Source organism: Variovorax sp. OK212, from assembly GCF_900112425.1.
Taxonomy (GTDB): Bacteria; Pseudomonadota; Gammaproteobacteria; order Burkholderiales; family Burkholderiaceae_C; genus Variovorax.
On sequence record NZ_FOLP01000009.1, the window covers coordinates 1 to 55,078 of the forward strand.

General features: G+C 67.6%; 57 protein-coding genes and 2 pseudogenes (1 of these 59 cut by a window edge). 33 read left to right on the top strand and 26 right to left on the bottom strand.

The annotated features are described in order from the left end of the window. Window positions 1–122, bottom strand: a pseudogene (locus tag BM004_RS40760) (IS3 family transposase); the annotation flags it as partial. 228 nt (window positions 123–350) lie between these two features. Between BM004_RS40760 and BM004_RS23830 the strand changes: the two are divergent. From BM004_RS23830 to BM004_RS23860, 7 genes are all read left to right on the top strand, one after another. Further along, complete coding sequence (locus BM004_RS23830; RefSeq protein ID WP_143072481.1) at window positions 351–728, top strand: hypothetical protein; 378 nt, start codon at window positions 351–353, stop codon at window positions 726–728. Window positions 729–810: 82 nt separating this feature from the next. Next, window positions 811–1,161, top strand: coding sequence for a hypothetical protein (locus tag BM004_RS23835; protein ID WP_143072482.1), 351 nt, complete (start codon window positions 811–813; stop codon window positions 1,159–1,161). 73 nt (window positions 1,162–1,234) lie between these two features. After that, a complete protein-coding gene (locus BM004_RS23840; RefSeq protein WP_143072483.1) occupies window positions 1,235–1,534 on the top strand; it encodes a hypothetical protein in 300 nt (99 codons plus the stop codon). A gap of 161 nt (window positions 1,535–1,695) precedes the next feature. Beyond that, the gene (locus BM004_RS23845) at window positions 1,696–1,953 is read left to right on the top strand and encodes a hypothetical protein (protein ID WP_093217444.1); all 258 of its coding nucleotides are present in this window, start codon (window positions 1,696–1,698) and stop codon (window positions 1,951–1,953) included. 97 nt (window positions 1,954–2,050) lie between these two features. Beyond that, entirely contained in the window at window positions 2,051–2,344 is a 294-nt protein-coding gene (locus tag BM004_RS23850; RefSeq protein ID WP_093217448.1) for a DUF3658 domain-containing protein, read from the top strand. Window positions 2,345–2,399: 55 nt separating this feature from the next. Beyond that, window positions 2,400–2,783 (top strand): hypothetical protein, encoded by a 384-nt coding sequence (locus BM004_RS23855; protein ID WP_093217450.1) that lies wholly within the window; start codon window positions 2,400–2,402, stop codon window positions 2,781–2,783. 43 nt (window positions 2,784–2,826) lie between these two features. After that, a complete protein-coding gene (locus BM004_RS23860; RefSeq protein ID WP_093217453.1) occupies window positions 2,827–3,228 on the top strand; it encodes a hypothetical protein in 402 nt (133 codons plus the stop codon). A gap of 71 nt (window positions 3,229–3,299) precedes the next feature. Here the strand turns inward: BM004_RS23860 and BM004_RS40765 are convergent, their stop codons facing one another. Then, on the bottom strand, window positions 3,300–3,761 hold the full coding sequence (locus BM004_RS40765) for a hypothetical protein (RefSeq protein ID WP_143072484.1): 462 nt from the start codon (window positions 3,759–3,761) through the stop codon (window positions 3,300–3,302). 233 nt (window positions 3,762–3,994) lie between these two features. On the opposite strand from BM004_RS40765, the gene BM004_RS23865 reads away from it, so the two are divergent. From BM004_RS23865 to BM004_RS23900, 9 genes and pseudogenes are all read left to right on the top strand, one after another. Beyond that, window positions 3,995–4,387: a hypothetical protein gene (locus BM004_RS23865; RefSeq protein ID WP_256220024.1), complete on the top strand. Its 393-nt coding sequence runs from the start codon at window positions 3,995–3,997 to the stop codon at window positions 4,385–4,387. Window positions 4,388–4,520: 133 nt separating this feature from the next. Then, window positions 4,521–4,742: a DUF1040 family protein gene (locus tag BM004_RS23870; RefSeq protein ID WP_143072485.1), complete on the top strand. Its 222-nt coding sequence runs from the start codon at window positions 4,521–4,523 to the stop codon at window positions 4,740–4,742. Between the two features lie 260 nt (window positions 4,743–5,002). Continuing rightward, window positions 5,003–5,356 carry a hypothetical protein gene (locus tag BM004_RS40770; protein ID WP_143072486.1) on the top strand — a complete coding sequence of 118 codons (354 nt, stop codon included), beginning with the start codon at window positions 5,003–5,005 and terminating at the stop codon, window positions 5,354–5,356. Window positions 5,357–5,506: 150 nt separating this feature from the next. After that, window positions 5,507–6,169: a tRNA-uridine aminocarboxypropyltransferase gene (locus BM004_RS23875; protein WP_093217459.1), complete on the top strand. Its 663-nt coding sequence runs from the start codon at window positions 5,507–5,509 to the stop codon at window positions 6,167–6,169. 148 nt (window positions 6,170–6,317) lie between these two features. Continuing rightward, window positions 6,318–6,793: pseudogene (locus BM004_RS23880) on the top strand (MFS transporter); the annotation flags it as partial. A 306-nt stretch (window positions 6,794–7,099) separates the two neighbouring features. Beyond that, window positions 7,100–8,611, top strand: coding sequence for a DUF4331 domain-containing protein (locus tag BM004_RS23885; RefSeq protein WP_093130988.1), 1,512 nt, complete (start codon window positions 7,100–7,102; stop codon window positions 8,609–8,611). Window positions 8,612–8,625: 14 nt separating this feature from the next. Next, window positions 8,626–8,904, top strand: a complete 279-nt coding sequence (locus tag BM004_RS23890; RefSeq protein ID WP_093217750.1) for a hypothetical protein — start codon at window positions 8,626–8,628, stop codon at window positions 8,902–8,904. A gap of 4 nt (window positions 8,905–8,908) precedes the next feature. Continuing rightward, window positions 8,909–10,099 carry a tetratricopeptide repeat protein gene (locus BM004_RS23895; RefSeq protein ID WP_093217462.1) on the top strand — a complete coding sequence of 397 codons (1,191 nt, stop codon included), beginning with the start codon at window positions 8,909–8,911 and terminating at the stop codon, window positions 10,097–10,099. Continuing rightward, window positions 10,074–11,249: a HupE/UreJ family protein gene (locus tag BM004_RS23900; RefSeq protein ID WP_093217465.1), complete on the top strand. Its 1,176-nt coding sequence runs from the start codon at window positions 10,074–10,076 to the stop codon at window positions 11,247–11,249. Before BM004_RS23895 ends, BM004_RS23900 begins: the two co-directional genes overlap by 26 nt. A 123-nt stretch (window positions 11,250–11,372) precedes the next feature. Here BM004_RS23900 and arr read toward each other — a convergent pair whose 3' ends face one another. Both arr and BM004_RS23910 read right to left on the bottom strand, forming a co-directional pair. Then, entirely contained in the window at window positions 11,373–11,768 is a 396-nt protein-coding gene (gene arr, locus BM004_RS23905) for an NAD(+)--rifampin ADP-ribosyltransferase (protein WP_093217467.1), read from the bottom strand. Between the two features lie 185 nt (window positions 11,769–11,953). Then, window positions 11,954–12,862 carry a LysR family transcriptional regulator gene (locus tag BM004_RS23910; protein ID WP_093130978.1) on the bottom strand — a complete coding sequence of 303 codons (909 nt, stop codon included), beginning with the start codon at window positions 12,860–12,862 and terminating at the stop codon, window positions 11,954–11,956. A 120-nt stretch (window positions 12,863–12,982) separates the two neighbouring features. Between BM004_RS23910 and BM004_RS23915 the strand changes: the two genes are divergently transcribed. Both BM004_RS23915 and BM004_RS23920 read left to right on the top strand, forming a co-directional pair. Next, a complete protein-coding gene (locus BM004_RS23915; protein WP_093217470.1) occupies window positions 12,983–13,936 on the top strand; it encodes an alpha/beta fold hydrolase in 954 nt (317 codons plus the stop codon). 114 nt (window positions 13,937–14,050) lie between these two features. Continuing rightward, complete coding sequence (locus BM004_RS23920) at window positions 14,051–14,842, top strand: SDR family NAD(P)-dependent oxidoreductase (protein ID WP_093130975.1); 792 nt, start codon at window positions 14,051–14,053, stop codon at window positions 14,840–14,842. Between the two features lie 122 nt (window positions 14,843–14,964). Here the strand turns inward: BM004_RS23920 and BM004_RS23925 are convergent, their stop codons facing one another. From BM004_RS23925 to BM004_RS23955, 7 genes are all read right to left on the bottom strand, one after another. Then, entirely contained in the window at window positions 14,965–15,285 is a 321-nt protein-coding gene (locus BM004_RS23925; RefSeq protein ID WP_218152720.1) for a hypothetical protein, read from the bottom strand. A 201-nt stretch (window positions 15,286–15,486) separates the two neighbouring features. Next, on the bottom strand, window positions 15,487–16,263 hold the full coding sequence (locus BM004_RS23930) for a DeoR/GlpR family DNA-binding transcription regulator (RefSeq protein WP_093130974.1): 777 nt from the start codon (window positions 16,261–16,263) through the stop codon (window positions 15,487–15,489). A 156-nt stretch (window positions 16,264–16,419) separates the two neighbouring features. Then, window positions 16,420–18,606, bottom strand: a complete 2,187-nt coding sequence (locus BM004_RS23935) for a phosphocholine-specific phospholipase C (protein ID WP_093130972.1) — start codon at window positions 18,604–18,606, stop codon at window positions 16,420–16,422. Between the two features lie 26 nt (window positions 18,607–18,632). Beyond that, complete coding sequence (locus tag BM004_RS23940; RefSeq protein WP_093130970.1) at window positions 18,633–18,845, bottom strand: hypothetical protein; 213 nt, start codon at window positions 18,843–18,845, stop codon at window positions 18,633–18,635. 49 nt (window positions 18,846–18,894) lie between these two features. Continuing rightward, on the bottom strand, window positions 18,895–20,982 hold the full coding sequence (locus BM004_RS23945) for a LamG-like jellyroll fold domain-containing protein (protein WP_256220025.1): 2,088 nt from the start codon (window positions 20,980–20,982) through the stop codon (window positions 18,895–18,897). A gap of 231 nt (window positions 20,983–21,213) precedes the next feature. Continuing rightward, window positions 21,214–21,747, bottom strand: coding sequence for an SRPBCC family protein (locus BM004_RS23950; protein WP_093217753.1), 534 nt, complete (start codon window positions 21,745–21,747; stop codon window positions 21,214–21,216). A gap of 50 nt (window positions 21,748–21,797) precedes the next feature. After that, the gene (locus BM004_RS23955; RefSeq protein ID WP_093130967.1) at window positions 21,798–22,145 is read right to left on the bottom strand and encodes an ArsR/SmtB family transcription factor; all 348 of its coding nucleotides are present in this window, start codon (window positions 22,143–22,145) and stop codon (window positions 21,798–21,800) included. Window positions 22,146–22,319: 174 nt separating this feature from the next. Between BM004_RS23955 and bla the strand changes: the two genes are divergently transcribed. After that, window positions 22,320–23,213 carry a class A beta-lactamase gene (gene bla, locus BM004_RS23960; RefSeq protein WP_093217473.1) on the top strand — a complete coding sequence of 298 codons (894 nt, stop codon included), beginning with the start codon at window positions 22,320–22,322 and terminating at the stop codon, window positions 23,211–23,213. Here bla and BM004_RS23965 read toward each other — a convergent pair. Further along, window positions 23,179–24,237, bottom strand: coding sequence for an AraC family transcriptional regulator (locus BM004_RS23965; RefSeq protein WP_093217475.1), 1,059 nt, complete (start codon window positions 24,235–24,237; stop codon window positions 23,179–23,181). The genes bla and BM004_RS23965 overlap by 35 nt on opposite strands. Before the next feature lie 102 nt (window positions 24,238–24,339). On the opposite strand from BM004_RS23965, the gene BM004_RS23970 reads away from it, so the two are divergent. Beyond that, window positions 24,340–25,368: an SDR family oxidoreductase gene (locus BM004_RS23970; protein WP_093217478.1), complete on the top strand. Its 1,029-nt coding sequence runs from the start codon at window positions 24,340–24,342 to the stop codon at window positions 25,366–25,368. Window positions 25,369–25,383: 15 nt separating this feature from the next. Here BM004_RS23970 and BM004_RS23975 read toward each other — a convergent pair whose 3' ends face one another. From BM004_RS23975 to deoC, 8 genes are all read right to left on the bottom strand, one after another. After that, the gene (locus BM004_RS23975; RefSeq protein ID WP_093217481.1) at window positions 25,384–26,436 is read right to left on the bottom strand and encodes an ABC transporter permease; all 1,053 of its coding nucleotides are present in this window, start codon (window positions 26,434–26,436) and stop codon (window positions 25,384–25,386) included. Next, window positions 26,433–28,028, bottom strand: coding sequence for a sugar ABC transporter ATP-binding protein (locus tag BM004_RS23980; protein ID WP_093217483.1), 1,596 nt, complete (start codon window positions 28,026–28,028; stop codon window positions 26,433–26,435). Before BM004_RS23980 ends, BM004_RS23975 begins: the two co-directional genes overlap by 4 nt. Window positions 28,029–28,049: 21 nt before the next feature. Then, entirely contained in the window at window positions 28,050–29,054 is a 1,005-nt protein-coding gene (locus BM004_RS23985) for a substrate-binding domain-containing protein (protein ID WP_093130958.1), read from the bottom strand. A gap of 10 nt (window positions 29,055–29,064) precedes the next feature. Continuing rightward, on the bottom strand, window positions 29,065–30,117 hold the full coding sequence (locus BM004_RS23990) for an ABC transporter permease (protein WP_093217487.1): 1,053 nt from the start codon (window positions 30,115–30,117) through the stop codon (window positions 29,065–29,067). Between the two features lie 11 nt (window positions 30,118–30,128). Continuing rightward, window positions 30,129–31,082, bottom strand: a complete 954-nt coding sequence (locus BM004_RS23995; protein WP_093217490.1) for a ribokinase — start codon at window positions 31,080–31,082, stop codon at window positions 30,129–30,131. A gap of 4 nt (window positions 31,083–31,086) precedes the next feature. Continuing rightward, a complete protein-coding gene (locus BM004_RS24000; RefSeq protein WP_093130952.1) occupies window positions 31,087–31,539 on the bottom strand; it encodes an RbsD/FucU family protein in 453 nt (150 codons plus the stop codon). 134 nt (window positions 31,540–31,673) lie between these two features. After that, window positions 31,674–34,115, bottom strand: a complete 2,442-nt coding sequence (locus tag BM004_RS24005) for an aldehyde dehydrogenase family protein (RefSeq protein WP_093217493.1) — start codon at window positions 34,113–34,115, stop codon at window positions 31,674–31,676. A gap of 4 nt (window positions 34,116–34,119) precedes the next feature. Further along, window positions 34,120–35,202 (bottom strand): deoxyribose-phosphate aldolase, encoded by a 1,083-nt coding sequence (deoC, locus tag BM004_RS24010; protein ID WP_093217495.1) that lies wholly within the window; start codon window positions 35,200–35,202, stop codon window positions 34,120–34,122. Window positions 35,203–35,460: 258 nt separating this feature from the next. On the opposite strand from deoC, the gene BM004_RS24015 reads away from it, so the two are divergent. Next, the gene (locus tag BM004_RS24015) at window positions 35,461–36,249 is read left to right on the top strand and encodes a DeoR/GlpR family DNA-binding transcription regulator (protein ID WP_093130946.1); all 789 of its coding nucleotides are present in this window, start codon (window positions 35,461–35,463) and stop codon (window positions 36,247–36,249) included. A gap of 25 nt (window positions 36,250–36,274) precedes the next feature. Here BM004_RS24015 and BM004_RS24020 read toward each other — a convergent pair whose 3' ends face one another. Together BM004_RS24020 and BM004_RS24025 are read right to left on the bottom strand one after the other, a co-directional pair. Next, window positions 36,275–36,673 carry a VOC family protein gene (locus BM004_RS24020; protein ID WP_093217498.1) on the bottom strand — a complete coding sequence of 133 codons (399 nt, stop codon included), beginning with the start codon at window positions 36,671–36,673 and terminating at the stop codon, window positions 36,275–36,277. A 17-nt stretch (window positions 36,674–36,690) separates the two neighbouring features. Then, window positions 36,691–37,434, bottom strand: coding sequence for an SDR family NAD(P)-dependent oxidoreductase (locus BM004_RS24025; protein WP_093217501.1), 744 nt, complete (start codon window positions 37,432–37,434; stop codon window positions 36,691–36,693). Window positions 37,435–37,568: 134 nt separating this feature from the next. Between BM004_RS24025 and BM004_RS24030 the strand changes: the two genes are divergently transcribed. Together BM004_RS24030 and BM004_RS24035 are read left to right on the top strand one after the other, a co-directional pair. Then, a complete protein-coding gene (locus tag BM004_RS24030) occupies window positions 37,569–38,462 on the top strand; it encodes an AraC family transcriptional regulator (protein ID WP_256220026.1) in 894 nt (297 codons plus the stop codon). A gap of 151 nt (window positions 38,463–38,613) precedes the next feature. Then, entirely contained in the window at window positions 38,614–39,411 is a 798-nt protein-coding gene (locus tag BM004_RS24035; protein WP_177206588.1) for a DUF1266 domain-containing protein, read from the top strand. Between the two features lie 42 nt (window positions 39,412–39,453). Here BM004_RS24035 and BM004_RS24040 read toward each other — a convergent pair whose 3' ends face one another. Beyond that, window positions 39,454–40,965, bottom strand: coding sequence for a MocR-like pyridoxine biosynthesis transcription factor PdxR (locus BM004_RS24040; protein ID WP_093217508.1), 1,512 nt, complete (start codon window positions 40,963–40,965; stop codon window positions 39,454–39,456). 85 nt (window positions 40,966–41,050) lie between these two features. Between BM004_RS24040 and BM004_RS24045 the strand changes: the two genes are divergently transcribed. From BM004_RS24045 to BM004_RS24065, 5 genes are all read left to right on the top strand, one after another. Next, window positions 41,051–41,674, top strand: a complete 624-nt coding sequence (locus tag BM004_RS24045) for an FMN-binding negative transcriptional regulator (RefSeq protein ID WP_093217511.1) — start codon at window positions 41,051–41,053, stop codon at window positions 41,672–41,674. Between the two features lie 219 nt (window positions 41,675–41,893). Next, window positions 41,894–42,406, top strand: a complete 513-nt coding sequence (gene msrB, locus BM004_RS24050; RefSeq protein WP_093217513.1) for a peptide-methionine (R)-S-oxide reductase MsrB — start codon at window positions 41,894–41,896, stop codon at window positions 42,404–42,406. Window positions 42,407–42,471: 65 nt separating this feature from the next. Beyond that, a complete protein-coding gene (locus BM004_RS24055) occupies window positions 42,472–44,331 on the top strand; it encodes a cytochrome c biogenesis protein DipZ (protein WP_093217516.1) in 1,860 nt (619 codons plus the stop codon). A gap of 130 nt (window positions 44,332–44,461) precedes the next feature. Continuing rightward, a complete protein-coding gene (locus BM004_RS24060; protein WP_093217518.1) occupies window positions 44,462–44,920 on the top strand; it encodes a hypothetical protein in 459 nt (152 codons plus the stop codon). Window positions 44,921–45,032: 112 nt separating this feature from the next. Then, on the top strand, window positions 45,033–45,887 hold the full coding sequence (locus tag BM004_RS24065) for an oxidoreductase (protein WP_093217521.1): 855 nt from the start codon (window positions 45,033–45,035) through the stop codon (window positions 45,885–45,887). 9 nt (window positions 45,888–45,896) lie between these two features. On the opposite strand, the gene BM004_RS24070 is transcribed toward BM004_RS24065, so the two are convergent. Both BM004_RS24070 and BM004_RS24075 read right to left on the bottom strand, forming a co-directional pair. Next, window positions 45,897–46,823, bottom strand: a complete 927-nt coding sequence (locus tag BM004_RS24070) for a bestrophin family protein (RefSeq protein WP_093217523.1) — start codon at window positions 46,821–46,823, stop codon at window positions 45,897–45,899. 41 nt (window positions 46,824–46,864) lie between these two features. Then, the gene (locus BM004_RS24075) at window positions 46,865–47,755 is read right to left on the bottom strand and encodes a substrate-binding domain-containing protein (protein ID WP_177206589.1); all 891 of its coding nucleotides are present in this window, start codon (window positions 47,753–47,755) and stop codon (window positions 46,865–46,867) included. 288 nt (window positions 47,756–48,043) lie between these two features. Here BM004_RS24075 and BM004_RS24080 point away from each other — a divergent pair, with 288 nt between their 5' ends. The 5 genes from BM004_RS24080 (at window position 48,044) to BM004_RS24100 (ending at window position 54,756) form a co-directional block, all read left to right on the top strand. Continuing rightward, complete coding sequence (locus tag BM004_RS24080) at window positions 48,044–51,229, top strand: two-partner secretion domain-containing protein (RefSeq protein ID WP_177206590.1); 3,186 nt, start codon at window positions 48,044–48,046, stop codon at window positions 51,227–51,229. A 191-nt stretch (window positions 51,230–51,420) separates the two neighbouring features. After that, the gene (locus BM004_RS24085) at window positions 51,421–53,151 is read left to right on the top strand and encodes a ShlB/FhaC/HecB family hemolysin secretion/activation protein (RefSeq protein WP_093217531.1); all 1,731 of its coding nucleotides are present in this window, start codon (window positions 51,421–51,423) and stop codon (window positions 53,149–53,151) included. A 27-nt stretch (window positions 53,152–53,178) separates the two neighbouring features. Further along, window positions 53,179–53,619 (top strand): TonB-system energizer ExbB, encoded by a 441-nt coding sequence (gene exbB / locus BM004_RS24090; RefSeq protein WP_093130912.1) that lies wholly within the window; start codon window positions 53,179–53,181, stop codon window positions 53,617–53,619. A 4-nt stretch (window positions 53,620–53,623) separates the two neighbouring features. Further along, window positions 53,624–53,983, top strand: a complete 360-nt coding sequence (locus tag BM004_RS24095) for an ExbD/TolR family protein (protein WP_218152721.1) — start codon at window positions 53,624–53,626, stop codon at window positions 53,981–53,983. After that, entirely contained in the window at window positions 53,980–54,756 is a 777-nt protein-coding gene (locus BM004_RS24100) for a TonB family protein (RefSeq protein ID WP_093217533.1), read from the top strand. Before BM004_RS24095 ends, BM004_RS24100 begins: the two co-directional genes overlap by 4 nt. 39 nt (window positions 54,757–54,795) lie before the next feature. Here BM004_RS24100 and BM004_RS24105 read toward each other — a convergent pair whose 3' ends face one another. Next, window positions 54,796–55,078, bottom strand: partial view of a PepSY domain-containing protein gene (locus BM004_RS24105; RefSeq protein ID WP_093130906.1) — the 3' portion only. The gene runs 1,226 nt beyond the window's last position; only the last 283 of its 1,509 coding nucleotides appear in the window; the start codon falls outside the window, past its right edge; the stop codon is at window positions 54,796–54,798.

Sequence of the window (55,078 nt, forward strand, 5' to 3'; positions counted from 1 at the left end):
CCGATCTTCGGTGCAATCGATTCGATCGCCGCCCACAGCGACGGGTACTCCCCGCGGTGCTCCTGCACCATCCTCACCGCGCGCTCACGCACCTCGGGTGAGAACTTGTTCGACTTCTTCATGGCTCAATCCTCTCAGAGTGTTGAGCCTCCACAAAATCCGGGGCGATTCACAACACGGACACGGGCAAGCCCATGTACAGGCGGGTCGCGCATTTGCTCTGCTGCGAGCGACAGCCTATCCAACATCTCAGTTACACCGCTCAGGAAGGCGATGCTTCACGCTCTCAAAGCGTGGCTGCAACAGAGAACGTGCGATTGTTTGCCGGAGCGTACATAGGCTGGGCACCCTTGGCCGGATTGAGCCTGCTCGGCAACGGTTTGCGCACAGAGCAATGGCCATCGCCTCGGGACGGGCTGTCCCTAAGCATCGGCGTGCCCCAACCGGTGTACCGCACGAGCACGCCTGGAGTGGGCTGGGCGGGGCTTCGTGGCCAACTTGAGATTTACAGCCGGCGCAGTCACTTTTTCAACTACCAAGACTATTCAGTCCCCGAGGAGCAGAACGGATTCATCGACGGTGAAATCTATGACAGTCCAGACCCCTACTTGGAGGTAACTGTCTTCCACCTTGTAGTCGAAGAAATCCACAGCTTTTATGTCGGAGATGGGTTGCTAGTGCATGACGGGTTTCTTAAGGAGCTCTACAACCCACAGCATTACTACTAAAGCCGCGTATGGTCCTTGATAGGACGTCGAGCTGTTGCAGCTCTCGGCCAGGAACGGTCATTCCAAGCAGGAGTCCAATCGCGTGAAACGAATCGTGTTGCTGACGGCTGCAGAGCGCTTCCAGCTCTCCGGCATCGGCCTAACCTTGGCGCCGGATTTCCCTGTGCAAGATGGCTGGAAGAACCTATCGGAAAAGGTCCTTGTTGTCGCGCCTGGCGGAAGCGAATTCAAGGCTCAAGCCCAGCTCAACATGGCGCACTTCAACTTCGGCAACACCCCGACGTCTGCACAGCGGGAACGGACCTGGCGCGTCGTCGTATCGCTTGTCGACGTTGAGAAGGCCAATGTGCCCATTGGCAGCCAGATTCTGGTGTCGCCCGAAACGCATCGTGCGGTGCTGGGAGGCGGTGCCTTAGATTCCGATGCGGTGTAGCGCCGCCTTCGGCCAACACCGGACATGGCCGGGTCGGTCAAAATCCGGCCACCATGAGCGATTGCGAATCAACGTGACCAAGGTTTACTTGTATGGCTGCGAGGCAACGTACGCCGGACATTGCAACTTTGAATGGATGGCGCCAATGCTCGGCGCCAGGCACAAACTCATGCTCTTTTTGGCCCAGAACGAAGAGATCTCCCGAGAAGATATTGCAGCGTCGGAACTCGTCCGATTTGGATTTGTCGAGCTCAACATCGGCGCTGGGCGTCCATTACACGTTGAGGCCCTGAATGACCAACGTATGCATGTGTTCAGGCAGCACTACGAAGGCGCACTCGACGAAGGGTGTTCGATTGTTTGGTATCCGTAGGCACGCGAGTTGCAATCGCGGGGCGAACGTCAGCTTTCGAGACGATTCGATGACTGCTCAGGGCCCGCGTCGCCGGTGATGCTTCGGCTACAGTCGGCCAAGACCAGACCTTCGTGGGCGGGGCAGAATATGCTCAAAAGCAGCCGTTCCCATAGCACGAGATGAAATTCCGCATCGAACACATCTTTCACCAGCAGCGCCCCGTGTCGCTCTTTGCGCGACAGCTCGAAGCGGGTGAGTTCGCTGTCTCTGAGAGGTCTCGCCTGGGTGGAGTGCCCATCAAGCCTTACCTGTCCCAACCTAGGGCGCTGACAGCGGACGGGCATCCGGACATGACGGTCTTCACGTTCGTGCTCGCCACTGCCAACGACTTGCCGAGACTTCAGGTAGGCCAAGATGCTGAGCTCGAAGATGCGTGACGCGTCTCGGCCAGAACCAGCCGGTCGCGCTGCAGGGAAAAGTCCGGCTGCAAGCAGCCCATCCGATTTAGGCTGACCCATCCAACAATTCAGCACGATGAATGACGAAGACACCGAGCTTTCACCCGCGGAAAGCGAACGGCTTGCCAGGCTGCCTCAAGGCGTGCTGGCGCGCATCGATGCGGCAATTCTTTCTCAAGTCTCCGACGATTGGAGGAAGGTCGCACGCGTGGTCGGGATGGCGATGCTTTCGATGCCTGACCGCCTGAGCGGAATTCCTGATGTCTTCTTCGTGAAGCGGCTCGCGCTGCTCGTCGAGTCTGGTCAACTTGAGTCGCAAGGCAGTCTACGGCGCATGCGCTTTAGCGAAGTACGGCGCCGGCCTGCCTGACGGCAGACGGCCATGACCGGACGTTCGAGACAACCTCCCAATCAACCATCGAACTATGAGCGCTGACCAAATTTCCGAGATTGCCCCAGCCGTCCGAGAGGCGGTCGAAGCGCCAGATTTTTGCGCGACGTTTGAGGTCGCCGGTCACACGGATAAATGGGTCCAGTTCCACGATGGCGCGCTCAACGCCGCGTACCCGCATGCAGAGCATCCGTCGGCGGTGCTGGCCGCACTGGGCGGAGCGTTGGTGGAATGGGCGGCAGGCCTCTCGCTGACCGTCGCCCTGCCGGCCGACGATGGGCGAACCATCGCCAGATGGATTGACCGCTACTTCGAGACGGTGCTGGGCGCTCCGGCAGACTATGGCGTTGATGTTCGGCTTGAGCTGGTCAAGACGGTAGGTCATGCGTCAAATGACTCGTCCGCGTCAGGCATCTGACGGCCATAACCAGACATTCGCAGCGCATCTCTAATTCCTGAACATGCAGCTGAAGCACCTCACCATCGACCGCATTGAACGGCCTTCTGCAGACGACGAAGAGGCCGATGTAACGCTCTCCAGCGAACAGAGCACGGTGGTCGCCTTCTGCCACCCATGCGCTTATGTCGCTGGCCAGCTCGTCCCGAATCTGCTGCGCCCTTCCGGGGTTACCGAGCTGCGCGCTCCATATCTTGAGGATTGGCCTGCAGACGAAAAGATTCGGCTCAGCGCTGAGCGACTTGAGCAGTACGGGCAGTACGGGCAGTTCGGATACCGCGGATGCGGCAGAGTTGTCGACCGAACCGCTGGGCTTGTCAGAGTTTTCGGTTTCGTCCTCGATTTCGGTGACCTACCGGCTGCGGATGTAGTCGAGTTTCAGTTCGACCGACTCGACCTGTGGTGAACAGCCGAAGGCTACGCTGCGGTGTACGGGAAAGGCTACAGCCGCCAATTGCAGACGTTTGAAGACATCCCCTAGGTCGGTCCCAAAGCCTCACACCCGGCCCTTGCGGCTTGGTCCGAAGTGAGGTCACGCACCGTCGCCGCATTCAACAAGCGCTGTAGTTCAGCGACATCCAAGCTGGTTGCAAAGATGCGAGCATCTGCATCGAGACGCGGATTTTTTTGAAACGCGACAGAAACGCGTTGCTCCACTCCATCGAAAACCTTCGTTTGGACGAACACCGCAGGTTCATTGGCCCACCAACCGCTCATTTGCATTTCAGGGACCATCTGCCCGCCCGGATATGCGGGCATTGGCTTCCACCAAGAAAATGCCACGATGCGTCCTCGCTCGTCCGTCCAGGTGCAATGAGTCTCGACAGTTGCTACAGAGGTCCCTGGGAAGGGGGTATGTTCGACCTTCTGATCTACCAGCTGATAGCTTGAAGGAAGCAGCAGGATGTAGGCCGCCGCGGTCCGTGAAATCAAGTCCATTGATGGGCCCAGAGAATTGAAGAAGTTTGGCAACCCACTATAGCCTTGCTCTGTTACCAATCTAGAAGCTGCGCCAGCTCACCCAGAAGCAGCTTTGTCTTTGTATTTGAGTACAACGTCCACTTCGCAGCATGAGCGGAGACCGCTTTGGGCCCGTTGCACCGGGCCTGTGACAGGCTACAGTCGGCCAATTTCGGACATTCACTCGTATTTCTCCAGCTCCTCGCATCCTCATGCCACGCCGCGACTATTCCGAAGACGAAGACTTCTATACGCAGGACTTCAGAAGTCCAGGCGCAGTGTCAATCTGGCTCGGTTACTCACAAGATTTCGAGCAATCGACCGATGTCCTGCAAGATCTTTGCGGCGTCGGCTATTACAGCCTGGATGAGCAAGAGGCGAACTGCTTTTCGTTCGAGCTGACAAAGGTGGAGCGCCTGCTTGGAGAGATTTCTTACGCTGCCGGTTTCGCAGCCGCCGCCGTCAAAGCCGCAAAAAGCCGGAACCTTTCAGAGGCACGCTGGGTAACTGTTCAGTTCGATTTTGCGTATGCGCCAGAAAAGGTGACAAGGCCTGTCGCCGTTGACCCAATATTTTTGGGCGTCTTTCGCTACTCCACGGAATAGCGCACTCTGCCGACGGTTCGCTTTGTAGACAGACGACCGGCAGCTTCGGGCCCCGCGCCGCCGGCGATGCATCGGCTACAGGCGGCCAAAGGGCAGGTCCTTTGCTCTTTGACTCTAGAAAAAGGCAATCTCAATGCGCGACCCTGATCGAATTCCCGAAATGCTTGAGCTGCTTGGAGAGGTTTGGCAGAGGCAACCGGACCTGCGCCTTGGGCAACTCGTTTTCAACGCAGCCAGAATGCGCGACGCCGAAGTTGAGGATGTCTTCTCTATCGAGGATGGAGGTCTAAGGAAGGGCCTCATTCGCTATCTCGAAATGATCAAGGCTCAAGAGACTCGACCTCAAGATGCATGAGTACGCCTTGCGGGCTGGTGTCGGCCAGAAGCAGACGTATACGAGTCGAGTTGCTAACGTAATCTTTGCTTATTCAACTTCAGCAACCCTTTCCTAGTAAATCGACCATGCAACGCCGTCATGCACTGTTTGCTCTTATTTCGTCCTTCGGAGTCGCCGGGTGTAGTTCTTCCGGCCCAATCTTTAGACCGGTAGCAGAACGCCGTCCGGGGCACACGGTTGTTTACGTTTTCCGACCAGCAGCCAAAGGAGCGGCGATCTTGTCCGCACTCATCGATGTTGATGGCGCAAACGTGGCTGCATTGGAAAATGGCGAGTATGTATCGCTGCCGGTTTCATTCGGCGCGCACACGATCCTTCAACGATGGAAGGCCGGCTTGCTCGGCAACTCAAAATTTGAGAATCACCCGATTTCGTTGCCGTTTGTCGCCAGTGCAGAAGACGAGATCTTTATCCGACTTGGCATGAGAAGCTCATGGGACGTGCGCGCCGGCCTTACGGTACACAATGAGTGGAACTGGAAGTTGGAATTGGTTCCAAGGTCTGCCGCAATACCTGAGATCACCCTTTGTCGCCGAGGCCAGCTTACGGCCGATTCGGGTAATCCTCTTTGATTGGATGACCGCTTTAAGGCAAACAGAGTGTCGGCTTCGGGCCCACTGCGGTCTTCCGACATTGTCCAAAGCCGCAGGTCGCCGCGCCAAAGCCAAGAGACATCCCCTTCCACGCATTGTCTGGCCAGGCACGCTGAATAAAATCCAGCCATGTCCGCCGCTTTAGTCCCACGCCCCCAATGCACCGCTTGCCTGCGCCCGCTCAGCGCCTGCATTTGCCGCTGGGTCGCGCCCACCGCCCACGCGGTGGAGGTACTGGTGCTGCAGCACCCGCTGGAGGTACACCAGTCCAAAGGCAGTGCCCGCCTGCTGCACCTCAGCTTGGCGCACTGCCGCTTGGTGGTGGGTGAGGCATTTGCCGCGCCGGTCTGGCCGGCGGACGGCAAGCACACGCTGCTGCTGTACCCGGACAGTCTGCAAGATACCGCCCCGGACCTGCGGGTCCCCCCCCCGCTACCGCCCGAGTGGCCGCAAGCCCCGTCGCGCCTGCGCCTGATCGTGCTGGACGGCACCTGGCGCAAAAGCCGAAAGATGCTCTACCAAAGCCCGCCACTGCAACAGTTGCCCCGCTTGGCCCTGCGCAATCTCCCGCCTTCGCACTACCGTATCCGCAAAGCCCATGGGCCCGACCAACTGTCCACGCTGGAGGCGACCTGCTACGCCTTGTGCCAACTGGAAGGCGGTGCGGCGCGGTTCCAGCCGTTGTTGGATGCCTTCGACGGGTTTGTAGAGTACTTGGAGCAGGCTGGCGGGCAGCGAAACGCGCAAACTGAAAAGTCCTGCCCTCGACCAGGGGTTGCGGGGTTCATTTAAGGGACCAGCTAAATGGCTGGGTTGGGTGGCCGGCCTGCAACGATGGCTGGCCGGTGTGGCCGTAGAACGGCACCAAATGTTGGCGGAGCTCTGCGAGATCGAGGAATCGGTCAACGCTTCGCAGGCGGTGATCGCGCGGGATGTGGTCTCGCTGACTCAAGCCGGCGTGTTCTTCTTCTGGACTGGACTGGACTGGACTGGACTGGCCTGCTGAGCGCCGCGTCGCAGCTTGCGGCTCCCGTGGTTGCGCAACGAATCGGGCTGCTCAACACCATGGTCTTCACGCACCTGCCGGCCAACGTTTGCCTGGTGCTGGCTGCGCTGGCGCCCAGCTTGCCGATGGCGCTGGGGCTGCTGATGGTTCGCAGTGCGCTGTCTTCGATGGACGTTCCCACCCGGACCGCTTATGTGATGGCCGTGGTGACGCCCGCAGAGCGCAGCGCTGCCGCGAGCTTCACCGCCGTTCCACGGAGCCTGGCAGCGGCCATCAGCCCGACGCTCAGCGGTGCGCTGTTCGCGGCCGGATGGATCTCTTTGCCGCTTGTCGCATGCGGGCTGCTCAAGATTTCCTACGACCTTGCGCTGTGGCGCGCGATGCGGCGGGATCGGCTCGACGCCGAGTAGCGGGCCACCCGCTTGGGTGACCGATGTCGAAAACGGCTGGAGCGGAGCGCAGCCCCGGTGATGTCGGTTGCCTGTGCTGTGGCGTCGGCAAGAGGGGCCGGCCTTCCATTGCCGCAGGACCATGGCGGCGCGGACATCGCCAGCCTCGCGCCTTATTGCTCTGTTCGGCGCCGAGCGCAAGCAGGCAATCCCTGCTCGCGCCCGCACATCCAGGTGAGCTTGTTGCGCGTACTCAGACAGCGCCGGCCATCGCGCCGTGTGAGTCGCTCGTGCCCATTTCAACATTTCTATTTCGAGGTGACGCCGATGAGATTGCTCCAAACGCCTGTCCAAGCCTGTGTTCTCGCCCTGTGCGCGGTCGCCGCAACAGGGGCCTTCGCCTCGAGCCACCGCGAGGCGCCCTCGATCGCGGGAATGCCCAAACTGGACGCCACCGACTTCTACATGTTCCGCAGCTACGAGACCAACCGCCAGGACTTCGTGACGCTGATCGCCAACTACCAGCCCGACCAGGGGCCCTACGGCGGCCCCAACTACTACACGATGGACCCGAACGGGCTGTACGAGATTCACATCGACAACACCGGCGGCGCCACCGAAAACCTGACCTTCCAGTTTCGCTTCACCAACACGCTGCGCGACATCCAGCTGCCGATCGCGGGCAAGCAGGTCTCCATTCCGCTGGTGCAGGCCGGCGCCATCACCGCGCCCAACCAGGCCACAAGCAACCTGCGCGAAACCTTCACGCTGACCGTGGTGCGCGGTGACCGGCGCAAGGGGCAGGCCGCCCCCGTCACCAACGCCGCAGGCGGCGGCGCGGTATTCGACCGGCCGACCGACAACATCGGCGAGAAGACCTTCGGCGGGCCCAACGGTTATGCCGCCTACGCGGCGCAGCAGGTCTACAACGTCAACATTCCGGGCTGCGCCACGGCGGGCCGCGTGTTCGCGGGCCAGCGCCAGGACCCGTTTGCCGTGGCGCTCGGCCAGGTGTTCGACCTGATCAACCTCAACCCGCTCGGCTCGACCAGCGCCTACGGTACCGGCACGCTCGCCACGCGCAACGTCAGCACGCTGGCGCTCGAGGTGCCCATTGCCTGCCTGACCGCGGGCGGCACCGGCCCGATCATCGGCGGCTGGACCACGGCCAGCGCACGCCAGGGCCGCCTGATCGCCAGCCCGCCGAAGAGCGGCCACGGCACCACGACGATCAACGGCGGCGCCTGGGCACAGGTCTCGCGCCTGGGCATGCCGCTGGTCAACGAAGTGGTCATCGGCTTGAAGGACAAGGACAAGTTCAACAGCTCCAAGCCGATGGACGACGGCCAGTTCGCCACCTACGTGACCAATCCGACGCTGCCAGCGCTGATCGCAACGCTGTACCCCAGCGCCCCCGCGCCCACCAATTTCCCGCGTACCGACCTGGTCGCAGCCTTCCTGACGGGCATCGACGGCGTGAACAAGCCCACCAACGTCAAGGCCTCTGAAATGCTGCGCCTGAACACCAGCATCGCGCCGACGCCCTTGGCGATGCAGAGCAACCTTGGCGTGGCCGGCAGCGACAACGCGGGCTTCCCGAACGGCCGCCGTCCGGGCGACGACGTGGTGGACATCGAGTTGCGCGTGGCCATGGGCGCGCTGTGCGTGCTGACGGGCGCCAACGACACGCTGAAGGTCGGCTGCAAGCCCAGCGACGCACCGGCGGGCGGCGCGGCCATCACCGACGGCGCGTTGCAGAGCCCGTCGGAGTTTCCGGCCGCCTTCCCGTACCTGAACACGCCGCTGCCGGGCGCCGTCAACGCCGCTGCGGCACCGTGAGCAAGGAGTACCGCATGAAGCGCAACATTCAACGCATCGGCGGCGCGCTCCTGTTGGCAGCGGCCCTCACGGGCTGTGGCGGCGGAGGGGGTGGCGGGGGCGGGGGTGGGTTCTACCCGTTCCCCGTTGGCGGCAACAACCCGCCGCCCGACCAGCTCGACGCGTACGACCAGTTCGTGGCCTATGTGCAGGCCCTGGTTGCGAGCGTGCTCGACACGGAAGAGCCGGCCAACGTGGCGGCCTTCGACCCGCCGCCGACGTCGGAAACCAAAGACCCGGTCGCTACGCAGTAACCCCATGCGCCGGACCGCATTCGCAACCCTCTGGGTGGCCGGCGCGGCGCTCGCGCTGGCCGCCGTTGCGGCGCATGCGGTGCCGCGCGTGCCCACCAGCGATGACGAGGTGGTGGAGGCACTGCCCGTCGTCTCCGGCTGGTCCGGCGAGCAGCGCAAGCTGCGCCGCGAACTCGCGCGGCGGCCGAACGACGAGGCCACGGCCATCGCTGCGGCCACCGCCTACCTCGAACTGGCGCGCGAGCAAGGCGACGCGCGCTATGCCGGCTATGCCATGGGCGCGCTGCAGGCCTGGGAGGCCACGCCCCTGGTGCAGACGCCGCCGGGCGTGCTGGTCATGCGCGCCACGGTTGCGCAGTTTCTCCACGACTTCGACGGCGCGGAGGCCACGCTGAAAGCAGCACTGGCCCGGCGCCCCAGCGACGCGCAGGCGTGGATCACGCTGGCCACCATTCTTCGCGTGCGCGGGCGCTACAACGAGTCCGACGCCGCCTGCCGCTCGCTCGGTCGCGTGGGGCCCACCTTCTACGGCGTGGCCTGCCTGGCGGAAAACGCCGGCTTGCGCGGCCACCATGCCGAAGCCAGGGATGCGCTGCGGGCGCTTCTGTCCGACCCGGCCTTGCGCGACACCCATCAGGCCGCGACGCGCCAGTGGCTGCTGACCAGCGTGGCTGAGGTCGAAGAATTGGCGGGGCGCCCCGCCGAAGCCGATGCGGCGTACCGGCAAGCGATGGCCGCGCAGCCCTCGGGCTATCTGCTGCTGGCTTACAGCGACTACCTGCAGCGCGCCGGCCGGCACGCCGAGATCGCAAGGCTGCTGGCCAACGAAGCCAGAAGCGACGCGGTGCTGCTGAGGCTGGCCATCGCTGGTGCTGCGAGCAGTACCGCCCGCAGCAAAGGCGCCCAGGCAGAGGCCGACGAGCTGCGCCAGCGCTTCGAAGCCGCCGCGCTGCGCCCCGGCACCACCGCACTGCATGCGCGCGAAGAGGCCATGTTCGCGCTCGACGTGCAGAACGACCCGAAGCGCGCGCTCGAACTCGCGCGCATGAACGTCCAGCTGCAGCGCGAGCCTATCGACCTGCTGGTGTTCGCGCGCGCCGCCACGGCTGCCAACGACACCGCCGCACGCGGCGAGGTGAAAGCGCTGATGCAACAGATCGGACTGAAGGATGCGCGTGTCGACGCAACGCCTTGAGCGCATGGTGCTGGCCATGCTGGTGCTGGCAGCGCTGCTCCTCGGCGCGGCTCCGGCGCAGGCCCACAAGGCCAGCGACGCCTACCTGCAGCTGCATCGCAGCGGCGACACCCTGGACCTGCGATGGGACATCGCGCTGCGCGACCTCGACGCCGTGCTCGACCTCGACAGCAACGCCGACCGCAAGCTAAGCTGGGGCGAGGTGCGCACGCGCCTGTCCGACATTCGCGCCTATGCGCTGGCGAGCCTGCGGCTGCAGCAGGGCCAATGCACGCTGGCCGAGGCCGAGCCACCCGCCATCGAGGACCGCATCGACGGCGCCTACCTCGTGCTGCGGCTGCAGGGGCAATGCGGCGCGGGTGCCGCGCTGGACATCGACTACCGGCTGTTCCGCGAGGTCGACCCTACGCACCGCGGCCTGCTGCGCATGGAGGTGGACGGCGGCGCGCAGCCCACGGTGCGCTCGCTGGATCCTTCGGGCGGCCCGGTCGCCTTGGCGTGGCCCGGGGTCACCGGTGCCACGAACCCGGCCGCTGCGTCGGATGCCAGCTTCTTTCGCGACGGCATTCACCACATCCTGATCGGCTACGACCACATCCTGTTCCTGGTCTGCCTGCTGCTGCCCGCCGTGCTGCGCCGCAGGCCCGAAGGCTGGGAGCCCGTCATCACCTGGCGCGAGGCCGTGTGGCCGATGCTGGGCATCGTCACCATGTTCACCATCGCGCACTCGATCACCCTGGCGCTGGCCGGCCTGAAGGTGGTGAGCATTTCACCGCGCATCATCGAGCCGGGCATCGCCATCACCATCATGCTGGCGGCCATCGACAACATCTACCCGGTGCTGCGCGGGCGGCGCAAGCTCTTCAGTTTCCTGTTCGGACTGATCCACGGCTTCGGCTTCGCGGGCGCGCTGGCCGAGCTGGACCTGCCGCTGCGCGACTTCGTCGTGGCGCTGCTGCAGTTCAACCTGGGCGTGGAGGCGGGCCAGCTCATGGTGGTGGCCGTGGTGCTGGTCGCGCTGCTGGCCCTGCGCCACTGGCGGCGCTATCCGCGGCTGGTGCTGCGCGGTGGCTCGGCGCTGGCAGTGCTGGTGGCGGCCATCTGGCTCGGCGAGCGGGTCTTCGACGTGAAGGTGCTCCCGTTCTCCTGAGGCTTGCTTCTTGGCGCTCTTGGCGCTCTTGGCGCTCTTGGCCCTTCGATCCTTGACTGACTTACGGTGCCCTCGAGCTGGTGCAGCCGCCGCTCGCGCCCCAGCCTGCATGGCAGGCGCGACTCAGTTGATGATCTCTCCCATGCCAACGCGTACACGCTCCCTGAGCTGCCGGATGTAATCGGGATCGAAGGGTTCCCAGGTGTCCAGCTCACCGACGATTCGCAGCGGTTCCCGGCTTCGGTACGAGCGCGTAGGGTTGCCCGGAAACTTCTTGTCGGTGACGTTGGGATCGTCCTCACAGGCGCCCGTGGGTTCGACGATGTAGACGCGGCCACGGCCGTCGCCCCTCGCCATTTCCGCAGCCAGCCCGGCGCCCTTGGGCAAGGCGGTGAAGTAGACGTGGTTCATGACGACGCGGCCGTCGTAGTTCGACCGGAAGCCGGCCGTGAGCAGATCACCCACCTGAAGGTCTGCCCGCGTGCCGTGGAAGTAGGGGCCTGCGTCCAAGATAGCCATCGCGGGTCGCTCCAGTGCGGAAAGGAAAAGCCGCGGAGTCTACGCGTGTCGATTTTCACGCCAGCCGGCTCGCGTGAGGTCCGATGCCGGTCGGGGTCTGCCGCACCGGCGACAGGCCCCTGTTGGCCGCGTCGGCCTGCCGCAACCGTGATGGCGGCAGCGGACGGTCGCTTGCAGATCGGCGCCTATTCGCAATCTCGCGCAGGCACGTCCTGCAAGGCCTCGACCAGAAAGTCGACCATCACTCGCACCTTGGCGCTGAGGTGGCGGCGGCTGGCGTAGATCGCCAGGATGTCGATGGGCGGCATGCAATAGCCCGGCATGACCTCGACCAATCGACCGGCGCGCACATCCTCGCCGATCACGAAGCTCGGCTGCCAGATCACGCCAGCGCCGGCGATTGCCGCCGCGCGAGCGGTGTTGCCGTTGTTGGCCCGTATCGCCCAGCGAACGCGTACGGATTCGAGCGTCCCGCCAGGGCCGGCGAACTGCCACTCGTCGGATGTCGCACCGTAGGTGTAGCCCAGGCACAGGTGCCGCGAAAGGTCTGCCGGAACCTCGGGCATGCCATGGGTCGCAAGGTATCCGGGCGAGGCGCAGACCAGGTTGTCCGAGGAGCCCAGGCGGCGCGCAATGTGGTTGCCCGACGTGGTCCGCGAGATGCGGATGGCCAGGTCGTAGCCCTCCTCGACGATGTCGACCACGCGGTCGATGAGCGCGATGTCGAGCTCGACATCGGGGTACTTCGCCATGAACCTCGGCCACAGGGGCGCCAGCACGAGGCTGCCGAAACTCAGCGGCGCGTTGATGCGCAGGCGCCCGCGCGGCTGCAGTGACGCGGTGGTCGCCAGCGCTTCGGTCTCCGCCACCTCTTCAAGAATCGACTTCGCCCGGTCGAACAGCGCTTCGCCGCCTTCGGTGAGCGACAAGCGGCGCGACGTGCGGTTGATCAACCGCGTGCGCAAGTGCGCTTCCAGCTCGTTGACGTAGCGCGTCACGTTGGCCGGGGAGGTGTCCAGCGCGTCGGCGGCCTTGGTGAAACTGCCACGCGCAACCACGGTGACGAACACCTCGTAAGCACGCAATCGGTCCATGGGGGTCGGCTCCAATCATTCAGAAAAGCTGAATGAGTAAACCACTTTTGGGGCCTTTCTGGAAGTGAAGCTGAATCATAAATTCACGTCACCCCAGCAACCGACACCAAGGACCTCGACATGACCGACACCCATCCCACCCCCGCCCCCACCCGCCGTGCACTGATCGCCGGCGCAGCCGCCTTTGGCGCCGCACTGACCCTGGCCCCGACGGCGAACGCGGCACCCCTCGTCGACGCGGTGCCCGGCTTCCGCGCCGGCAGCGCGGAGGTGAACGGCACCCGCATCAACTACCGCATCGGCGGCACCGGACCGGTCGTCGTGCTGCTGCACGGCTACGCCGAGACCGGGCACATGTGGAACCCGCTGATGCCGCTGCTGGCGAAAACGCACACCGTGGTCGTGCCCGATCTTCGCGGCGCCGGCAATTCGTCGAAGCCCGAGACGGGCTACGGCAAGAAGAACATGGCCGTCGACATCCACGAACTGGTCCGCTCGCTCGGCTTTCGCAGCGTGAGCATTGTGGGGCATGACATCGGCCTGATGGTGGCCTACGCGTATGCCGCCCAGTTTCCTTCGGAGACCGACAAGGTGGTGCTCATGGACGCGTTCCTGCCCGGCATCGGCGAATGGCAGAACGTGTGGCTTCTGCGCGACCTCTGGCATTTCCATTTCCACGGCGCAACGCCGCTGGCGCTGGTGAGCGGGCGCGAGCGCATCTATTTCGAGCATTTCTGGAATGACTTTGCGGCCGACCCCAAGCATTCGGTGCCCGAAGCCGATCGCCGCTTCTACGCCAAGGCCTACGCACAGCCCGGCGGCATGCGTGCCGGGTTCGAATACTTCAAGGCCTTCGAGAAGGACGCGGCCGAGTTCGCCGAACTGGGCAAGACGCCGCTGCCGATGCCGATGCTGGTCCTCTCCGGCGAAAAGGCCGGCGGGACATTCCTGATCGAGCAGGGCAGGATGGTTGCGACCAACGTGCAGGGCGTGATCGTCAAGGGTTCCGGGCACTGGCTGATGGAAGAGGCGCCAGACCAGGTCATCCCGGCGCTGATCAACTTCCTGGGCTGAGCGGGAACAGCATCGGCATCGAACGACGGGCGCCCGCCATGCGCCAGTCACCCCGGCTTCACGAACAGCAGACATCAACGGACACCAACGTCCAACCCTCCAAGGAGACTCAACATGGACCTTCAACTCAACGGCAAGCTCGCACTGGTGAGCGGCAGCACAGCCGGCATCGGCTACGCCATCGCGCACACACTGGCACAAGAGGGCGCAAGCGTCATCGTCAACGGCAGGTCGCAGACTGCGGTCGACGAGGCGGTGGACCGCATCCGATCGGAGACGCATGGCACGGTGGTCGGCTATGCGGGCGACCTGAGCCGGGCCGACGCCGCCGAGGAGGCCGTGCGTCGTCATGCCGGCATCGGCATCCTCGTCAACAGCCTGGGCATCTTCGAGGCCAAGGCTTTCGAAGACATTCCCGATGAAGACTGGCAGCGCTTCTTCGACGTGAATGTGCTGAGCGGCGTGCGCCTTGCACGGCTCGTACTGCCTGAAATGAGGCGAGCGAACTGGGGGCGGATCATCTTCATTTCGAGCGAGAGCGCGGTTCAGATACCGACCGAGATGATCCACTACGGTGTCACGAAGACCGCGCAGCTCGCGGTTTCGCGCGGGCTTGCGGAATCGGTCGCCGGTACGAACATCACCGTGAACAGCGTGCTTCCAGGGCCGACGAAATCGCGTGGGGTGGGCGACTTCGTCGAAGGCCTCGCGCGTTCGAGCGACAAGAGCTTCGAGCAGGTCGAGGCAGAGTTCTTCGAACACATTCGCCCGACATCGCTCATCAAGCGCTTTGCTTCGCCGCAGGAGGTGGCGTCTCTCGTGGCCTATGTGGCAAGTCCGCTCGCGTCGGCGACCACGGGCGCAGCCCTTCGCGTCGACGGCGGCGTCGTCAAGAGCGCCTTCTGACGCAGGCACGATGAGTGGTCACGGCCGATCGGCATGTAGGCCAGCGCCGCTGCAGCGGCATGCTGTCCTTGCACAAGTCGAGGGCTGTTGCCCCCGCCAGCGGCGGGGCCGGGATCCGGAACCTATTCTGAAGCTTCGGCCCGTGCTTTCACGGGCTCGGCAACCGGCTTCGAATCGTCGATCGCATTGCCGGGCTCTGACGTTGGCGGCGGCGTCAGTTGTTCGATGATTCGAATGCGGCGAACAACCAGCTCGTCGATCTCCAGCCGGCGGATGCGAGCCCGGCCCACGAAGAGCCGGCCGACAGACAAGGCACCGATGGCCAGCGCTCCGAGTGCCGCAGCGCCAATCACGATGGAGCCCAACGCAGCCGTACCGACGGCATGCGCGCCCGTGGCGCTCGCAGGCAAGGCACGCGCAGACTTTGATCGCATCAAGTTCATCGAAACACCTCCTGTTGGAACGACACAAGTCGACCGTGCGTCACCGGTACCGCGAGCAGCCGCTGCGCCGGTGCGGGGAGTCTGCGGCGGCAGCAGGCGCAGTGGCAAAGCCATGCGCTGGAGGGGCGATTTTCGGCTGCCGGGCCGCAGGTGTGCAATGGCCCGCGCAGGCATTGCAGGGCCTTGCCCTTGCAGACACCCTCAGGCCAACACGACCCGCTCGCACGCCTTGCGCAGCGCGGGCAGTCCCGGCAGGTCGCGCGCCTTCACGTCGGTCACCACCACGTGGATGTCGGCGGTGCGCGCATAAGTCACTCGGCTGGCCTGGCCGATCTTGGCGTGGTCGGCCAGCAGGAACAGCTGCTGCGCCTGCTCGGCCATGGCGCGCGCCACGGCGGCCTCGTGGTGCTCGAAGCTCATGGCGCCGTGCTTGGCGTGCAGGCCCACGGGCGACAGCAGCGCCACGTCGGCGCGGTAGCGGCGAATGGCCTCCACCGTGGTGTCGCCGCAGGTGGCCTGCGCCTTCACGTCGATCTCGCCGCCCAGCAGGATGGTGCGGTTGCCCGTGAGCCGGCCTTCGCCCGCGCCCGCGAGCTTGAGCGCGATGTTCAGCGAGTTGGTGATGACGGTCATGCCGCTCAGCGTGGCCAGCTCTTCGGCGCAGATCGACATGGTGCTGCCGGCGTCCATGAAGATGGTCTGGCCAGGCTGCAGCAGCGAAATGGCGGCCTTGGCAATGGTGCGCTTCTCGCGCTGGCGCGCCACCAGCCGCACGGCCAGCGGCGGCTCGGGCTCGGCGCTGGTGGCAATGGCGCCGCCGTGCACGCGCCGCAGCTCGCCCAGGCCTTCGAGCTCGAGCAGGTCGCGGCGCACGGTCTCGCGGGACACCGCAAGGTCCTGCACGATGCGCTCGACGCTGAGGCGCGAGAAGGTGGCGAGCAGGCTGCGGATGCGCAGGAATCGTTCTTCTTGGAGCATGAAGGATGCTGGCTATGAGAAAGAAAAAGGGCGGCGTCGATGTGACGGCCGCCCCGGTCTGCAGGTGAAAAGGCACGGGTCGACACGGGTGGCGCGGATTGCGCGCCATTGTGCCGGTCAACGCACCGTTGTGGCGCGTTGACCCGTGCCGACGCGTCAGAGGTCGCCGAGGCCCATGGCCGGGTCGCTCACCGAATGCTTGCCGGTTTCCACGCGGCCGGCAAAGCGGCGGTAGTAGGCTGCGTCGGTGTCGCAGGTGACCTCGAAGTCGTACCACTGGCCGCTGGCGGCCAGCTCCCAGTGCTGCTCCGCGGCGGCGCCGCCGGCCACGGTGGCGGTCCACGGACCGTCGGTGCGGTAGGCCTTGGCGCGAATGCTGAACTTGCTTGCGTTCGTACCGCCGTTGAGCATCTTCAGGTACACGTTGCCGTTGGCAATGTCGTAGCACACGCGCACTTCGGGGCTGGCCGCGCCGCCTGCACGCAGCGTGTTGATGTTGCCCTTGAAGTGACGGTGGAAGCCGCTGGGGCCGAGCACCCACAGGTCGTAGAAGCCGCTGTTGTCGATCGCCGGGCTCCATGCGTCGTCCAGGCCCTTGCCCGGCTCCACCATGTAGCGGCGCGGCAGGCGGTCGAGGTTGAGCTTGTCGTACACGTGGAACACGGCGGCGGCCTTGCCGGTGTTGTCGAACAGCAGCTGCACCTTGCCGCTGATGGCATCGGCGCGCGCGCTCACGTGCAGTTCATAGGGCAGGGCGCGCGACGGGCGCGTGCCGGTGGTCTGGCGCGGCAATTGCGGATCGAGCGGCAAGGCCACTTGCGCCAGTGCTTCCTGGTCGGTGCGCACCTTGGTGGCCGCGGTCTTGGTGGTGCGGCCGGCGAGCGCGGGCAGTGCCTCGGTGTTGGGCGTTGCAAAGTTGAAGGCGCTCGTGAGGTCGCCGCACACCGCGCGCCGGAACGGCGAGATGTTGGTTTCCCTCACGCCGAAACGCGCTTCGATGAAACGCAGCACCGAGGTGTGGTCGAAGGCCTGCGAGTTCACCCAGCCGCCGCGGCTCCAGGGCGACACGATGTACATCGGCACGCGCACACCGGGGCCGTACACGCGGCCGTCGGGCGCGGGCTGGCTGGTGGTGCCGGGCGGGGCGGGGTGCGTGAAGCGCTCCACGGCAAGGTCGGCGTCGGCCAGCGTGGTCTTGCCGGCCATGGTGCCGTCGGGGTTCAGCGAGGGAGCTGCGGGCGACGGGTAGTGGTCGAAGTAGCCGTCGTTCTCGTCGAAGTTGATGAGCAGCACGGTCTTGCTCCACACCTCGGGCACGGCGGTGAGGGCGTCGAGCGTTTCCTGGATGTACCAGCCGCCCTCCACGGGGCTCGAGGGGCCGGGGTGCTCGGAGAAATTGGAAGGCGCGACGATCCACGACACCTGCGGCAGCTTGCCGTTCTTGATGTCCTGGCGGAACTGCTCCAGGAAACCGCCGTCGGGCATGGTGTTGGCGATGCCCTTGTACAGCGGGTTGCCTGCGTCGTCGCTGGCCGGGTCGTAGGCCGGCGATGCCGTGTCGTTGCTCACGGGCTTGCCCGAATCCTCGTTGGCCTTGCGGTATTTCTTGAACCCGGCGAGCGGGTTGTCGGTGAAGTTGTCCGGCATGCTCTGGTAGACGATCCAGCTGACATTGGCTTCCTGCAGGCGCTCGGGGTAGGTCTTCCACTCGTAGCCCTTGGTGGAGGCGTCGATGCCGTCCCACTCGTTGACCACGGTGGCCACGCCGGCGCCCGTGGGGCCGTTGGTGCCGGTCCAGTGGAACAGGCGGTTCGAGTTGGTGCCGGTGTGCATCGCGCAGTGGTAGTCGTCGCACAGCGTGAAGGCGTTGGCCAGCGCGTACTGGAAGGTGACTTCGGCTTCCTTGAAGTAGCCCATCGACGCGTTGGTCTTGTAGCGCGGCCACTGGTAGGTGCGCCCGCCGTCCCAGGCGTTCTGGCCGTCGCTCCACGAGTGCGGGGTACCGCTCACGCGCTGCGCGTTGCCCTTGCGGCTGTCCAGGTGGTAGGGCAGCACGGGGTTGCCCGTGGCATCGCCTTGCTGCCACACGCTGCGGCCCTTGGGCAGCGGAATGGTGAAGCGGTCACCGAAGCCGCGCACGCCCATCAGCATGCCGAAGTAGTGGTCGAACGAGCGGTTTTCCTGCATCAGGATGACGATGTGCTCGACGTCCTTGATGGTGCCCGTGGTGTTGTTGGCCGGAATGGCGAGCGCGCGGCGAATGCTTGGCGGAAAGGCCGTGAGCGCGAGGGCAGCGGCGCCGGTGGTGGCGGCGCCCGAGAGGAAATTGCGGCGTGAAGTCATGGTCTTGTTCTGGCGTGTTCGTGAGGTCAGCGGGCGCAGCGCATGTCGGGCTGCGTGCCTGCTTCGGGCGTCGGGGTCGTCGGTGTGGTGGGGGTGACCGGGATCACCGGTGTGCCGCCGCCGCTACCGCCGCCGCAGGCGGAGAGCGCGCAGGCCGCGACGAGCGTGGAAAGCAACGCGGGGAGGAATGTGGGTCGGAACGCTGGCAGGGTCCGCGCGCGCAGGGTCGGAAATCTCATAGGGGTCCTTTGGGGGCTGTACTTGTGTACGGGGCGTTTGTGGAAGGGGTCAGGGAATGAGCGTCGACAACGGTCGCGCCGCCTTGTAGAGGCTGGTGACTTCGTCCGCGGTGAGTGCGCGGTTCCAGATCGCGAAGTCGTTGAAGTCCATGGCGCCGCGCGGCGAAGCCGACTGGCGCTTGTAGTAAAGGCCGGAGCCGTCTTCGTTCAGGCCGATGCCGTTCTTCAGGCCGCCGAGCTTGGCCACCAGTGCCGGCGACAGCGCCACGTGGCCGGTCTGGATGCCGCGCACCGGGTCGACGGCGTAGGCGTCCATGGCCAGGCCGGCCTTGTCGATGACCATGGCCACGTAGGCCCACTGGCCGCCGCTCAGGTAGTGCGCGCCCTTGATCTCGCCGCGGGCGCTGCCGGTGCCGGTGTTGAAGCGCAACTCGCAGCTGCTGAACAGGCCGATGGCAATGCCTTCGTTGTTGCCGGTGTCGTAGTTCTTGTTGGCGATGACGGTGCCGCCGTTGCCCACGCCCTGGCTGCAGGTGGCGTCGGTGCGCACCCAGAAGCCGATGGTGAAGGCGGTGGTGGCTGCGTCCGTCGTCACGTCGGTCACCTGCTTCACGCGGTAGCCGGCCATGCCGCTGGCGTTGGCCGTGCGGCTGTCCACGCGCAGGGCCTTGGCGCGGTCGCGGGTGCGCATGCCGTCGTCGGTCAGCAGCGAGCCGCCGTCGGCGTCGACAGCCCAGGGGCCGAAGGTCGAGGCGCCGGTTTTCACGTCGACACCCGGCAGTGCGTCGAGCGGGTAGTAGCTGACGAGGCCGTTGATGAGCGTCGGCGCCAGCGGCACCGGCTTCAGGTACGCGATCTGCGCGGTCAGCGAAACCACGGTGTCGCCGGCCACCAGCGTGTACACGTAGCTGTAGGTGCCGTCGCTCACCGCGTCGACGTAGTCGGCATACGAGGTGCTGCCGGCCGCCAGCGTGGCCACCAGCTTGCCGTTGCGCAGCACCTGCACCGGCAGGTTGGCGTTGCCGGCGAGCTTCCAAGACAGCTCGATGTTGTCCTTGTCGGCACCGGTCCTGGCGGCGAACTCGCGCAGGCTGGTGGTGCCTTGCAGCGCGATGCCGTTCAGGCCGTAGCTTGCGGCGGCGGGCGTGGAGCCCAGGTGGCGCAGCACCGTCGGTGCGATGTCGGTGGCCGCGGCGAGCTGCAGCAGCGTGTTGTCCGCCGGTGCCGCCGTGCCCGTGCCGGGCAGGCCCGCGAGCTCCTTGTTGCTCGCAATGAAGATGGTCTTGTTCTCGAGCGTCTGCAGCCCCGTGGCGCCGCCGAAGGCGTCCAGCCCGTGGCCCGTGGTGAGGATCACCAGCCAGTCTTCCCTGGCGTCGTTGGCCGTGCGGCGGGCAATGCGCTCCAGCAACTGGCCGACGCCGGCGGCGGTGTCGGTCACGGCGCGACGGTAGGTGTCGCTGCCCAGGCCGCTGCCCGCCGCGGCGCTGGCCGGGGCACCGTATTGCGCCACGACCAGGTCGTGGCCCGAATCGATGAGCTGCGCGGTGTGCTCGGTCACGCAGGCGTCGGAGCCGGCGCAGTCGAACGCGGTGTCGATGGCGCCAGTGTCGTTGCGCACGAGGGCGGGGTACAGCGGGTTGGCCGTGATGGCGCCGGTCTTGTAGCCAGCGGCCGTGTTCTGCTTGGCCATGGCGAAGATCGACGGTGCGAGCTTGGCGTCGACGCTCTGGTCGCTGGTGTCCCAGCGCACGCCGTGGCGCTGCACCCAGGTGCCCGTGAGCAGCGTGGCCCATGAAGGGCCGTCGGTGAGGCGCTGCTGCGTGAGCGAGCCGTTCGCTCCGCCCGTCCATGCGGGGGCGACGCGCAACGACTGCAGTGCCGGCGCGCGCTTCTGCGCGATGGCGTCGGCAAGCGCGGCGTGCGTGAGGCCGTCGATCTCGACCACCAGCGCCTTGGGGCCGCTCTTGCCTTGGTTGACGGTCGGTGCCGCGTTACCGCCACCGCCCGCGGCCGGTGCGTTGCCAACCAGCGAGAAGCCGGAGCCCCCGCCACCTCCGCCGCCGCAGGCTGCCAGCAGCAAAGCGACGCACAGGCTTCCTCCCGCCGACGCGCGGCGCGCATTCGTTCCTCTGATCATTCTGGTTTCCGGTGAATTGACATGTACGCCCCGCGGCCGCGCCACGGGACTGTGGTATTTGCTGTGCTTTGGCAATGAAATGTAATTGCAACAAAACACACAAACACTCGTAATGCCTCAGATGTTGCGTGCCGAAGGTGACAACGGTTTGACACCGCGCGCGATCGTCCGAACATGAAAAACGGGGCCCGAAGGCCCCGTGAGAGAAACGAGAGGAAAGGGTGCGCGGTCTCAGGTGAGCTGCGCCTCGTACCCTTTCTCCACCTCCGCAAGGTTTGTCCAGAACCCTTGCGGCTCGCGCCCCGCCAGCACGTCGATGAGCACATCCACATGCGCGTGCCAGCCGCCCGCCACGCTGAGCATGTCCTTGCGGCTGGCCAGGCGCCGGTGCGTCAGCACGAGCTGCGTGGCGTCGCCCTGCGGCGTGAGCTCGAAGGTGACTTCGGATGGCGCCGGGCCTTCGTCCCAGCTGATGGTCAGCAGCGTGGGTGCTTGCATGCGCACCAGCTTCGACTTCTGCACGATGGGCTTGCGGCATTCGGCGAAGCGCTCGGGTGCCACCTCGCCGGTGAGCTGGGTGTGGTCGAAGCGCAGGTCGAACAGCTCGCCCGGCTGCTGCGCCATGGTGCCGCCGGCGAGCCATGCGGCGCGTTTGTCGGGGTCGGTGAGGTAGGCCCATACGCGCTCGATGGGGGCGGGCAGCGTGCGTTCCGTGCGCAGGGTGGCGGCGTCGACCTGGGTGCCCAGGCTGTGCTTGATCTTCATTTGCGGGTGCTCCTTGTGAAAGGGGAAGGGGTAAAAGCGAAAGGCGAAGATCACTTGCCGGAATCGGCGTCGCGCCGCAGGGCCTGCTCCAGCGCATCGAGCCGGTTGTTCCAGAAGCCTTCGTAGTAGCGCAGCCATGCGTCGGCCGTGGCCAGCGCGGCGGGCTCCAGGCGGCAGATGTGCGCGCGGCCCTGCACGGTGCGCGACACCAGCCCCGCGCGCTCCAGCGTCTTCACGTGCTTGGAGGCGCCCGCAAAAGACATGCGGAACGGCGCGCCGAGTTCGCCCACGCTGCATTCGCCGTGCGACAGCAGTTGCAGCATGGTGCGGCGCGTGCTGTCGGCCAGCGCGTGGAAAACGGCGTCGAGCCGGGCGTCCTGGAGTTCTAGTTCAACCATGAGGTTGAATATAGACCTGTTTGAGTCAACGTTCAACTCATCGGTTGAATTAAGGTTCGGCGTTACAGCGGATACACCCGGGACGCAAAACACGCGCGGGTCGCTGGCCCGCCCGGACCGGCGCTCCTACGATCGCGTTCATCCCATCCATTCACCGAGAGAAAGAAGAAAGACATGAAGTCATCCGTCCAGCGCCGCAGCTTGTTGCTTGCCGCCACCGTGCTGCCGCTTGCCAGTGCCTGCACCGCCTGGTCCGAGAAAGGAGCGTCATCGTCGTTGTCGGCCGAAGCGCAGCTGGCCGAGCTCGAGCGCGCCTCGGGCGGGCGGATCGGCGTGGCGGGGCTGCACACCGGCAGCGGTGCGCGCTTCCAGCACCGCGCGCACGAGCGCTTTCCGATGTGCAGCACCTTCAAGCTGATGCTGGCCGCCGCCGTGCTGGAGCGCAGCGCCAAGGACGCCAGCCTGCTGTCGCGCCAGCTGAGCTACGGCAAGAGCGACCTGATCGCCAACTCGCCCATCACCGAGAAGCACGTGGCCACCGGCATGAACGTGGCCGACCTGTGCGCGGCCACCATCCAGTACAGCGACAACGCCGCCGCCAACGTGCTGCTGAAGCTGCTGGGCGGCCCGCCCGAGGTGACGGCCTTCTCGCGCCGCATCGGTGACCAGACCTTCCGCCTCGACCGCACCGAGCCCGAGCTGAACACCAGCATTCCCGGCGACCTGCGCGACACCACCACGCCCGCGGCCATGTCCGACAGCGTGCAGCGGCTGGTGCTGGGCGACGCACTGGGTGCGCCGCAGCGCGACCAGCTCAAGACCTGGCTGCTTGGCAACACGACCAACAAGGAGCGCTTCCTGGCGGGCGTGCCGGCCGGCTGGAAGGTGGGCGACAAGACGGGCGGCGGCTCGTACGGCAGCAACAACGACGTCGGCGTGCTGTGGCCGCCGGCGGGCGCGCCGCTGGTGCTGTCGGTCTACCTGACGTTTCCCGAGAAGGACGCGAAGACGCGCAACGACGTGGTCGCTTCGGCTACGCGCATTGCGGTGACCGCGCTGGCGGGGTAGGCGGTGCAGCTGGCGCTACAGGCGCCTGCCCTGAGCGGCTTGAGCGGCTTGAGCGGCCTGAGGTTCCGGCGAGCTGCAGCGCCCGGCGGTAGGCCGTGGGCGAGCTGCCCGTGACGCGCTTGAATGCGTTGCTGAACGCACTCTCGGACGCGTAGCCCAGCGTCTGGGCCACCACCGCCACGGGCGTGGCGTTTTCACCCAGCGCACGTTCCGCCAGGCGCATGCGCCACTCTGTCAGGTACGTCAGCGGGGCAACGCCGGCCACCGCCTTGAAGTGAAAGGCGAAGGTGGTTCGCGACATCGCGCATGCCTTGGCCAGGTCTTCGAGGTGCCAGGTGCGCGCGGGATCGTCGTGCATCAACCGGAGGGCTGGTGCAATGCGCGGGTCGCTCAACGCCTGCAACCATCCCGCGGCAAGAGGCCCGGCTTTTTTCAGGTGCGCGCGCAGGATCTGCACGAACAGCAATTGGGCGAGCTGCGTCGACGCCACCTGCGCGCCAGGCTCTCCCGCGGCCCGCTCCTGCACCAGCTGGTCGAGCAACCAGCGAAAGACCGAGGCTTGCGGTGCGGCGGCCTGGATGTGGATCCACGGCGGAAGCGCGTTCAGCAGCAGCGGCCCGCTGACGGGGTCGAGCAGCACATGGCCACCGATGTGCGCGAACTCGCTGCCGTCGCCCAACTGCGCCAAGGCGCGACCGGCGCCCGAGAAGAGCGCCATGGCGTCGACGGGCTCGACGTCGGGCGCGCTCGACAGCACCGACCACAGGGGCGCCGACAGAAGGCCCACATCTCCGGTCTCGAAGCGCACCGGCTCGGGCTGACCTTCCAGCCGGACCCAGCAATGGCCGCGCACGACCGCGAAGAACTTGATCTTGTCGGGCGCCGGAAACCGGATCGCCCATGCGCCGCCGGCGGTGAAGCCGCCTGTGAGCAGGCTCTGCGCCTGCGTGAGCCTGAGGATGTCGGAGAAAGGGTCGGCACTCATTCGCGGACTATCGCGCAGGCAAAGCGGACTTTCAAGCATTCACAGTACGGCGTTTCGAAAATATCGTTCTCCCTGTGCTGCCGGACCGTGCTGCGACGAGGTCGCCATGGCCGCTGCGTCACACAAAACCGAGGAACATCCATGAGTCAAGAGTTGGTGCTTGTCACCGGGGGCACCGGGTTCATTGCACAGCATTGCATCCTGGCGTTGCTGCGCCGGGGCTTTCGAGTCCGCACGACGGTGCGATCGCTTTCAAGGGAAGCGGAGGTTCGCGAGAACCTCAGGACGGGAGGCGCGCATTCGGGCGACCTCTTGTCGTTCGTGGCCGCCGACCTGGCCGCGGACAGCGGATGGGCCGAGGCCGCCAGCGGGTGCGCCTATGTGCTGCACGGCGCTTCGCCGACGCCTTCCGGCGCGCACGCGACGCTGGACGACTGGATCAGGCCCGCGGTCGACGGCAACCTGCGCGTGCTGCGAGCGTCGCGTGACGCGGGAGTGAAGCGGGTGGTACTCACGTCGGCGTTCGGCGCCGTCGGCGTCGGCCACAAGCCGATGAGCCGGCCCTTCGACGAAGCCGATTGGAGCGACCTCGCAGGCAACGTGGCCCCGTACCAGAAGTCGAAGACGCTGGCCGAACGGGCCGCGTGGGACTTCATCGAAAAGGAGGGCGGGGGGCTCGAGCTGGCTGCGGTGAACCCGACGGCGGTTCTGGGCCCGGCGCTGGGCGCCGACTACTCCCACTCGATCCGGCTCATCAAGAACATGATGGACGGCCAGCCGGGAATGCCCAAGATCAACTCGGGCTTTGTCGACGTGCGCGACGTGGCGGACCTGCACCTGCGCGCCATGGCCGACCCGGCCGGAAGCGGCCAGCGCTTTCTCGCGATTTCGGGCGAGAGCATGTGGCTCGCCGAGGTGGCGAGGGTGCTCCGCGCGCGCATGGGCGCGTCGGCAAGCAGGGTGTCGGCGCGAACCTTGCCGAACTGGCTGGTTCGACTGGGCGCGAAGAAGGACCCGAGGATGAAGGACATCGTGCCCATGCTCGGCGTGAACATGAACGCCACGAGCGCGAAGGCAAGGCGCCTGCTCGGCTGGAACCCGCGCCCGGCCGAGGAAGCGATCGTTGCAACGGCCGAGAGCCTGGTCAGGCTGAAGCTGCTGAAGGCCTAGGCTTGCGCCCGGGCCTTAGCCCTGCTTGCGCATCGCGAAGCACGCCCCCGCCACCAGGATGAACGCGCCGATGATCACCTTCTGCCAGGTGCTCGGCACGCCCGCCAGGATCAGCACGTTGTTGATCAGCGTGACCAGCACCACGCCCAGCAGCGTGCCGCCCACGGTGCCGCTGCCGCCGGTGATGCGCGCGCCGCCGAGGATCACGGCGGCAATCACGTCCAGCTCGTTGCCCACCAGGTCGAAGGGGTTCGCCAGCCGCGTGCTCGACACGTGCACGATGCCCGCCAGCCCCGACAGGAAACCGGCGTACGCGAACACGAAGATGTGCACGGTGCGCAGGTTGTAGCCCAGCCGCTCGGCAATGGCCAGGCTGCCGCCGATGGCGTACACCGCGCGGCCGATGAGCGTGCGGTTCAGCAGCCACCACGTGAGCACCGCCGCGGCGGCCAGCACCAGCACCGTGGCGGGCAGCACCACGTGCAGGCCCTGCGGCGTGTCGAAGCGCCACAGCGCGAGCTTGCCGAAGGCGTCCATGGGCGCGGGAACGTTCATGAAGAACACCGTGCCCACGAAGGTCAGGAGAATGCCGTGGTACAGGTACTGCGTGCCGATGGTCACGATGAGCGACGGCGCCTTGAGCCAGTGCACCAGCAGGCCGTTGAGCACGCCCAGCACCGCACCGCTGGCCGCGCCCGCCACCAGCAGCACGGCAATGTGCGTGTCCGGAAAGTAGTTCAACACCAGCTTGGTGATGCTGTACATGGTGAGCGCGGCAATGGCCGCGAACGACACGTCGATGCCGCCCGCCGCCAGCACGATGAGCACGCCCAGCGCGAACAGGCCCAGCACGGTGCAGGCACGCACGATGTCGAACAGCACCGGCAGCTGGAAGAAGCTCGGGTTGATGGCGCCGACCACCAGGCACACCAGCACGATCAGCGCCAGCGTGAAGACCGAGGGCCGCTGCGCGAGCCAGCCGCGCCACGAGGCGGGCGCCTTGGGGGCCGCGGGTGCCACGGAAGAAGGCGCCGTCGTGGAGTGCGCTTGCATGGTGGAAGCCGTCATGAGAATGCGGGGGAGGGTGTGTCGGAAACCAGCGCGTGGTAGAGCTCGCTCTCGGCCAGGCCCTGCGCGTCGAAGTCGTTGGCAATGCGGCCCTTGCGCATCAGCAGGATGCGGTCGCAGTTCTGCAGCAGTTCCTGCAGGTCGTCGCTCACCAGGATCACGCCCAGGCCTTGCTCGGCCAGCCGCTGCACGATGCGGTAGATGGTGTCCTTGGAGCCCACGTCCACGCCCACGGTGGGGCCGTGCAGTATCAGCACGCGCGGGCCGATGGCGAGCCACCGGCCGATGAGCACGCGCTGCTGGTTGCCGCCCGAGAGCGACTGCACCGGGCGGTCGACGTCGGGCGTGGCAATCTGCAGGTCGCGCACGGTGCGCTCGGCCAGTTCCTGGCATTGCTTCGCATCGAGCGCGCCGAAGCGCCCGCGCAGGCGGTTGAGCACCGCTGTGACGATGTTGTCGCGAATCGGCTTGTCGAGAAACAGGCCTTCGCTCAGCCGGTCTTCGGGCACGTAGCCGATGCCCTGGCGAATGCCGTCGCTCGGCGTCTTCAGCGTGACCTGCCGGCCGTCGAGCGCAAGGCGCCCGCGGTCGGCCGCCTGCACGCCGGCCAGTGCCAGCGCCAGTTCGTTGCGGCCCGAGTCGAGCAGGCCGGTGATGCCCAGAATCTCGCCCTTGTGCAGCGTGAAGCTCACGTCGCTGAACTGCGCGCCGCGGCCCAGCGCCTCGACCTTCAGCAGCGTGTCGCCGCCGTGGGTCTGGTGGCGGTAGCGTGCGCCGTCGAGCTGCTTGCCGGTCATCCAGTGCGCGAGCTCGGCCTTGGTGAAGTCGCGGATCGGCCCTTGGGCCACCTTGGTGCCGTCGCGGAACACGATGGCCTGGCCACCCATGGCAATGCACTCGTCGAGCTTGTGGCTCACGAAAAGCACCGCCACGCCCTGCGCGCGCAGTGCCTCCACCACGTGCACGAGGTTGTCGACCTCTTTCTGCGTGAGCGAGGTGGTGGGCTCGTCCATGATGACCATGCGCGCCCGCGTGGCCACGGCGCGCGCAATGGCCACCAGCTGCCGCGTGGCGATGGGCAGCTCGTCGACGCGCCGCGCGAGAAACGCGGCATCGGTCGGCAGCTTCACCGTTTCGAGTGCGCGCACGGCGGTGGCGGCCACCGCCTTGCGGTCGAAACGTCGCGCCAGCTTTCCGCCGGTTTCGACCAGCTGTTCGCTGAGCGCGACGTTCTCGGCCACGCTCATGTTCGGCAGCAGCGAGAGGTCCTGGTAGACCGTCTCGATGCCGAGCGTGAGCGCCTGCAGCGGTGACAGCGATTCGTGGGGGTGCCCGTCGATCACGATGCGCCCCTGGCTCGGGGGCTGCGCGCCCGAGATGATCTTGATGAGCGTGCTCTTGCCGCAGCCGTTCTCGCCGAGCAGGTGGTAGATCTCGCCGGCTTCGATGGTCAGGTCGATACCGCGCAGCGCGTGCACGCCCGCGAAGCGCTTGTGCACGTCCTGCACTTCGAGGAAGACACGGCGCCCGGCCTGGTTCGAAGTGCCGGGCGGGGCTTGCGTGGAAGGCGCGAGAGGCGCGGTCAGAGTCATACGCTCAAGGATTCCGGAAGATCAGAAGGCGTACTTCTTGTAGTTCTGCTTGTCGACCTCGACCCAGGCCTGGCCCGTGACGATGATGCCGACGCCGGGGCCCTTCTTGACCGAGACCTTGTTGTAGCCCTGCACGCCCATGTCGGTGCCGTCGGTGATGGTCTTGCCGTCGAGCAGCATCTTGGCCGCCTTGTTCATGACGATGCCGGCATCCTTCGGGTCCCAGAAGGCGATGCCGCCGACCGCGCCCGACTCGAGGAACTTGGCCGCCTCGCTCGGCAGGCCGGTGCCGTACACGCAGATCTTGCCCTGCAGGCCGGCTTCTTCCACCGCGCGGCCGATGCCCAGCACGTCGAGCGACGACGAGCCCTGGAAGCCCTTCAGGTCGGGGTGCTTGCGCAGCATTTCCTTGGCCTTGCCGTAGGCCTTCTCGGCGTCGTTGAGCGACTCGTTCTTGGCGTCGACCAGCTGCATCTTGGGGTACTTCTTGGCGTTGGTCGCGCCGCCGTCGGCCCATTGCACCTGCGACTGGCTGCCCAGCGAGCCCACCAGCGAGGTCCACTTGCCCTGCTGGCCCATGCAGGCGGCCAGGCGTTCGTTGATGCGCGCACCGTAGGCCGTGTTGTCGAATGCCTCGATGTCGACCATGGTGTTCTTCTGGTTGTCGGCCTCGTGCGTCACGACCTTGATGCCGCGCTCCATGGCGCGCTTGAGCACGGGCTCCAGCGTGGGCGGGTCCATCGAGACCACGGCGATGGCGTCGACCTTCTTGGCCACCAGGTCTTCGACCAGGCGCTGCTGCTGCGCGGCGTCCGACTGGGCCGGGCCGATCTGGCGCGTGGCCACGCCCGGCGTGGTGCTGCCGAACTCCTTCACGCCCACTTCCATGCGGTTGAACCAGCTGATGCCCGTGATCTTCACCACGGTGACGATGTCTTGCGGCTTGCCTTGCGCATGCAGCGCCGAGGCGAAGGCCACGGTGCCCAGTGCGAGTACGGTGCAGGCGATCTTTGTTTTCTTCAGCATGTCTTGTCTCCTAGCCCTCGGTGGTTCTTTGCGTCGCGCCAGGAGGGGGCTGGTGCGGCGATGCGCTGGAGCGCGAAACGGAAATGAAGCTGCGCAGGTCGCTCAGGCTGAACCGCGCCGATGCCAGGAAGAACAGCAGCAGCAGGCCCCAGGCGCAGTCGCGGAAGAAGTTGGAAATGCCCAGCAGGTTGAAGGTGCTCGACAGCAGCTGCAGCGCCACGGCCGAGAAGAACAGGCACACCATGCGCCCGTAGCCGCCCTGCGGCCGCACGCCGGCCATCACGGTGATGAGGATGGCAATCAGCAGGTAGGAGTTGCCGTAGTCCGACTTCACGCTGGCCGTGCGGCCCGCGATGATCACGCCCGCCACCGCGGCCAGCACGCCGCACAGCGCATAGGTGGCCACCAGCATGCGGTGCTGCGAAATGCCCGCGTAGCGCGCCGCCTTGGCGTTGGTGCCCAGCAGGAACAGGCGAATGCCGAAGGGGCTCTGCTTGAGCAGCCAGCCCACGCCCAGCAGCATCGCCACGAAGATGACGAACGGAATCGGCACGCCCAGCACCATCTCGTTGCCGATGGCCGAGAGCGCCTCGGCGTCGCCCACGCGCAGGCTGGAGCCGCCCGTGAGCACCACCGCAAAGCCCGTGTACAGCAGCTGCGTGCCCAGCGTGCAGAGAATGGGCGTGAGGCCGGCGCGCGCAATCAGCACGCCGTTGAGCAGCCCGCCCACCAGGCCCACGGCCAGCGCGATGACGGCGAACCACGCCGTGTAGAGCCAGGGCGAGGCATCGGGTGCCGCGAGCATCGGCGCCACGGTGGCGGCCACCACGCCCGCGAGGTTGGCCAGCGCCACGCCCGACAGGTCGATGCCGCCGTTGCCCGAGATCATCGACAGCGCAACGCCCATGGCCAGCAGGCCGAGCTCGGGCAGCTGGCCGCCCATCGACTGGAAGTTGTAGACGTCGAGGAAGTCGCCCTTGGACAGCACCGTCGCAACCACGAGGATCACGACGTTGATGGCAACCAGGAAGTTGAGTTCGCGGTCTGAAAACCTGGAGGTCATGGCGGGTTCCTTCAGTGGTCGCGGCGCATCAGCGCCTCGACCTCGGCGCGCGTGGGCATCGAGGGCGCGGTGCCGGCGCGCGTGACCGAGATGGCCGCCACCGCCGAGCCGAAGCGCGCGGCGTCCAGCGGCGAGGCGCCTTCGGCGAGCGCGGCCGCAAAGCCGCCGTTGAAGGCGTCGCCCGCGCCGGCCGTTTCCTTCACGGCACCGGCGTTGAACACGGGGATGTGCACCGAGCCGCTGGCGCTGTGCAGCAGCGCGCCCTTGTCGCCGAGCGTGATGAGCGCGCAGCCCACGCCCTTGGCCAGGAAGAAGTCGCCCGCGCGGCGCGCGTCGTCGAGGGTGTCCACGGCAATGCCGCTGAGCGCAGCGGCTTCATGCTCGTTGGGCGTGATGTAGTCGCACAGCGGGTACAGCGCGTCGTCGAAGGGCAGGGCGGGCGCCGGGTTGAACACCGTCACGGTACCGGCGGCGCGCGCCAGTTCGAGCCCGCGGTGCGCGGCGCCGGCCGGTTGCTCCAGCTGCGTGACGAACACGCGCGCACCGCGAATGGCATCGGCCGCCGCGTCCACGTCGGCCGCGTCGATGAGCGCCGCCGCGCCGGGTACCACGATGATCGCGTTGGCGCCGGTGACCTCGTGCACGTAGATGAAGGCCGCACCCGTGGGCTGGTTCGCCACCTGCGGTGCGCGCGGCGTGATGCCTTCCTGTGCCCACAGCGCGAGCGCGTTGGCGCCGAAGGCGTCCTGCCCGAGCTTGGAGATGAAGGTGACGCCCGCGCCGGCACGCGCCGCCGCCACGGCCTGGTTCGAGCCCTTGCCGCCGGGGCCCATGGCAAAGCCCGAGCCCGCGATGGTCTGGCCCACGCCGGGGAGGTTGGCCGCGCGGAACGCGAGGTCGGCCACGAAGATGCCGAGCACGGCCACGCCGTGCTGCCCTTGCTGCTGTGAAGAGACGACGGTCATGGGGTCAGGCCTCGGGCGCGAGCACGCCTTTTTTGAACACGAAGCAGCCGTAGAAGCGGCGCTCGCCCGTGGCGATCACGCAGTAGGCGCGGCGCGCGGCTTCGTAGAAGGCGAAGCGTTCGATGGAGCCCAGCGGGCGCGAGCGGCCTTCGGCCGCATCGATCTCGCGTTGCATCTCCTGCTGCACCGGCGGAATCGTGTCGGGCTCGCCCATGATCTCCATGCGTCGTGCCGGATCGTCGACCGCGGTGTCCAGCGGCAGCACCGAAAGAATGGCGCGCGCCGCTTCGGTGGTGCCTACGCCGTCGATGCGCAGCAGCCGGCCCAGCGTGGTCTGGCGTGCGACCGAGTCGGCCGGAAAGTTGGCGTCGCACAGCACGAGCTCGTCGCCATGGCCCATGGCGCGCAGGGCGTACAGCACGTCTGCGTTGAGCAGCGGATGGATGGACTTCAGCATGTTGTCTCCACGAATGGATGTGGTTCTTGTGGCCGCGATCTTAGAGAAAGAAAACGTTTGCGCAAACGTTTGCCGCTCGAAGATTCATGGGGGTTTCCCTTGGTTTCCAGATGCGCGCGCTGCGCGCACGGCGCTCATTCGCCATACGGGATCCAGATGTTCTTGACCTGCGTGGCGTGCCGCAGGAACTGCGCGCCTTCGGCGCAAGCCGCGTCGTGCCAGTCGGTGGCCAGGCCGTGGTCGACCAGCGTGCGCTTCAGGTTGCCGGCCGACAGGCGCTCGGCGTTGCGCGACAGCTCCTTCGCACCGAAAGCCCACAGCGCATCGACGTCGTCGTGCTCGGCCAGCGTCTGCGCCAAGCTGGCGGCGGGGCCGGTCACGAGGTTGATCACGCCCGCGGGCAGGTCGGAGGTTTCCAGCACCTGGTAGAAGTCGGTGGCGATCAGCGGGTGCTTCTCGCTCGGCACGATCACCGTGCGGTTGCCCATGGCCATCAGCGGTGCGAACAGGCTCACGAAGGACAGCAGCGGCGCCTCGTCGGGGCACACCACGCCGACCACGCCCATGGCCTCGACAGTGGCCAGCGCCACGCCGCGCAGCGGCGGCACATGCACCGTGCCCTCGTACTTGTCGGCCCAGGCGCCGTAGGCGAACAGGCGGCTCACCGATGCATCGACTTCCGCCTGCGCGGCGCGCGCGGCCACGCCAGTGAGGCTGGCGATGCACGCGGCGAACTCGTCGGCGCGGGCCGAGAGGTTTTCCGCGAGGTAGTACAGCGCCTGCGCGCGGCGGTGCGGCGTGGCGCTCGACCAGCCGGCGGCCGAGCGTGCTGCGGCCACGGCGTTGCGGATGTCCTTGCGGTTGCCGGTGCCGACCTCGCCGATGCGCTGGCCGTTGGCGGCGAACACCGGGTGCGAGAGTTCGCCGTCGGGCCGCACCTGCTTGCCGCCGACGAACAGCTTGGCCGTGCGGTCGATGGCCGGGAGCCTGGCTTGCGCCTTCGGGGCCTCGCCCGGTGTCTCGTTCGCGGCTTGGGTGGCCGCTGCAGCCACCGCAGTCATTGCCGCAGTGCGCGGCTTGCGCTCTGCCCAGGCGCGCGGCTTCATGTACTCGTAGCAGCCCTCGCGCCCGCCTTCGCGGCCGTAGCCCGATTCGCGGTAGCCGCCGAAGCCCACGCCCGCGTCGAACAGGTTGGTCGCATTGACCCACACCACGCCGGCCTGCAGTTGCGGCGCAATGCCCAGCGCCAGGCCGATGGTTTCGCTCCACACGCTCGCGGCCAGGCCGTAGCGCGTGTTGTTGGCCAGCGCAACGGCTTCGTCGGGCGTGCGGAAGGTCATCGTCACCAGCACCGGGCCGAAGATTTCCTCGGTGGTCACGGTGGAGGCCGGGTGCACGTTGGTCAGCAGCGTCGGCGCAAAGAAGCTGCCGCCCGGCGGCAGCGCGCCCGGCGCCTGGAAGCAGCTCGCGCCTTCGCGCACGCCGGTCGCCACCAGCGCGCGCACGCGCTCCAGTTGCGTGGGGTCGATCAGGCTGCCCATGTCGATCGCCTTGTCCATCGGCGAGCCCACGCGCAGGCTCTGCATGCGGCGCTTGAGGCGCTCGATGAAGTCGGCCGCAATGCCTTCCTGCAGCAGCAGCCGCGAGCCGGCGCAGCACACCTGGCCCTGGTTGAACCAGATGGCGTCGACCACGCCTTCGACCGCGGCGTCGATGTCCGCGTCGTCGAACACGATGAAGGGCGACTTGCCGCCGAGTTCGAGCGTGAGCGACTTGCCCGAGCCGGCGGTGGCTTCGCGAATGAGGCGGCCCACGTCGGTCGAGCCGGTGAAGGCGATCTTGTCGACGCCTTCGTGCGCGACCAGTGCCGCGCCCGTGGCGCCGTCACCCGTCACCACGTTCAGCACGCCCGCGGGCAGGCCGGCCTGCGCGGCCAGCTCGGCGAAGAGCAGGGCGCTGAGCGGCGTGAACTCGGCGGGCTTCAGCACCACCGTGTTGCCCAGCGCGAGTGCGGGCGCGATCTTCCACGCGAGCATCAGCAGCGGAAAGTTCCACGGAATGATCTGGCCGACGACGCCCAGCGGCACCTGGTCGGCGAACTCGCGCTCCTGCAGTTGCGCCCAGCCGGCGTGGTGATAGAAGTGGCGCGCCACCAGCGGCACGTCGAGGTCGCGCGTCTCGCGGATCGGCTTGCCGTTGTCCAGCGCCTCGACCACCGCGAGCAGGCGCGCATGGCGCTGCACCATGCGGGCCAGCGCGTACAGATGGCGTGCGCGCCCATGGCCGCCGAGTGCGAGCCAGCCGGCCTGCGCGGCACGTGCCGCAGCCACAGCCGCATCCACGTCCTGCGCGCTGCCTTGCGCGATGCGGGCCAGGCGCTGGCCGGTGGCCGGCTCGGCCGTCTCGAAAAGTGCGCCGGCCGACGTGGCGGTGAAGCGCCCGTCGATGAAGTGGCCGAAGCCCTCGGCATGGCGCGCGAGCCATTGGCGCGCGTCGGTGTCGCTCTCTGGCGCGGGGCCGTAGTCCATGGTGTCGAAATAGCGTGCGACGTTGCTGTTGTTCTGGCTGCTGCTCATCGGGTCATCCGATCGGGTGGCGGTTGAAGGCCGAATAGCGGCCGGTGACGTGGTGTTCCAGCTGGCGCTCGATGTCGGCCAGCAGCGTGGAGGCGCCGATGCGGAACAGGTCGGGCTCGAGCCACGGGCGGCCCAGCTCTTCCTTCATGAGCACCTGGTAGTCGAGCGCGGTCTTGGCGGTGGACACACCGCCGGCGGGCTTGTAGCCCACGCGCAGGCCCGTGCGGGCTTCGTACTGGCGGATCATGCGCAGCATGACCAGCGTGACCAGCGGCGTGGCGTTCACGCCTTCCTTGCCGGTGGAGGTCTTGATGAAGTCGGCGCCGGCCATCATGCAGACCATCGAGGCCTTGGCCACGTTGCGCAGCGTCTTCAGTTCGCCGGTTGCAAGAATGGCCTTCACGTGCGCGTCGCCCGCCACGCGGCGGAAGTCGCGCATCTCGTCGTAGAGCTTCTGCCACTGCCCGGTGAGCACGTGCTCGCGCGTGATGACGATGTCGATCTCGGACGCGCCGTCGCGCACCGAGGCTTCGATTTCCTTGAGCTTGAGTTCGTGCGGAATCAGCCCCGCCGGAAAGCCCGTGGACACCGCCGCCACCGGAATGCCGGTGCCCGCCAGCGCCTCGACCGCGGTCGACACGAAGCGGTGGTACACGCACACCGCGCCCGTGTGCAGCGTGCGGTCGGCAAAGCCCAGCGCGGCCAGCAGGTCGGGGCGCACGGGCGTCACCGCCTTGGCGCAGAGCCGGCGCACTCGCTCGGCCGTGTCGTCGCCATTGAGCGTGGTCAGGTCGATGCAGGTGATGGCCTTCAGCAGCCAGCCGGCCTGCGCGTCCTTCTTGACGGAGCGGCGCCCCGGCAGCGTGGCCACGCGGCGCTCCGCGGCGGAGAGGTTGATGCGGATGCTGTCGAACCAGCCGCTGTCGAAGGGTTGCGCGGTGTTGCGCGCGGCGGCGTGGGGCTGTGCCGGTGCGGCGGCGACCGCGGCCGCGGGTGCTTCGGATGCCAGCGCGGCAACCGCCGTGGCCGACGGCGCTGGACGCGAGCGCACCGCGCCGCTGGCGCGAACGAGGGAAGTGGATGTCATGGAGTGGGGAGCGCCGTGGCGCACAGGGGCCGCGGGTGCGGCAGGCAGGCAAAGGGCATGTCTCTTGTCTCCGTGGCGGCATCGCCGTGCGATGCCGCGGTGGTGTCTGGCTTGTCTTGCGTGCCGTCGTGCAGGGCCGGCGGCGTGTGGGTGTGAATGTTATGGCAACAACATTTAATTAGGCAAGATGTTTTTGAAATAACATTTTCGAATCGGTGATGACCGATACTCCAAGGCTTGGACCAGAGGAACCCGAACATGCGAAAAACCGCCGGAGCCGAGGCCCGGGCCGTGCGCCTGGCCCGGATGCAGGAACTCGTCGAAGCGGGCGGGCCGTTGCCGATCAAGCAGGCCGCCCAGCGGCTCGACGTGACCGAGATGACCATCCGCCGCGACCTGTCGTCGGCCGATTCGCCGTTGTCCGCCTTGGGCGGCTATGTGCTGGCGACCACGCTGCCGGGGGCCGAGCGCTACTCGCTCGACGAGGCCAGCGACCAGCACGCGGCCAACAAGCGCCTGGCCTGCGAGCGTGCGGCCGAGTGGGTGCAGCCGCACGACAGCCTGTTCATCGACTGCGGCACGACCATGGTCCACTTCGCGGAAGCGCTGCCGCCGGACATGCCGCTGAGCGTGGTGTGTTACTCCACGAACATTGCGGCGGTGCTGAGCCGCAGGCCGAATACGCAGCTCATGTTGCTGGGCGGCCTGTACCACCCGTCGTCGGCCACGTTCTTCTCCGACGAAGGCCTGCAGTACCTCAACAAGCTGGGCGTGAACAAGGCGTTCATCTCGGCCGGCGGGCTGGACCCGGAGCGCGGCGCGAGCTGCTCCAACTTCCATGAAGTGCCGGTGAAGCAGGCGGCGATACGCAGCGCGTCGGAGAGCTTTCTGATCGTCGACGAAAGCAAGCTCGGCAAGCTGAGGCCCGCGTTCTTCAGCCCGCTCGATGCGTTTGCGCGCATCGTGGTGGGCGGCGCGCCCGCCGCGGCGGTGAAGAAGCAGTTCAAGGAACTGCCGGTGGAGTTCGCGCGGGCCGGGGGCGGCTGAGGACGCGCCAGAAAGGCGTGGCGCCTCAGGGGTGCTGCCAGCTCTTGTAGACGAACTCCAGGCTGTAGCCGTCCGGGTCCCGCACGTTGGCGGCGTAGTAGCGCGGGTCGTAGTGCAGCCGCGCGCCGGGTGCGCCGTTGTCGGTGGCGCCGGCGGCCATGGCTGCCGCATAGGCCGCGTCGACCTCCGCGTTGCTCGACGCCACGAAGCCGATGTGCGCGGCGCGGCCTTCCACCGTGCCTTCGCGCAGCCAGAAGAACACGCGGCCATTGGCACCGAAGCCCTTGAGGTCCGGGTGGCCCGGCGGGCCGTTCCTGCCGTCGTAGTCGAGCCGGTTCGTGATGCCCAGCGGTGTCAGCGCGGCGGTGTAGAAGGCGATCGACCGGTCGAGATCGCTCACTGAAATGAAGACGTGATCGAGCATGCGCGGATTCTCCCCGCTCAGATGAAGTAGCCGCCGGCAACCTCGACGGTCTGCGCGTTGATCCAGCCGCTGTCGGCGGACAGCAGGGTGGCGATGACGCGGCCCACGTCGTCCGGCTCGCCGACGCGGCCGAGCGCGGTCTGGGATGCGAGCAGTGCCTCGAACGCGTCGGTAAGGCCGCCGCCGAGTTCGGTGCGAATCGCGCCGGGCGACACGGCATTCGCGCGGATGCGCCGCTCGCCGAACTCCTTGGCCATGTAGCGCGTCAGCACTTCGAGCCCGCCCTTGAAGGCCGCGTACGGCGCCACGCCCGCGGTGGCCACGCGCGTCGTCGCGCTGGTGAGGTTCACGATGCTCGCGCCTTTCTCGAGCAGCGGCAGCAGCGCCTGCGTGAGAAAGAACGGCCCCTTCAGGTGAACGTTCATCAGGCCGTCGAACTGCGCGGGCGTCACGCTGTCGATCGGGTTGAAGAGCCCGTACCCGGCGTTGTTGACGAGCCCGGCCAGCGTCTGGCGGCCCCAGGTCGATTGCAGCGTGCGCTGCACGGTGTCGCGGAAGCCGCCGAAGCTTTCGGCCGCGCCCACGTCCAGCTGCAGCGCCACGGCCTTGCCACCTTCGGCTTCGATGCGCCGCACCACGGCATCGGCCGCGTCCTGTTGGCTGTTCCACGTCAGGATGACGCCCATGCCGCGCCGGGCGCATTGAATGGCGGCGCTGGCCCCGATGCCTCGGCTGCCGCCGGTGATGACGATGACGCTCATGTGTGTGTTTTCCAGGTTGGTGAGGGATGCGTCGACGATAGCCAGCGCGCCTGCCGCAGCCGTGCCCGTTCCTGCCTCGGGCCTGCCTGTTCCTGCTTTTTGCTTGCGCTTCGCGCCGTGCTGCGGTCAGATGCATGCCCATGCAAGAACAGTTGAAAGAACTCAGGAGGCTCGCCGCGCGCGCCGGGAACCGCCGCACCGAAACCGGCATTCCACGCGTGGCGATGGTGCAGGGCGCGATCCCCGAGCACCAGCTGGCGGCCGTGTACGACCCGATGGTCAATCTCATCCTGCAGGGCAGCAAGTCGATGACGGTCGGCAACCGCACGCTGCACTACGACCCGGCCACGTATTTCGTGATGTCCGTCGACCTGCCGGCGGTGGGCGTCGTGCGGCCGGCCGCAACCGGCGAGCCCTACCTGGCCGTGAGCCTCACGCTCGACCCGGCGCTGCTCGCCACGCTGCTGGCCGACCTGCCCAAACCTGCCGGCGCCAGCGCGCAGGAGGCGGGCTTCTCCGTCGCAGCCGTCACGCCGGAGCTGATGGACGCCTGGGTGCGCATGCTGCGGCTGATGGAGCGGCCGGACGAGATCGCCGCGCTGGCGCCGGCCTACGAAAGGGAGATCCTGTACCGGGTGCTGCAAGGCGCGAACGGCTGGATGCTGCGCGACATTGCCACGCCCGACAGTGCGCTGTCGCGCGTGAACCTGGCCATTCAATGGATCCGGCGCGACTTCGACAAGCCGCTGCGCGTCGAGGCGCTGGCCGACCGGGCGGCCATGAGCGCGTCGGCGTTTCATCGCCACTTCAAGGCGGTGACGGCGCTCAGCCCGCTGCAGTACCAGAAGCGCATTCGCCTGCTGCAGGCGCGCATGCTGCTTGTGTCGGGCGGCAGGAGCGTGACCTCGGCCGCGTTCGATGTCGGCTACGAAAGCGCGACCCAGTTCAGCCGCGAGTACGCACGCGCGTTCGGCCTGCCGCCCGCGCAGGATGCGGCGCGGGTTCTCGCTTCGATTCGCCTCGCGTGAAGCGAGGGCGCGGTGGCTGTGTGAACACTTTGGTGGCAACGATATTCACTTGAGAAAACAGCGCGGCTGTGTAGAAAATGAACGCGCGGGCCAGTCCCGGATGGCGCGGCCAACAAGCGCACAACGCATTCGAACTTTGGGAGGATATTCAATGGGGATCATGGACATCGTCGGCCATTCGCTGCTCGACAACGACAAGCTTCACTTCAGCACCACGCCGGACGCCACGCCGCAGGAGGCGTGGCTGGTCACCCTGGGTGCGCCGCTTTCCGCTTTCAACGGCGACCACGTGAACGCGGTGGCCACGGGCAAGGAGGCCGGCGACCTGCGCGATGGCATTGCGCAGGTGTGGGGCGTCAACGACCGCGCGAGCTTCGAGGACAAGGCCGAATGGCTCGTGCAGGAAGGCCAGCGCGCGAAGTACGCGTCGCTGTGGCAATCGATCGCGGCCGTCGACGACGCCGTGCAGACCACGCACCCGGTGATGCGCGCCTTGGCGGACGGCATGTTCCCCGCGTTCTTCCAGATCAAGGCCCGCAAGAGCCTCGACTACAAGGCGCTGGGCGCGCAGAGCGGGCACTCGGTCCCCGAGCTTGCGCAGCTGGTAACCAACAGCCGCTCGTGGGTCGATGAATTGCGCAAGCACTTCAAGGCGCAGCCCGCGCAGATTGCCAACCTCGTCGCATGGGACGCGGTGCGGCTGGTGAGCCTGTCGCGCTGGGCGGTGCAACTGGGCTTCATCGAGCGCGCGGAGTTCGCGGGCTTCGCGGGCGGGCTGAAGCCGCAGGTGCAACAGGCCTACGCGGACTGGTCGCAGGTGAGCGCGGCCTACATCGCGGGTGGGCTCATCTGGCGCTATTCGAGCGAGCGCGAGGAGCACCTGCTGCGCACGAACCGGCTGCTGTTGAGCGACGCGCGCAGCCCGTACCGCAGCACGGCGTTTCGCTGAAGCGCCACGCCGTCGCGCGGGCGACCGGCCGACGTCGGCAACCTACGAGCCCTTCACCGCCATCGTTGCGATGACACCGGCCAGCGCCCGCATGCCCCGGTCGATCTGCTCGGGTGTCAGGCTCGCATAGCCGAGGATCAACCCCGCGGCCTTGTGCTGCGCGCGGTGTGCCGACGTGGCGAAGAGGGGCGACACCGGGTAGACCCCCACGCCCTTGCCGAGGGCCGCGGCCACGAGGGCCGGCTCGCTGCGCGCCTGCAGAAATGGCAGCCACAACACCACGTGCAGCCCGGCCGCCGTGCCCGCGACGTGGGCCTTGTCCGGCAGGTGGCGCACGACGGCATCGAGCAGCGCGGCGCGCCGGCGTTCGTTCTCGCGGCGCACGCGCCGGACATGGCGCTCGTAGGCCCCGCTGTCGATCAATGACGCGAGCACCCTTTGCTCCAGCAACGGCGCGTGCCGGTCCGCCAGGCGCTTGGCCTGCCGGAAGACTGCGACCAGCTCGGTGGGCAGCACCAGGTAGCCGATGCGAAGCTGCGGCGACAGCGCCTTCGAGAAAGTGCCGGCGTAGATCACGCGGCCGTCGCTGTCCATCGACTGCAGCGCATCGATGGGGCGCTGGCCGTAGCGGAATTCGCCGTCGTAGTCGTCCTCGACGATCCAGGCCCGGTGCCGCTGCGCCCATTGCAGCAGCTCGAGGCGCCGGCCCACGGGCAGCACGCCGCCCAGCGGGAACTGGTGCGACGGCGTCACGTAGGCCAGGCGCGCACGGTCGTCCGGCGGCAGGCGCGCGGTGTCCAGGCCCTGGGCGTCGACGGGAACCGCCAGCAGGTCGGCGCCGGTGGCTTCGAAGCAGCGGCGCGCCATCAGGTAGCCGGGGTCTTCGAAGACGAAGGCATCGCCCGGGTCCAGCAGCAGCCGCGCGCAGAGGTCGATGCCTTGCTGCGAGCCGTGGACCACCACGATCTGCCCGGCGTCGCACGCCAGCCCGCGCGCACGCCGCAGATAGCCCTGCAGCGCGCGGCGCAGCGACGCGTCGCCCTCGGGCGCGGCGTAGTACAGGCTGTGCTGACGGCGCAGAAGCTCCGCCTGGTAGGCGCGCCGCCAGGCCTGTGCCGGAAAGTCGCGCGAGGCCACCGCGCCGTAGGCGAAGTCGATGGCCGCGGGCTCCGCGCGTGAGAGCGCAGGCATTGCGATGCCGCTCACGCGGTGGCCGAAGCCCGACAGCGCGAGCGGCGGCTTGCCGCGGCGGGCCGAAGCCTGTCGAACGGCCCGCACCGCCGGGGGCGCGCTGGCGATGCGGGCGGCCCTGCCCACGGAGGTGGCGATGAAACCCTCGGCCGCCAGCTGCTCGTAGACGGCCGTCACGGTGGTGCGCGACACGCCGAGGTCCGCGGCCAATGCGCGTGTCGACGGCGCGTTGGCGCCCGCGGCGAGCGTGCCGTCGGCAATCTGGGCCCGCAGCAGGTCGTAGATGCGCCGGCCTGCGCCCGGGGCGGTGAGGGCCGGGATCGGCGGATGCAGAGGAGGCACGGGACGGCGAAACTGGTCCATCGAAAATGCCTGAAACTGGATCTTCGCATTGTGCCGGTTGCGAGCGAAAGTCGGTGCCTCATTCCCTCGTCCACGACCGCTCCCGATGTACATCCCCCCACACTTCGCCGAAACCGACCCCGTGCAACTGCACCGCGTCATCCGCGAGCACCCCTTGGGCGCGCTGGTCACCCAGGGGGCCGACGGCTTCGACGCGGACCACCTGCCTTTCGAGTTCGATCCCGACGAGGGCGCGCACGGCCTGCTGCTGGCCCACGTCGCGCGCTCCAACACGCTGTGGCAGCGCTGCGCCTCGGGGAGCCCGGCGATGGTGATCTTTCGCGGTGCGCAGGCCTACATCTCTCCCAGCTGGTACCCCACCAAGCACGAGGCGCACCGCCAGGTGCCCACCTGGAACTACGAGGTGGTGCATGCGCACGGCGTGCTGAGCGTGCATGACGACGAGCGCTTCGTGCGCCGCATCGTCGCGCGCCTGACGCGGCGCCACGAAGCCGGCGAGCCCATGCCATGGAAGATGGGCGATTCGGCGCCCGAGTACATCGACAGCCTGCTGCGCAACATCGTGGGCATCGAGGTGGCGCTCACGTCGCTGGTGGGCAAGTTCAAGCTCAGCCAGAACAAGGAACTGCGCGACCGCGCCGGCGCGGCCGATGCGCTGCAGGCGCGCGGCAGCACCGCGTTGGCCGAGCGGATGCGCCCGGCCGATTGACGCCTGGCACCTGGTGTCTGGCGCCTGGCATCTGCGCCGCCGCCGCTGCTCCTTTTTTTGAAGGCGCGGCGGCCGGGGGCGTAACCTTCTGCGCGAAGCGCCCGAACTACGTTGCATGAGACGCAGCGTTGAACCCGGCGGATGGCACGTCCTTCGCTATGCACATCCGTATACACCGATGCTGCGTACTCAGGTCATCACCTCAAGGAGCCACTCGCCATGAACCACCATCCCGCACGCCGCTTCGTTCTCAAGGCCGGCACCTCGGCATTCGGCCTGGCCGTCGTCAACGCCTTCGGCTGGAGCGCCAGCCTGGCGCACGCGGCCGAGAACGGCAAGTTCGAAGTCAGCCGCAGCGATGCCGAGTGGCGCAAGCTGCTCACGCCCAACCAGTACGCGGTGCTGCGCCAGGACGGCACCGAGCGGCCCTACACCAGCCCGCTGAACGACGAGCACCGCGAGGGCAGGTTCGTGTGCGCGGGCTGCGCGCTCGACCTGTTCTCCTCGAAGACCAAGTTCGACAGCAAGACCGGCTGGCCCAGCTTCTGGCAGCCGCTGCCGAACGCGGTGGGCCAGAAGGTCGACAGCTCGGTCGGCATGACGCGCACGGAGGTGCACTGCCGCCGCTGCGGCGGCCACCTGGGCCATGTGTTCGACGACGGTCCGAAGCCCACCGGCCTGCGCTACTGCATGAACGGGATGGCCATGAAGTTCAACGCGGGCGCTGCCTGATCCCTCGGCCCCCGGGACCACCCCGGAGCACCCGGACCTTTCACTGACCTGCCTGCCGTTTCGCCATGCTCCTTTTCCTCGTCGCCTACCTGGGCGGGGTGCTGACCATCCTCAGCCCCTGCATTCTTCCGGTGCTGCCCTTCGTGTTCGCGCGCGGCGACCAGCCGTTCCTGAAGAACGGCCTGCCGCTGCTGCTCGGCATGGCGCTCACCTTCGCGGGCGTGGCTTCGCTGGCCGCGGTGGGCGGCGGCTGGGCGGTGCAGGCCAACCAGTACGGCCGCATGGCGGCGATCGTGCTGATGGCGCTGTTCGGCGTCACGCTGCTGTTTCCGCAGCTGGCGCAGCGGCTCACGCGGCCGCTGGTGAGCTGGGGTGAACGGCTGTCGGCTTCGGCCGGCGGCGATGCGGCGGGCGGGCAGCGCTCGTCCTTCGTCACGTCGGTGCTGCTGGGCGTGGCCACGGGCCTGCTGTGGGCGCCGTGCGCGGGGCCGATCCTGGGCCTGGTGCTGACCGGCGCGGCGCTGGGCGGCGCGAGCGCGCAGACCTCGCTGCTGCTGCTGGCCTATGCGGCGGGTGCGGCCAGTTCGCTGGCGGCCGCGCTGCTGGTGGGCGGGCGCCTGTTCAAGGCAATGAAGAAGTCGCTGGGCGCCGGCGAGTGGATCCGCCGCGGCATCGGCGCGGCGCTGTTGTGCGGCGTGGCCGCCATCGCGCTGGGGCTGGACACCGGTGTGCTGGCGCAGCTGTCGGTGGCGGGCACGTCCTCGGTGGAGCAGGCGCTGATCGACAAGGTGCGGCCGAAGAAGGCGGCCGAAAACTCCGCCGAGGCGCCCGCGGTGGTTGCCACGGGCCCCGATTCGGCGGTGATGATGGCCGGCGCCGACGCCACGATGGCCCCGGGCAACGCCATGATGGCCGCCAACAACGCGATGATGTCCGCGGACAAGGCCGCCGAGGCATTGCCCGCCGAAGGCCAGGGCCCTTCGCTGGACGGCGCCGAGCAGTGGCTCAACTCGCCGCCGCTGGCCATGGAGGCGCTGCGCGGCAAGGTCGTGCTGATCGACTTCTGGACCTATTCCTGCATCAACTGCCTGCGCGCATTGCCGTATGTGCAGGCCTGGGCCGAGAAGTACCGCGACAAGGGGCTGGTGGTGATCGGCGTGCATGCGCCGGAGTTCGCCTTCGAGAAGGACATCGGCAACGTGCGCAAGGCCGTGAAAGACCTGAAGGTCGGCTACCCGGTCGCCGTCGACAACAACTACGCGATCTGGCGCGCGTTCAAGAACGAGTACTGGCCGGCGCACTATTTCATCGATGCGCAGGGCCGCATCCGGCATCACCATTTCGGCGAGGGCGCGTACGACCAGTCGGAGCAGGTCATCCGGCAACTGCTGGCCGAGGCGGGCCAGGCGCCGGCGGCGGGCGACCTGGTGAAGGTCGAGGCGCAGGGCGCGCAGGCCGCCGCCGACAGCGCGAACGTGAAGTCGCCCGAGACCTACATCGGCTACGGCCGCGCCGAGAACTTCGCGTCGGCCGGCGGCCTGGTGCAGCGCAAGCCGCACGCGTATGCCGTGCCCGGGCAACTGCAGGCCAACCAGTGGGCGCTGGGCGGCGACTGGACCGTGGGCGAGCAGAGCGCCGTGCTCGGCAAGGCGCAGGGCCGCATCGCCTACCGCTTTCACGCACGCGACCTGCACCTGGTGCTCGGCTCGGCACACGACGGGCGCCCGGTTCGCATCAAGGTGACGATCGACGGCAAGCCGCCCGGCGAGGACCACGGCATGGACGTGGACGCGCAGGGCCTGGGCACCATCGACGGGCAGCGGCTCTACCAGCTGGTGCGCCAGCGCGGCGAGGTGGCCGACCGGCGCTTCGAGATCGAGTTTCTCGACCCGGGCGCGGAGGCGTTCGCGTTCACCTTCGGTTGAGCGCCGTGGCGCCCGGCGGACAGGAGCCGGCCGGCGTCATGCATGTCCGGATACAACCCATACGCTTTGGCGGATCGCGGCGGCCGGCCCGCTGCCGCACAATGCGCAGCTTCTCCACCCCGGAGCGACGATGAATCCCGGCACCATCGCGAACGCCGAACTGCTGCAGGTCGCGGGCCTGCCCAGGCCCGGCTTCCTGACGCTGGAGGCGCTGCAGGGCCTGCCCCGGCACGACCTCGGCCCCACCCAGGTCCTTTGCTATTCCGGCCGCCCCGTGGCACAGGTCGACAGCTACGCGGGCGCGCGGCTGGTCGACGTGCTCGACGCGCACGGGCTGTCGCAGCGGCCGCGCTCCGAACTCAAGCGCTGCGTGGTGGTGGCGCAGGGCGGCGACGGCTACCAGGCCGTGTTCAGCTGGAACGAGCTCTACAACAGCACCATCGGCGAGAAGGCGCTGGTGCTGTACGAGAAGAACGCCGAGCCGCTGGACGCGCACCTCGGGCGCATCTGCCTGATTTCCGCCAACGACACGCGGCTGGGGCCGCGCCACCTGCGCGGGCTGTCGCGGGTGGAACTGAAGATGCTCTGAGCGCGGCATGGTGCGGTGCCGTGCGGTTCTCGCGCGCGGGACAGGGTCATTCATCGGGCGTAGCCTCTGCGCCCTTGTCGTCTTGTTTCCACCCTTGCATGGAGTCCTGCGCATGATGAATCGAACCGACCCCGTCTGGCTGATCACCGGATGTTCCACCGGCTTCGGCCGTGAACTCGCCAAGCTGGTGCTCGCGCGCGGATGGCGCGCCGTGGTGACGGCGCGCAACGCGGCGCAGGTGGCCGACATTGCCGAAGGCCACGGCGAGCGCGCGCTGGTGCTGCCGCTGGACGTCACGCGGCGCGAGCAGGTCGAGCACGTGGTGGCGCAGGCGCGCCAGCATTTCGGGCGCATCGATGCGCTGGTCAACAACGCGGGCTACGGCTACCTCGCCGCCATCGAGGAGGGCGAGGACAAGGAAGTGCGCGACATGTTCGAGACCAACGTCTTCGGGCTCATCGACATGACCAAGGCGGTGCTGCCCGTGATGCGGGCGCAGGGCAACGGGCTGGTGGTGAACGTGTCGTCCATCGGCGGGCTGTCGAGCTTTGCGGCCACGGGCTACTACCACGGCACCAAGTACGCGGTGGAGGGCATCTCGGAGTCGCTGGCCATCGAGGTCAGGCCGCTGGGCATCGGCGTGCTGATCGTCGAGCCGGGGCCGTTTCGCACGAACTGGGCGGGGCCGTCGATCAAGCAGTCGGCCACGCGCATCGAGGCCTACGACGCCACGGCGGGCGAGCGCCGCAAGCAGACCGCGGCGCGCAGCGGCAACCAGGCCGGTGACCCGGTGCGCGCGGCGCAGGCCATCATCGATGCCGCGCTGTCCGACAACCCGCCGCTGCGGCTGGTGCTGGGCAAGGCGGCGCTCGACCTGGCGCGCAAGAAGCTCGAGTTCATGCGCGGCGATTTCGATGCGTGGGAGTCGGCGACGCTGGGCGCCGACTTTCCGCCGGGCGAGGGCTGAGCCAGCGGCTCAGGTCTGGATGTAGGGGGCGGACGCCGCCTGCGCGGCGCCTGCCTTGGCGCCCGGCTGCGGCTCGCCCATCATCTCGCGCAGCGTCGACTCGATCATTTGGGACATCGCGTCCAGCGCCAGGTCGTTGGGTTCGGTGCCGAAGGGCTCCTCGATCTCGGCGCCCAGCGCCTCCAGCGCGAAGAAGGTGTAGGCGATGAAGGCGACCACCACCGGCGTCATCGGCCCGATGGCGTCCACCAGCCCGAAGGGCAGCAGCACGCAGTACAGGTAGATGGTGCGGTGAATGATCACCGAGTAGGTGAACGGAATCGGCGTGCTCGCAATGCGCTCGCAACCGCCCAGCGCCTCGGTGAGGCGGCCCAGCGGCACTTCCATCGACTGGGCGAGCATCGGGTCGAGCCGGCCGGCCTGGCGCTGGCCGCGCATCCATTCGCCCACCATGAGCAGCAGCACCGCCGGCTTGAACCGCACGGCCTGCAGGCGCGTGCAGTCTTCGGGCGGCAGCAGCCGCGCGAGGTCGGCCGCGGAGTCGGTGCCGCGCAGCTGGTGGCGCAGCGCATGCACGAAGGCGATGAGGCGCAGCGTGGGCACGTTGGCCTGCGCGGGCGCATCGGCCAGCGTGAGCACCTGCCGCACCAGCGAGCGCGTTTCGTTCAGCAGCGCACCCCACAGCGTGCGCGCCTCCCAGTAGCGCGAGTAGCTCGTGCCGTTGCGAAAGCCCAGGAAGATGGCCAGCGTGAGGCCGATGAGCGAGAAGGGCACGAAATTCAGCGGCACCTTCCACTGGAACACCCGGCCGTGCAGCACGGTCACGAGCACGGCGAAGGCGGTGGTCCACAGCAGCTGCGGCAAGATGGCCAGCAAGACCGAGCCACGCCATACGAACAGCATGCGCAGCCAATGGGGGCGGGGTCGGACGATCATCGGTCGGCGATTATCCGCGCGCGACCGATGACCGAGGCGGGCTACAGCACGTAGCAGTTGTTCAGGATGATGTTGCGCGCATCGGTGCTCGCCAGGTAGGCAATGAACGCGTCGACCGCGGCATTGCTCGACCCGCTGCGCCCGCGAATGGCCACGGCGTCCTGAAGCAGGCGGTCATGCGGCGGATTGCCGTTGACGGTGGCCGGCGTGTATTCGAAATAGCTGCCCGTCAGGGAACGGACCGCGCCCGCGCCATTGCACACCTGGGATTTGGCGACGAAGCCCATGTTCGGATATGCCGTTGCGCCGGTGCTGGCATTGACGGCGTTATAGGTGGTGCCGATCGTCGAATATTGCGTGAATTTGGCGTCGTACGAACCGCTGGGGTAGGTGATGCCATTGACCCGCGTCAGCACCTGCTGCGCGGCGGTGCCATAGGGCGCCGTGGTGGGGTTGGCGATCGCGACCTGGCCATTGGCGTAGGCATAGCTCGCGGGGCTGGGAAAGCCGCCCGAGCCCGAGCTGCTCACGTTCGCACCGTACTTGGACCACAGGATCAATTTGCCCTCCGCATAGCGGAACGGCACCTGCACCACGCTGGAATAGCTGGTCCGCAATGCGGCCGGCGTGGTGTCGTCCGCCGCAAAGAACAGGTCATAGGGCGTGGTGCCGCCGGGCGAGGACAAGGCGGTGCCGATGGCGGTCTGGAAATCCCCGGTGGCGCCCGACGTCACGGTGAACGAGGTCCCCGAATACGGCAGGCCGGCCAGCGCATAGGCGTCGATGAGCTGGTTCAACGCGCCCTGGAAGTTCGCAGCCACCGCCACGGTGACCGTTTGCGCCCAGGTGGCGGGCGCGGCCAGCATCAGCACGCTGGCTGAAACACTCAATGCGATTTTCCTGATTGTCTGTTTCGATACTGTTTGGGACACGGTTTCTCCTCGTTGAATTAAATGGGCCGTGGTGCGTTTCGAATAAAAACGCAATTCGGGCGAGTCGAATGAATTTCTCCCTGTTCTTCTTTTTTTTGATGAATCTGATTTGCGCCGTATATTTGCCGGCATATAGAGCGCATAAGAAATCGGGTTGCATGCCTGGAATGCGCGCCGCTGGTTTGCACCGAGAAACAAAAAGTTAAGCGGTCGCTATACTCGCAGAAATATAACGAAGAAGGTGGATAAATGAAGAGGGCGCCGTCCGGTCAACATCCCTGCGCGGGATTGTTTAAAACAAAAGTCTCCTTCGCCATTTCGGCGCTTCTGCTTTCTTATTCATCGCCGGGCTGGGCCGCGCCGCAGGGCGCCAGCGTGGCCGGCGGCGTGGCGGCCGTCACGCGCACGGGCAGCGTCACCCACATCGACCAGGGCACGCAGCGCGCGGTGATCAACTGGCAGGGCTTCAGCATCGGCGCGGGCGAGACCGTGAACTTCAACCAGCCCAATGCTTCCGCGGTCACGCTGAACCGCGTGGTCGGCAACGAGCGCAGCGTGATCGACGGCGTGCTCAACGCCAACGGCAAGGTGTTCCTGGTCAACGCCAGCGGCGTGCTGTTCACAAGGGGCAGCAGCGTGAACACCGCCGGCCTCGTGGCCAGCACGCTCGACCTCGACAACGCCGACTTCGAGGCCGGCCGCTACGTCTTCAAGGGCAGCGGCGGCTCGGGCTCGGTCGTCAACATGGGCACGCTCACCGCGGCCAGCGGCGGCTACGTCGCGCTGCTGGGCGGCACGGTGTCGAACCAGGGCGTGATCGTGGCGACCAAGGGAACCGTGGCGCTCGCCAGCGGCGAGAAGATCAGCCTCAACTTCAACGGCGACTCGCTGGTGAGCGTGAGCATCGACGAAGGCACCTTGAACGCACTCGTCGAGAACAAGGGGGCCGTGCAGGCCGACGGCGGCAAGGTGTTCCTCACCGCCAGGGCCGCCGACGACCTGCTGGGCAGCCAGGTGAACAACAGCGGCATCGTGCAGGCCCGCACGCTGGACGACCTGAAGGGCGACATCGTCGTGCATGCCTACGGCGGCACGGCCAGCGTGGGCGGCACGCTCGACGCATCGGCGCCCGTGCGCGGCGACGGCGGCACCATCGAGACCTCGGGCCGCAGCGTGAAGGTGGCGGACGACGCCAGCGTCGCCACCCGGGCCGCGAACGGCAAGACCGGCACGTGGACACTCGACCCCGACGGCTTCACCATCGGCGCGGGCGGCGACATCCGCGGCACCACGCTGGGCGCGCTGCTGGGCAACAACAACATCGCGATCGAATCGACCGGCGGCAACGGCGCGGACGGCCACATCCACGTCAACGACGCCGTCAGCTGGTCGGCCGACACCGCGCTGACCTTGAGCGCGACGAACGACATCCGCATCAACGCGCCGATCACGGCCACCGGCGCGAACGCGGGACTGAGGCTGAACTACGGCGGCGACTACCGCATCGACACCGACCACGGCGTGTCGGTCACCCTCGGCGGTGCGAATGCGAGCCTGGCCATGAACGGCAACGCCTACACGCTGGTCCACAGCATGAGCGACCTGGAGGCCATCGACGATGCGGGTGGCGTCGCGGCGGGCCGCTACGCGCTGGCGGGCAACCTCGATGCGTCGGGCAAGACCTACGCCAACACGGTGGTCTCGAAGCTGTCGGGCACGCTGGCGGGGCTGGGCCACACGATCGCCAACCTGACGATCGCGGAGCCGAAGCAGACGAGCGGCCCCAGCCTGGTTGAAACGGGCCTGATCGGCACGGCGCAAAGCGGCAGCATCGTGCGCGACATCGGGCTGTCGAACGCCAGCGTGAGCGCCTATGGGCGGGTCGGCGCACTCGCGGGCGTGAGTGCCGGGCGCATCAGCCAGGCGTGGGCGAGCGGTGCCGTCACCGGCGCCAGCAGCGTGGGCGGGCTGGTGGGCGTGAACAACGGCACCATCGAGCGTTCGTACGCCACCGCCACCGTGACGGGCTCGTCGCTCTACGAGGGCTACAGCAGCATCGGCGGCCTCGTCGGGCAGAACAGCGGCGCGGCCAGCCGCATCGCCGACTCGCATGCCACGGGCAACGTGACGGCCCTCAATGCGTTCGAGTTCAACAACGGCTCCATCGGCGGGCTGGCCGGCGGCAACCTCAACGGCACGATCGCCAATTCATATGCAACCGGCCGCGTGACGGTGTCGGACAACGCAATCACGGTCGGCGGGCTGGTCGGGCTGACCGGGGGCGCAACCGGCCTCATCACGAACTCGTATGCCACCGGCGACGTCACGGGCGGGCAGGGCAACATCGGCGGCCTGGCGGGGCGCAACATCTCCGGCGGGCGCATCGTCGACTCCTATGCCACAGGCAACGTCACCGGCGGCGCCCGCGTGGGCGCCATTTCCCCGAACTTCGGCGGGCTGGTGGGCGAGAACAGCGCGGGCACCATCTCGGGCTCGCATGCGAGCGGCACGGTGACGGCTTCTTCGGGATTCGCCGGTGGCCTGGTCGGCAGCAGCGGCGGCACCGGCGCGAGCATCAGCAACTCCAATGCAAGCGGCGACGTCAAGGGCGGCGCCGGCAGCTACGCGGGGGGCCTGGTCGGCTACAACAGCGACAGCAGCACCATCTCCGGTTCGCGCGCCTCGGGCGATGTCACGGGCGAGAACGCGGGTGGCCTGGCGGGCGGCCACTCCGGCACCATCACGGGCTCCGAGGCGAGCGGCCATGTGACGGGCTCCAACGCGGCTGGCGGCCTGGTCGGGCTGATGGGGGGCGGCACGGTGACCGACTCGCGTGCCAGCGGCGACGTGACGGGCCGCGACAACGTGACGGGCGGGCTGGTGGGTGAATTCCGCGGTGGCGTGATCGACAAGTCGTTTGCCACCGGAAGGGTCGTGACCGAGAGCGGCGGCCCCGGTGCCCTGGTCGGAAGCAACACAGGCACGGGCACCGTCACCAACAGCAGCTACCGCGATGTGGCGGCCGAGGCCGAGGCGCAAGCGGCGGCGCGTGCCGTAGCCGAGGCCGCAGGGCGTGCCGCAACCGAGGCAGCCGCCGCGGAAGCCGCCGTGCAGGCCGCGGCACGGGCTTCCGCAGAAGAGGCCGCCCAGGCCACCGCCAACGCCACGGCCGCAGCGCAGGCCTTGGCCTTTGCCGCAGCCCGCGCCGCCGAGCTGCAAGCCCGCGCCGATGCCGGCGCGCGCCTCGCATCGGCCGCCGAAGCCGACGCCCGCCGGCAAGCCGAAGAGCGCCCCGTGCTCACCACCACCGCGAGCCTGGCCCCCCGGCCCGTTGCCATCGCGGACCACATCGTCTTTGCCGACCGGCGCAACTTCTCGGCGAACGTGCAGCGCATCGAAGTCGACGGGCAGGTCTTCGACCTCGAGGACGAGGCCGCACCGCCAGCGTCCACAGCGCCGGTCCGCAAGCCCTAGCCAGGCATCGCGTTCGCGCAGGAAGCGCGCCCTTCGCGGGGCCGCTTCGCACGCGGGCTGCGGGCAGTGCTTCGCGCCTTTCATCCTCCGCCATCTCCGTCATCTCCGTCATCTCCGTCATCTCCGTCATCTCCGTCATCTCCGTCATCTTCCGATTCTTCCGCCGTGACATGAACCCGACTTCCCGCGCCTTGTCTTCCCGTCTTCCGCCCCACGCACTCGCCACCCTGTTTGCACTGTGCCTCTGCGCCATCGACAGCCATGGCCAGGCGCTGCCGCTGCCCAGCTACGGCATCGGCGACGCCGTGCGCGAGGCGCAACAACCGCCGCGCCCGCCCGCGCCCGCCAGGCCTCCCGCGCCGGTGATAGACGCGCCGCAGGAGCGCCCCATGAACCTGCCCACCGGCGAGACCCTGGCGGTGCGCGCGTTCCGCGTGGAAGAGGGCGCCGAGCTCGTGCCGCAGGCCGAACTGCAGCTGGCGCTCGACCCCTACCAGGGCCGCGCGCTGTCGATGGCCGAAATCGAGCAGGCCGCGGCGAAGGTCTCCGCGCTCTACCGCGCCCACGGCTACCTCGTGGCGCGTGCCTACGTTCCGCGCCAGGACGCCAGCGGCGGCACGCTGGTGATCCGCGTGCTCGTGGGCACCTACGGCAACTTCGCGCTGAAGAACCGCTCGCTGGTGCGCGACAGCGTGCTGGGTGACGTGTTCGCTTCGGTGAGAGGGCAGCGCGCCGCCGCCGTCACGCCCGTTGCCCCTGTCTCTCGCGCCGAACTCGAGCGCGCGATGCTGCTCGTGAGCGACATGCCCGGTGCCACGCTGCCGCGGCTCACCGTCTCGCCCGGCGAGGCGCAGGGCACGTCCGATTTCGACATCGACGTGGGCGAGGCGCCGCGCGTCGGCGGCTACGTGGCCGGCGACAACCACGGCTCGCGCTACACCGGCCGCAACCGGCTCAGCGCGGGGCTCGACATCAACTCGCCCTTCGGCATCGCGGACAAGCTGTCGTTCAACCTCATGGGCGCGCAGGGCGGCGGGCTCGACAACGCCCGGCTGGCCTACAGCCTGCCGCTGGCCGCCAATGGCCTTCGCGTGGAGTTGGCCGCGTCGCGCACCAGCTACCACCTGGGCGCGGACTACAGCGACCTCGAAGCCCGCGGCCGCGCGCACACGGTGGAGGCCACGTTCAGCTACCCGCTGGTGCGCAGCCGAGAGCAGAACCTGTCGCTGAGCCTGAACCTCGCGGCCCGCCAGTTGCGCGACGAGATTGGCGCGGTCGACTCGGTGAGCGACAGGCGCGTCAAGGTCGCCACCTTCGGCGCGCAGCACGAAGCCTGGGGCAACGTCTTCGGCCGCGCCGGCTACACCAACCTGAGCGCGGGGCTGACCTGGGGCCACCTCGGCATCGACGATCCCGCGCAGCGGGCGGTCGACTGTGCCTGCGCCAACACCCTGGGCAGCTTCGCGCGGCTCAACCTGCGGCTGGCCGCCGGCCTCGAACTCGCGAAGGACTGGAGCGCCAACGGCACGCTGAGCCTGCAGAAGGCGCTGCGCAACAGGAACCTCGACGGCAGCGAGCAGATGGGCATCTCGGGGCCCGGCGGCGTGAAGGCGTACCGCGAGTGGGTGAGCGGCGACAACGGCTACCTGTTCAACCTCGAGCTGCGGTATGCGCTGCCCGCGCAGGAAGGCCTCGTGCATTCGCTGGGTGTGTTCGCGGACGTGGGCCGCGCCTGGCAGCAGAACAGCAATGACGCCGCCGGCAACGGTGTGCGGCTGTCCGATGTGGGCGTGGGCTATTCCGCGCGCTACCGGTCGATGTTCGCACGCGTGCAGGTGGCGCGGGCTGCGGGCGCGCGGCCGCAGGAGTTCGCGCGCGACGGCAGGACGCGCGTGCTGCTGCAGGCCGGCGTGCTCTTCTGACATGGCCCGAGAAGAAAGGAAAACCGAATGAACGCGAACTGGCTCACAGCCGCCATCGACTACGGCGTGATCGGACTGCTGGTGGTGCTCAGTGTGGTGGTGGTGGCCATCGGCATCGAGCGTGCATGGCTGTACCGCAGCATCGACACCCACGCCGTGCGCGACATCAAGTCGCTCGAACTGGTGCTCACGCGCAAGCTCTTCGTCATTGCCTCGGTGGCCAGCAATGCGCCCTACCTGGGCCTGCTGGGCACGGTGTTCGGCATCATGCTGACCTTCTACAACATGGGGCAGGACAGCGCGATCGACAGCGGCAAGATCATGGTCGGCCTGGCGCTCGCGCTGAAGGCCACGGCCGTGGGGCTGGCGGTGGCGCTGGTGTCGGTGGCGCTCTACAACACGCTGCTGCGCAAGGCGCAGGTGTTGATCCTCGAATGGGAGATCGCGCGTGACCGACAAGCCGATTGACAGCATGAACATGCTCCCCTTCGTCGACATCATGCTGGTGCTGCTCACCATCGTGCTGACGACGTCGAGCTTCATCGCCAGCGGGCGCATTCCGGTGAACCTGCCGCAGGCCAGCGCCAGCCGGTCGGACACGGCGCACACGCAGACCATCGCGATCGACGCGGCGGGCACGGTGCACTTCGGCGGCGAGGCGGTCGACACCGACGCGCTGAAGGCCAGGCTCGCGCCGCTGGACCGGCAGACCGCATTCCTGCTGCGCGCCGACCGCACGGTGCAGCTGCAGCGCTTCATCGATGTGGCCGACGTGCTGAAGCAACTGGGCTTTGCCAAGGTGGCCGTGCAGACGGAGGCCGGCAAGCGATGACCGGTGCGCCGCCGGTGCAGCGCGTGCGGCTGGTGCTGGCGGTCGGCTTCGGCATCTCGCTGCTGCTGCATGCGCTGGTGCTGTTGCCGTGGCTGCTGCTTGGACGCGCCTCAGCGCCGCCACGGCCGCCACCGCCTCCGCGCGAACAGCTCGTGGTCGACCTGCTCGGATTGGTGGGCAACCGGCAGGTCGAGCAGCAGCAGGCGGGAAGGCCCGCACCGGAGCCTGAGCCACACCCACAGCCACAACCCCAGCCCGAGCGCCAAGCCGCGGTGAAGCCCGTGCCTGCGCCGAGGCAGCCCGTACGCAAAGAGCTTCGGGAGAGGGCGCCTGAGCCTCCGCGGGCAGCACCGAGCCCGGTGTCGGTTCCCGCGCAGCCGGCGGAACCCGCCCCGCCCGCGGCTGCGGTGGCTGCGGCACCGCAGCCCCTCGGCGCCGAGGAAGATCGCGCCCGGCAGACCGTGCGTGCGCGCGAGACCGACGCGAGCGTCTTGCGGCAGTACCTCGCGAGCCTGAGGAAGGCGGTGCAGTCGAGGCTGGTCTATCCGTCCGAGGCACGCGAGGCGGGCCATGTCGGCGCGCCGGCGATCCGCTTCACGCTCACGGAGAGTGGCGACATCCTGGCGGGCTCGCTCGCGGTGCAGCGCAGCAGCGGCCATGCGGCGCTGGACGAAAGCGCGCTGCGCGCCGCGCAGTCCAGCGTGCCTTTCGAGAAGCCGCCGCGGCAGATGAACGTGGTGATTGCGGTTGCGTTCGCGAAAGAAAGCAATTGAGAAAAAAGCGCGCCGGCGTCCAGCGGCGGGTGCCGCCTATCAGGCCTGGGCAAGCCGGGTTCGCAAACGGCGATACCCGATCACGATGCCCGTGAGGCTCACCAGCAAGCCGCCCACGCTCAACAGGATCAACACCGCGTCGCGCGCCGATGCCCAGCGCAGCATGGACTGCAGGTCCCAGCTGTGCAGGAAGCTGAAGAGCCAGCGGCCCCGGCGCTGCGCGCGGTCCGCGCTGACGGCGATGTCGCCCGTGTGCGGGTCGAGGTAGACCCAGGTGTCCTGCGCATCGCCGAAGCGGATGCGCCAGACAGGCAGGCGGCGC

Coding starts and splice junctions, on each gene's coding strand:
- BM004_RS23850 (WP_093217448.1), top strand. CDS start 2,051: ATGAATGACGAAGACACCGAGCTTTCACCCGCGGAAAGCGAACGGCTT.
- BM004_RS23925 (WP_218152720.1), bottom strand. CDS start 15,285: ATGAACTTGATGCGATCAAAGTCTGCGCGTGCCTTGCCTGCGAGCGCC.
- BM004_RS23990 (WP_093217487.1), bottom strand. CDS start 30,117: ATGACCTCCAGGTTTTCAGACCGCGAACTCAACTTCCTGGTTGCCATC.
- BM004_RS24000 (WP_093130952.1), bottom strand. CDS start 31,539: ATGCTGAAGTCCATCCATCCGCTGCTCAACGCAGACGTGCTGTACGCC.
- BM004_RS23870 (WP_143072485.1), top strand. CDS start 4,521: ATGCGCGACCCTGATCGAATTCCCGAAATGCTTGAGCTGCTTGGAGAG.
- BM004_RS23945 (WP_256220025.1), bottom strand. CDS start 20,982: ATGATCAGAGGAACGAATGCGCGCCGCGCGTCGGCGGGAGGAAGCCTG.
- BM004_RS24095 (WP_218152721.1), top strand. CDS start 53,624: ATGAACATGCTCCCCTTCGTCGACATCATGCTGGTGCTGCTCACCATC.
- BM004_RS23845 (WP_093217444.1), top strand. CDS start 1,696: ATGAAATTCCGCATCGAACACATCTTTCACCAGCAGCGCCCCGTGTCG.
- BM004_RS23975 (WP_093217481.1), bottom strand. CDS start 26,436: ATGACGGCTTCCACCATGCAAGCGCACTCCACGACGGCGCCTTCTTCC.
- BM004_RS23885 (WP_093130988.1), top strand. CDS start 7,100: ATGAGATTGCTCCAAACGCCTGTCCAAGCCTGTGTTCTCGCCCTGTGC.
- BM004_RS24015 (WP_093130946.1), top strand. CDS start 35,461: ATGCGAAAAACCGCCGGAGCCGAGGCCCGGGCCGTGCGCCTGGCCCGG.
- BM004_RS24045 (WP_093217511.1), top strand. CDS start 41,051: ATGTACATCCCCCCACACTTCGCCGAAACCGACCCCGTGCAACTGCAC.
- BM004_RS24005 (WP_093217493.1), bottom strand. CDS start 34,115: ATGAGCAGCAGCCAGAACAACAGCAACGTCGCACGCTATTTCGACACC.
- BM004_RS23875 (WP_093217459.1), top strand. CDS start 5,507: ATGTCCGCCGCTTTAGTCCCACGCCCCCAATGCACCGCTTGCCTGCGC.
- BM004_RS24070 (WP_093217523.1), bottom strand. CDS start 46,823: ATGATCGTCCGACCCCGCCCCCATTGGCTGCGCATGCTGTTCGTATGG.
- BM004_RS23930 (WP_093130974.1), bottom strand. CDS start 16,263: ATGCTCCAAGAAGAACGATTCCTGCGCATCCGCAGCCTGCTCGCCACC.
- BM004_RS23915 (WP_093217470.1), top strand. CDS start 12,983: ATGACCGACACCCATCCCACCCCCGCCCCCACCCGCCGTGCACTGATC.
- BM004_RS23985 (WP_093130958.1), bottom strand. CDS start 29,054: ATGCTGAAGAAAACAAAGATCGCCTGCACCGTACTCGCACTGGGCACC.
- BM004_RS24060 (WP_093217518.1), top strand. CDS start 44,462: ATGAATCCCGGCACCATCGCGAACGCCGAACTGCTGCAGGTCGCGGGC.
- BM004_RS23865 (WP_256220024.1), top strand. CDS start 3,995: ATGCCACGCCGCGACTATTCCGAAGACGAAGACTTCTATACGCAGGAC.
- BM004_RS24055 (WP_093217516.1), top strand. CDS start 42,472: ATGCTCCTTTTCCTCGTCGCCTACCTGGGCGGGGTGCTGACCATCCTC.
- BM004_RS23920 (WP_093130975.1), top strand. CDS start 14,051: ATGGACCTTCAACTCAACGGCAAGCTCGCACTGGTGAGCGGCAGCACA.
- BM004_RS23890 (WP_093217750.1), top strand. CDS start 8,626: ATGAAGCGCAACATTCAACGCATCGGCGGCGCGCTCCTGTTGGCAGCG.
- BM004_RS23910 (WP_093130978.1), bottom strand. CDS start 12,862: ATGGACCGATTGCGTGCTTACGAGGTGTTCGTCACCGTGGTTGCGCGT.
- arr (WP_093217467.1), bottom strand. CDS start 11,768: ATGGCTATCTTGGACGCAGGCCCCTACTTCCACGGCACGCGGGCAGAC.
- BM004_RS23860 (WP_093217453.1), top strand. CDS start 2,827: ATGCAGCTGAAGCACCTCACCATCGACCGCATTGAACGGCCTTCTGCA.
- deoC (WP_093217495.1), bottom strand. CDS start 35,202: ATGACATCCACTTCCCTCGTTCGCGCCAGCGGCGCGGTGCGCTCGCGT.
- BM004_RS23970 (WP_093217478.1), top strand. CDS start 24,340: ATGAGTCAAGAGTTGGTGCTTGTCACCGGGGGCACCGGGTTCATTGCA.
- BM004_RS23980 (WP_093217483.1), bottom strand. CDS start 28,028: ATGACTCTGACCGCGCCTCTCGCGCCTTCCACGCAAGCCCCGCCCGGC.
- BM004_RS24100 (WP_093217533.1), top strand. CDS start 53,980: ATGACCGGTGCGCCGCCGGTGCAGCGCGTGCGGCTGGTGCTGGCGGTC.
- BM004_RS23940 (WP_093130970.1), bottom strand. CDS start 18,845: ATGAGATTTCCGACCCTGCGCGCGCGGACCCTGCCAGCGTTCCGACCC.
- BM004_RS23935 (WP_093130972.1), bottom strand. CDS start 18,606: ATGACTTCACGCCGCAATTTCCTCTCGGGCGCCGCCACCACCGGCGCC.
- BM004_RS24020 (WP_093217498.1), bottom strand. CDS start 36,673: ATGCTCGATCACGTCTTCATTTCAGTGAGCGATCTCGACCGGTCGATC.
- BM004_RS24030 (WP_256220026.1), top strand. CDS start 37,569: ATGCCCATGCAAGAACAGTTGAAAGAACTCAGGAGGCTCGCCGCGCGC.
- BM004_RS24040 (WP_093217508.1), bottom strand. CDS start 40,965: ATGGACCAGTTTCGCCGTCCCGTGCCTCCTCTGCATCCGCCGATCCCG.
- BM004_RS23895 (WP_093217462.1), top strand. CDS start 8,909: ATGCGCCGGACCGCATTCGCAACCCTCTGGGTGGCCGGCGCGGCGCTC.
- BM004_RS24065 (WP_093217521.1), top strand. CDS start 45,033: ATGATGAATCGAACCGACCCCGTCTGGCTGATCACCGGATGTTCCACC.
- BM004_RS23955 (WP_093130967.1), bottom strand. CDS start 22,145: ATGGTTGAACTAGAACTCCAGGACGCCCGGCTCGACGCCGTTTTCCAC.
- BM004_RS23950 (WP_093217753.1), bottom strand. CDS start 21,747: ATGAAGATCAAGCACAGCCTGGGCACCCAGGTCGACGCCGCCACCCTG.
- BM004_RS24025 (WP_093217501.1), bottom strand. CDS start 37,434: ATGAGCGTCATCGTCATCACCGGCGGCAGCCGAGGCATCGGGGCCAGC.
- bla (WP_093217473.1), top strand. CDS start 22,320: ATGAAGTCATCCGTCCAGCGCCGCAGCTTGTTGCTTGCCGCCACCGTG.
- exbB (WP_093130912.1), top strand. CDS start 53,179: ATGAACGCGAACTGGCTCACAGCCGCCATCGACTACGGCGTGATCGGA.
- BM004_RS24035 (WP_177206588.1), top strand. CDS start 38,614: ATGGGGATCATGGACATCGTCGGCCATTCGCTGCTCGACAACGACAAG.
- BM004_RS23965 (WP_093217475.1), bottom strand. CDS start 24,237: ATGCTTGAAAGTCCGCTTTGCCTGCGCGATAGTCCGCGAATGAGTGCC.
- BM004_RS23995 (WP_093217490.1), bottom strand. CDS start 31,082: ATGACCGTCGTCTCTTCACAGCAGCAAGGGCAGCACGGCGTGGCCGTG.
- msrB (WP_093217513.1), top strand. CDS start 41,894: ATGAACCACCATCCCGCACGCCGCTTCGTTCTCAAGGCCGGCACCTCG.
- BM004_RS40765 (WP_143072484.1), bottom strand. CDS start 3,761: ATGGACTTGATTTCACGGACCGCGGCGGCCTACATCCTGCTGCTTCCT.
- BM004_RS23900 (WP_093217465.1), top strand. CDS start 10,074: ATGCGCGTGTCGACGCAACGCCTTGAGCGCATGGTGCTGGCCATGCTG.
- BM004_RS23855 (WP_093217450.1), top strand. CDS start 2,400: ATGAGCGCTGACCAAATTTCCGAGATTGCCCCAGCCGTCCGAGAGGCG.